Below are 57103 nucleotides of genomic sequence, written 5' to 3'. Positions count from 1 at the left end.
AATAATAGGATTGATATTTGCAGGGGAAAATTGTATAATAAGTTCATACACAAGTTCATTTGAACTTGAAAAAGTGAGGGAGATTGAATGGGAAAAAGGATTCTGTACTTTCTTTTAACGAATATTCTCGTTTTATTAACGATTAGCATTATCTTCTCCGTAACAGGAGCAGGTAATTATATTAATGCACAAGGCGGCATCGATTTAGGAGCCCTGCTTGTGTTCAGTGCGATTATTGGTTTCTCAGGTTCCTTCATATCGCTTGCGATGTCACGCTGGATTGCCAAAAAAATGATGAACGTCCGTGTGCTGGACCCGAACAAGCCTATGTCCGCCATGGAGCAAGAGGTAGTTGAAAAAGTCCACCGTCTGTCAAAAGCTGCTGGATTGATGCATATGCCTGAAGTAGGTATCTATGATTCACCAGAAGTCAACGCGTTTGCAACAGGTCCTTCTAAGAAACGTTCTCTTGTTGCTGTTTCAACAGGACTGCTTCGTGAAATGGATGACGACGCAGTAGAAGGAGTTATCGCCCATGAGGTAGCTCACGTTGCGAACGGTGATATGGTCACAATGACATTGCTGCAAGGTGTCGTCAATACGTTTGTCGTCTTCCTTGCAAGGATTGCGGCTTGGATTGCTTCTCGTTTCGTTAAAGAAGATATGGCGCCAATCGTCCATTTTATTGCTGTGATTGTGTTCCAAATTGTGTTCTCGATCCTTGGAAGCTTAGTCGTTTTCGCATTCTCACGCTATAGAGAGTACCATGCTGACCGGGGCGGAGCAGACCTTGCCGGTAAAGATAAAATGGTTCATGCCCTGCGCATGCTGAAAGCTTATTCAAACCGAGTTGTTGAGGAAAGAGACACTGCGGTGGCAACATTGAAGATCAGCGGCAAAAGAAAATCTGCCCTTTTCTCCACGCACCCTGATTTGGATGACCGCATCAGCAGGCTGGAAGGCAGATAATAGAATAGGATATATATAAGATAAGGACACACCAGGGTTTAAGGTGTGTCCTTCTTTTTTTGAAAAGTTTAGGATGGACTATTGCACCAGACTATGACTTTGTATGGAGTGGTTTGGGCAGGGATGCTTTTAGTGGCAGGGCCGTATACGACAATGAGATTGCGGTTGGCAATATTGCCAGTGAAGGGCTGGCCATTGGTTAAAAGCACCTGGGTGTAGGGAGCAATATTCAGCTTTAACATTCCATCGCTGCTCAGTAACTGGCTGTTAAAGAAACCTGCTTTAACAGAGTAGTTTGGATTATCTGCCGCTACGATTAGCCCTCGGAATTGAGGAGGGTATATGAGCGGTACGGGTGCGTTGGCATCATAATAGCCGGTTATCCTGTCGCCTGTAGATATTACTGCCTGTTCAATACAATAAGTAGTGGGTGAGATGACAAAGTTCACAGTCGACCCCGTGCCATCCACTACAGAGAATAATTGATAGCAGCCTTCTTCACCCGTTTGGCCTGTGGGAAAGTTGCTGATCATGGTTACCGTACCGCTGAAAAAAGCGAAATTGACCATCTTGATGCCTCCTCCTGCTTTGAATCCATTTCTCTTCCGGATTAATATATTAACGTTTATAACTTCATTTCATCATTATGCAGCCCGCTTTCTTAAAAGTACTTTTATGTTATCTTTTAGGCGTTTGACTAAAAAATGGATTTGTAAGATAGTTACATATATATCGTTTTTTAGGCGGTGGAATGTTGAAGGAATTTCATTCAGCTTTTAATAGAAAGTTATATTATGGAATCTCTCTGGGATTGATCATCTTAATGTCTTCCGGGCTGTTGATTGCGAATCCGAGAAAGGGACTAATGGATACAGGTTATATCCTGCATATGGTTTTACTTGTCCTTCTTTCACTATGCCTGCTTATTTATCCAAGATTCGAAAGCAGGGTGTTGAGGGTACTCTTAATCATTGTCACGACAGCCTATTTTTATCTGCTTTTCTTCATCTATCCGGAGACATGGTCGACTTTTATATTCCTCTGCTTCATACCGGCCATATCCATCTTGTTCTATGATAAAAAATTGTTCTATTTTTCGTTTATTTTAAATGGAATCCTGGTTACGCTGACGTTCAGCTACATATCTTTAGTGGATGAAGGAAAGTATTTCTCTCATATTGAAATGGACCTTATAGGTAATATCGTAAATTTCATCGGCAGCCAGATGATCATCTTTTTCATCTTTCATTTAACCAATATGCGGATCAACAAGCAGCGGGTTTACTATGAACAGGTTCAGAATGCGGAAAGATTAAAGACGACAGGACAATTGGCTGCTGCAGTCGCGCACGAAATACGAAACCCTCTCACTGTTGTAAAAGGTTTTTTGCAATATTATGAAGGACATGATGATTTTAATAAAGAATATAAAAGAAACTTTTCCCTCATGATTAATGAACTGGATACGGCAGAACATGTGATTTCCCAGTTCCTGTCCATTGCCAAGCCCGATAAAGAAAGCAGGTTGAGCAGAGTTGAAGTGGAGACTGTGCTGGATGATGTTACGGAAATTTTAAAAACCTATGGTCTCCTGCATGATAATCATATCGACCTGCAAGTGCAGGAAAAGTGCTATATTTCTGCCAATCCAATCGAGTTCAAGCAGCTGCTGGTCAATCTGATTAAAAATGCCATTGAGGCTTCCCCTCATGGCGTGCCTGTCATGGTCAAGGCTGAAAGAAAGGGAAGTATGGTGGAAATCCAAGTGAAGGATAATGGCCGAGGTATGTCAAAGGAAGAAATAAGCTTTCTCGGAACCCCCTTCTATTCTTTGAAAAGTAAAGGTACCGGCCTTGGATTGATGATTTGCTATAATATCGTTGAAAAATATGATGGGGCAATTCAGTTTGATAGTAAACGGGGAAATGGAACAACAGTCACTCTGCGCTTCCCGCAAATACAAGAAAAGGGGTGAACCAATGAATACAAAACCGCAGAAAAGTATCATTGAAAAACTTAATCTTCAAAAGTTTTCTTCCAGGGCCATTCTGAATATTCCAGAGAATATCGATGACTTTAAAGAGCTTGAGTTTGACACATCTATCAAGGAAGAGCAGTATGATCTTTTATTTGTCTTTATTTTTCATTTGGAAGATTTCAATACGTACTTACAAGAAGCATTGGATCAAAAGCTGATCAAGGATAACGGGTACTTATATTTTGCCTACCCAAAGAAAAATAACCCTGCTTATGATCAGTATATAGAGCGTGACAGCATCTACACTCAGGAGCACTACAATGCAGACGGGTTTGTTCACGGAAGCAATCTCAAGTTCTCAAGGATGGTCAGCTTGAATGAAGTGTTCACCGTGGTCGGCATGAAAGCTCAGCCGGAGAAGAAGAAAGCATCGGCGAAAAAGAGCCAATGCGTTGATGATTACATTGAAAATATTGAGGATCTCAAACAATACTTGGACAACAACCGGGAAGTACTGAACATCTACAATGAGCTTACGTTCGGTTACCAAAAGGATTGGGCCCGTTATGTATTCAGTGCCAAAAGGAAAGAGACACAGGAAAAGCGGCTGAAGCAGATGGAGGCTGTATTGGCTGAAGGCTATAAGTCAATGGATTTGTACAGGCAGCAGAAGAAATAGTGAAAAAGAGGACGGTTCTGCATAAGAACCGTCCTCCCTTTGTAATCAGGCAAATACTTCACTCATTAAGGCATGTGTGTTTTCTTCCGTATCTTTGAAAAATGTCATCCAAGTCTCAGTCTGGCCCATTTTAGCAACCACATGCGGCTCGTCAACAAAGGTAATCCCTTTTTCTTTTAAAGCTTCATAGGATGACTTAATATCATTTACCTCAAAGTAAATCACCGAGCTCGCCTTCGCAAATTCTTCTTTTTCAGGCAGCGTCAGCATAAGGCGGAGCCCATTGCTTTCAAAAAAGGCCATGCTGTCCGTGTTGAAAAGCAAGGTTAGACCCAGTTTTTCTTTGTAAAAGTGAACTGCCCGCTCGATATCCTGAACGGGTATACCGATTTGTCCGATCTTTTGAATAGCGTTTGTTTCCATTACCAATTCTCCCTTCAACAGCTTTCTAGTCCATCCTAAACATCATTTTACTATTCTGATAATTTCATTATACACTAGTTTCCTATTTTCATAGAAAAGCACTGCTCCTGAAATGGGAACAGTGCTTTTATTGGATACTCTAAAGTTTGTTTATTTCTTGCGTTGAGCGCGGGCCTCTTGTTGTATGTCCTTGAAGAAAGAGAAGCCCATTAAAATCATGACAATGGCAAATGGAAGGGCTGCGATGATCAACATATTCTGCAGCCCTTGTGTACCGCCAAAATAGACAACGACGGCTGCAATGGAAGATTGAATCAAGCCCCATCCAATTTTGACTGAATTTCCAGGATTCAGCTGGCCATTTGTACTTAGCATTCCAAGGACAAATGTCGCAGAGTCTGCCGAGGTAATGAAGAAAATGGCAATGACAACGATGGTCAGAATAGACATCACCATGCCTAACGGGTACTCTGCCAGGACTCCGAATGTGGATGTTTCAAGCGAAAGTTCAGATATCGCCGCTGTTCCAAGCTGCTCCAGGTTGAGGGCAGAAACACCAAATACCGCGAAGAAGATGAAACATACCAAGGAAGGAAGCAGCAGGACACCAAATAGGAACTCCCTGACTGTCCGTCCTTTTGAAATACGGGCAATGAAAATCCCGACGAATGGCGCCCAGGAAATCCACCAAGCCCAATAGAAGATGGTCCAGCCATTGATCCAGCTGCGGTTTTCTTCATTTAGAGGTGCGAGTCTGAAACTCATATCGAAGAAATCGGAGATGTATCTTCCCAAAGTATCTGTGAACATATTGAGTATGTACATCGTCGGTCCAACAATAAATAGAAGAAGCAGTAAAAGAATCGCTAATCCCATGTTGATATTACTTAAGTACTTAATTCCTTTTCCGATACCGGACCATGCCGACCAGATGAAAAGGACAGTTGATACCGCCAAAATAATAATTTGTACAGTAAAATTATTAGGTACTCCAAATAGATAAGACAGGCCGCCTGTAATCTGGGCTGAGCCAAATCCAAGAGTTGCCGCCACACCGATGACCGTGGCGAATACAGCCAGAACATCGACGATTTTCCCAAACGGGCCTCTCATCATTTCTTCCCCAAATAAAGGAGTAAGTGTGGCGCTGATCAACCCTGGAGCGCCTTTATTGAACTTGAAATAAGCTAAAATCAGGCCAACGATTGCATAAACGGCCCAGGCGTGGATGCCCCAATGGAAGAACGAATATTTCAATGCTTCTTTAATTGCTTCATTCGTTCCTTCTTCGCTAGTGGGGCTGCTGATAAATGCGTGCGAAATAGGCTCGGCAGTTGTCCAAAAGACAAGGCCTATCCCCATACCGGCACTGAAGAGCATAGCAAACCAAGAAGATCTGCTGAACTCGGGCTCGTCATCCTTCTTTCCCAGTTTTAACTTACCGAATTTAGAAAACATGAGGAAAACACAGAAAAGAAGAATGGCGATAACAATCAGCAAGTAGAACCAGCCGAAATCACTTAAAATCCTGCCGGTTAAATTAGAAGAAAAAGTATTTAGATTTTCAGGGGCTACAGCTCCCCAGATAACGACTATCAAGGAGATAGCCAAAGCATACCAAAAAACTTGTGTCGCTTTATTCATAACTTCACCTCTCAAAATAGTTAACAGTTTGAGAGTATCCAACTCTATTATTATAACATAATTTTCAAAAAAGTGCTTTCAGCCCAAAAACAGGGCGGCCGTCTGCTTAATGAAAGCAGACGGCCGTCCTTCTTTATAGCAGGCTTTTTAAAATTTCCCTGGTTCCTCCTGCGAAACTTTCACTGGAGGATTTAATGGTAATTTGATCATCTTCCGTTTCCGGAGGATCACCATCACCGACCCAGAAGAACGTTACATCTTCAGCATGGTATTGGCGGGCTGTTTCGGCCATGATGAAGTCACCCTGGCTGTCGCCAAATACATTTACAGGATTATCATTGAGGGAAACCTGATCAACTACCCACTGCACTCCTACCTTTTTGGAGAGGTCTGGCGGGACCACATCCACACCATAGGTAGAGGTGACAACCTTCTTATTGTTCTTATCAGCGACCTCCTTGGCTTCCTCTGAATAGGCCTTTAACGCTTTTCTTGTCTTTTCCAGATGCTCTTCATCTCCCGGATCGCCGTGAACGGATTCAACCGTGCCCATGGATTCTTTGGTATCATCCCACTCTATTAGACCCTTATACTCTCTTTTTTTGCTGATTTTATAGAGTTCGTCTTTCACTTTATCTGGAATAACAAAATCCGGATCCAGCTGCCATGTATGGATATCCGGCCCTTTTCCTTTAATCGCTCCGTGTTCGGCCACACAGTAGAGGCTTGACCAGTCTAGGTCTTCACTTAGGGAGGTAAAGATATTTTCCGCCAGCCACTGTCTTGAACGCCCGGTGATGAAGGCAAGCTGTTCATTTTGTTTGTACAGCTTCTCAATAATATGCAACACTTCTTCACTCGGGCGAGCGTGCTCATCTGTCAGGACACCGTCTACATCAAAGATATAAAATGCCATGGTAACCTCCTTTTTTGTTTTTCTATCTCTATTTCACGAGAAATAAAAATCTAAACCGAATAAAAGACCAAATTCTACGTGAGGTCATAAAAAAATGGTCCATTCTCTCAAAGAAAGGACCAGTATTTTCAAATGTACAGAAAAACTTGGACCATTTCACGGAAGAAAAGACCAAGTTTTAGTATTGGCTCTAAAGATATGGTTCACTCCATAAAAGAAAAGACCAAATCTTCCGGCACGCACCAAAAATTAGTCCATTCAGCCAACAGCAGGCCTTAATTAACGGACCGCTTATAGGAAGCGGTCCAATTCATTGAAGAAAAGCCCATTCACCATTCTTTCGGTTCATAATCCAGTTCACGGAACAATTGCTGCTTTTCTTTTTTGGTCAGGTCACGCCACTGCCCTACAGGAAGGTTTCCCAGATGGATGTTCATGATGCGGACACGCTGGAGTCTGAAGACCTCATATCCCAGTGCCTCACACATACGGCGGATCTGCCTGTTCAACCCTTGAGTCAGGATGATCTTGAAATCGAATTTTGAAAGCTGCTCTACTTTACACGGAAGTGTTTTGGTTCCTAGTATCTTGACCCCTTCAGACATTTGCTTAAGGAATTCCGGTGTAATCGGCTTGTCCACGGAAACAATGTACTCTTTCTCATGCTGGTTTTCCGCTCTCAGGATTTCATTGACTATGTCACCATCATTTGTAAGCAGGATCAACCCATCAGAATCTTTATCGAGGCGCCCGATGTTGAAGATCCTTAGAGGATGGTTCACCAGGTCAACGATATTTCCCTTTACATTCTTTTCGGTGGTACTGGTGATACCAACAGGTTTATTCAAGGCAATATAGACGTTGTTGCGGGCTACACGGATCTGCTGTCCGCTTACCCTTACATCATCTCCGGGATTGACCTGATCACCGATTTTGGCAGCTTTGCCGTTAATCGTCACCCGGCCTTCTTCGATCAGCCTGTCTGCTCCGCGTCTTGAAGCTTTCCCGGCTTCACTGATAAATTTATTTATACGCAATTTCAACACACCTTTATCATTATCATTGTCGTTTTAAGAATATCCAATTACAGCAACGTTTTCAAGGAAGTCATGGCACAAGAAAAAGCTCCCTTCTCGAATAAGATGGGCCATCCAGTTTTACATAAGAATGATAAAACCAATCACACCTGCCAGAAGCGCGTAAAGAATCATGGGAATCAAGGTCATCCGGATGATAGTCCCCTCTTTACCGCCAAGATTTACAACGGAAGCGGCCGCAACCACGTTAAGGACACATATCATGTTGCCGGAATTGGCTCCAAGAACCTGAAGGGCAAGCACGACGTCAGTATCAGCACCAATGTTGTCCGCCACACTGAACTGGAACAGGGAGAACATCATATTGCTGAATGTGGCACTTCCTGAAATAAATGAACCAAGTGCCCCGATAATTGGTGCAGCCAGGGGCCAATTACCGCCAATTAAGCCGGAAACCATCTCTGCTAGTTCCATCGGCATGCTGTCCAGCTCCGCTGCGTTCACACCTGAGTTGATGAAAATCCTTACCATCGGGACAGCTGTTCCAAGGGCAATGATACTTCCTGCCATGGTTTTAGCTGAATGACTGAATGTCTCTTTGATAAGAGACCCTTTCATCTTATGGATGACGACCGTCAGGGCAACCACGACAAGGAAAATGGAGCCGGGCAGGTAAAAAGGTTCAAAGAAGGTGCTGATCTCTGTCCCGAGGATGGATCCCCAGCCGACTTTTACTTCCCTCAGCAACCCTTTCAAAGGCAGTACATCAATTCTGGTAAGCACCAGGAATACTGCAACCATAAGGTACGGAAGCCAGGCAAGCCACAGGGGGATGGTTTTGCCGGATACCACAGTAGTCTTTAGAGCCTCTTGTTTATTTTTCGGGAAATTCCATGGTCTATCAGGCAGGAGAAACCCGCGTTTGGCCGCAGGAACCACAATGGCGAGCCCGACAAGGCCCCCAATAATTGAAGGGAATTCCGGACCAAGCAGGGTTGCCACCAGGAAGGCAGGGATGGTAAAGCTCAACCCTGCGAAGACGGCAAACGGAAATATCTCCAGACCTTCCCTCCAAGAACGGTTCTCTCCGAAAAATCTGGTCAGCATCATCACCAAGATGACAGGGATGAACGTACCGATGAATAAATCAATGAAAACAGCAGTACTTGCTACTTCCTGCAAGTATTGATTAATAGAAATGCCGCCTAATCCTTTTTCAACGATATCTGCAAGAGACGCCCCTTCATTCAATCCTTGTTTAATCCCAACGATCACTGGCGTTCCTACAGCTCCAAAGGAAACGGCTGAACTATCTGCAATCAAAGCAAGAGAGACGGCTGCAAGCGCAGGAAATCCTAACGCAACCAGTAACGGGGCTCCGATGGCAGCCGGTGTCCCGAATCCAGCTGCTCCCTCGATAAAAGAACCAAACAGCCAGGCGATGATAATTAATTGAACACGCCTGTCAGAAGATATCTGTGTAAACCCGTTTCTGATGGAATCCAGTGCGCCGCTGTTGGAAAGAGTGTTAAGAAGCAAGATGGCCCCAAAAACGATCCATAAGATAGAGATCGCGATAATCAGCCCTTCTATTGTTGCGGCGGTAATCTGGACAACAGGCACCTTCCAGACAAAGAAGGCCAGCAATGCCGTTGCCGCCAGGCTGATCGGCATTGCCTTTGCAGCAGGCATACGCAAAATGACGAGGAATAAGAAAACGGCTAAAACCGGTGTTAATGAAGTAATGAGTTCAAAGAAATCCATAGGTGTTCATCCCTTTTTTATTAGATCTATTGATTACATCTTCAGTATACGATGTTTTGTTAAAAAAGGATGTGGATTATTTGTGAAATAATTCACAAAGATGTTTAATAGTAATTTTTAAAAAAGTATCGGATAAGTAGAACATTTTTTACAAAAAGAGAAGCAGGATAGAATAACCTGCTTCTGGTGAATTAATGTGTCTCCGTATTGGCACTGCTCTCTCTTAAAATAGGAAGTGAACAGCAGCGGAAGGAACCGCCTGATTTGATGATTTCAGTGATGTCGACTTCTAAGACATCGTAGCCCCTGTCCCGCAGTTTCTTATTCACATCTTTATTGACGGGAAGACTGAGGATTTTCTTATTGCCAATGGAAAGAAGATTGGTCCCCAGCGTGAATTGTTCTTCTTTAGATACGTCGATCAACTCATAACGTGAACCAAAAAACTCAATGTCTTCATCTGTCAGTGCTTCCCGGAAGATGAGAGCCTCTTTTGCTGAAATGACATTGAACACACAGTCTAAATGAAGATATTCCGCTTTGAATTTGATTCCTTTCACTTCGAAGTTAGGAAGGAGACTTTGCAGGTGGTCAACGGAACTTTGAGTCGTTCTTTCACTGAGCCCGACATAAACGGTATTTTGGTCAATGACTACATCACCGCCTTCAATCCGGTCCTCTGCCAGGTTGTAATAGGAAAGGTCCTCATCCTCAAGCCATTGTTTAAGGACGGCTTCTTCGCCTCGTCGGACTTCGCTTGCCATCCTTGCCACAAAGACCGTTTGGCCGATGGTGAACCCGATATCCCGTGTGAACACCTGTTCATGGTATTTTTTATGGTAAGGAAGCAGGGCAACCTCCACGCCGTTATCCCTTAAAGTTTTGACAAATTCTCCATGCTGTTCAACAGCTTTTTCTATATGTATCCCTTCATCTTTAAACTTTTTCTGGGTTTCATTAATGACATCCCTGATGGTCATATAGTGGGGTTCACATAGAATAACCCTCTTCAATGTATCGTACTCACTGTTGCAAAAGGTCCTGTGCTTTTCCTGAGATTCTGTGCTCATAAGAACGCTCCTCATAAATGAATTTAACTATAGGATAGACCTCAGGAGCTGATAATATTTATCCTTTTTTGGAAGCCGTGCTTTAACACTCTAAAGCACTAAGAGGGACTGTCCCTCTTAGTGCGGTGGTGCGGTAATGTGATAAAGTAATGTCCACCAAAGAGAAGAAGCCCAGATTTGCATATCCTGCTCTTTCCACCTTCATCCATGATAACTGGTAAAGATTTTCAAGCGCACTTAGATATCAAAGGAGGATTTAAAATGTGATATAGTATGTATAACATGAAACCGTAAGCTTGGTCCTTATGGTTTTATTTCATAATAGAGAGTGGAGAGATTTATTATGTTAATGACCGAAGATCAATTCATGATTCAAAAGCTCCAAGATTTATTTAAAGGAACTTCTGGAGATATAGATAAAGATATAGTGAAAGCCCAGCAGTATATGGATGGCATCAAAAACCTGATCGAAATCTGCGGAGATGATCCGGATAGGGACGGCCTTCAGGAAACACCATTCCGGGTGCTGAAAGCATTCCTGGAGTACACTGAGGGATACCGGGAAGATCCAAAAGCACACCTTGAAAAGGTATTTGATGTCCAACATAAAGAGCTGGTGATGGTAAAAGATATCGAGTTCCATTCAATGTGTGAGCATCATTTTGCGCCGTTCTTTGGAGTTGCCCATGTCGGCTATATTCCAGACAAGAAAATCACAGGCTTGTCGAAAATCGGCCGTATGGTTGAAGGGTATGCCAAGCGTTTTCAGGTCCAGGAAAGACTGACAAATGAAATTGCCCAGGCGGTGGAAGACATTCTGGAACCCCAAGGCGCTATGGTCGTAATTGAAGCGAAACATATGTGCATGTGCGGACGCGGCATCAAGAAGTCAAATGCATCCACAACCACTACAGCGGTTCGGGGTCTGTATGCTGATAAGGCTGATGCAAGGATGGAGTTCATTTCTCTTCTAAATAGATAACGTTGAGTTGCAGGTGAAAAAAATGAGACATGCAGTGATCACTGCCGGTTCCAAGGGGCTTGGCAAAAAAGTGACAGAGCATTTTCTTGAAAAAGGCTGTTCGGTGACTGTCAATTTCAGAAGTGACTTTGCGAGGGTGGAACAATTAAAGCGAGAATGGTCGCCGTATCTCGAACAGGTTCAGTTTGTTCATGGGGATGTTACAAAGAAGGAAGATATTATCAATATTATCGAGCAGGCGATGAATCGTTTCGGCCGCATCGACTATTTGATCAATAACGCAGGTCCCTATATATTTGAGCGAAAAAAGCTGGCCGATTATGAGGATACCGAGTGGGAGGAGATGATCAGCGGTAATTTGACGGCTGTTTTTCATTTCCTGAAATTAACCATTCCCATCATGAGGAAACAAAAATTCGGACGTATTGTCAATTATGGCTTCCAGGATGCAGAACATTCCCCTGGCTGGATCTACCGTTCAGCTTTCAGTGCTGCAAAAGTAGGGTTGGTTTCATTAACGAGATCGATCGCCTTGGAGGAAGCTGAATTTGGGATTACCGCCAATATGATCTGTCCCGGGGATATCAGGGGTGAGATGAAAGAGTCATCTATTGAAGCATCTAAAGGCATCAAGGATGGGAGAACCCCGATCGGGCGATCCGGTACAGGAGAAGATATTTCCCGTATTATCGGTTTCATATGCGATGATAACTCCGACCTCATCACTGGCAGCATTATATCAGCCACCGGTGGAATCAATGTTGTGAATCGCAATGCACTTTAATCTTCAATAAAAAATCCTGCACCCTAATGGATGCAGGATTTTTAATATTATTATCGCACTCGAACCTCAGAACCGATCGCAATGCTGCGCGGGTCGATATCAGGGTTCAATTCGTAAAGGTCATCAAGGGTTGTATTGGCATGCAGGTTGGCAATGCTCCAGAGGGTCTCACCCGGCTTAACAGTATGGTATACCTCTTTTGAGCTTGGACTTACTTTTACCTCAGAACCGATAACGAGATTATAAGGATCAATTCCCGGATTCAATTCGTAAATTTCATCTACAGTCAGGCCGGCATGAAGGTTGGCAATACTCCAAAGGGTAGAACCAGGAGTTACCGTGTGGAATGTTTCGTTTGGATATTGAGGTGCATCCTGAACCATAATTTCTGAACCGATTTCGAGGCTATTGGCATCAATTCCAGGGTTCCATTCATACAAGTCATTTACCGACACATTGTCATAGTCTTGCGCAATTCCCCAGAGCGTATCTCCTTTTTCAATGGTTACAGAAGTACCGGCAGCTGATGCTGCTCCTCCCCCGGCCATCATTCCCAAGGCTAAAGCAGGGGCTAAAATTTTTGAAGTTTTCTTCATCGATTTTCTCCTCCTTTTTTAGTCTTACATTATTTATCTTCCTGTTAAAATTGTTTTTAAACATTAACACGGTGAATTATTTAAAGGCCGAATAAAAGAAACCTCCATTATGGACAATAAAAGGGTAAAAATACTGTGAAAAGAGGTTATCTCTATGCAAAACCAAAACCATGATAATCAAGGATTTTCCCATGATGAATTCAAACTGTCCAAAACAGGCTTTGACCCAAAGATGCCGGGCCATCAGAACCAGCACTCCAATGAAATGATCCTCAGGCAAGAGCCGAGGACGGCAAGAAAAGAAGGAAGCGGTATAAGCCTTCCTTATGATACCCGCCTGGAAATGGGACTGATGCTTGATGAGCATTTGTGTGCCCTCAGTGTGGCATTGAATCAGTATACAAAACATCACTGGCTGACAGAAGGAGCGGAATCATTCGGAAGTCTTCATCACATCCTGGATGAACATATTGATGTCACCGAAAAGCACATTGATATGGTCGGGGAGCGTGTCGCCAGGCTTGGGGTTGTACCTACAGCACATCCGGTCACCCAGCACGAAATTTCTTATATCAAACATGAAGTAGAAGGCCGCTACACTATGAGGGATTTTCTCCGTAATGACCTTGAACATGAAATTAAAATCCAAGGCATGATGAGAAAGACAATCAAGCGTGCACATGAGCTGAATGACTTTGGGACTGTTCAAGTGCTTGAGGAAGTCCTTCTGAAAAGGGAAGACTTCGGATACCATATCTGGAGCCTGCTGGAGGACGATACGCTTGTTCGCGGCATGACACATCTTTTGGATGGCAACCAGGATATTGCAAATAACCGCCATTTGAATGACAATCTGCCGAATTAATACAAAAGATAAGGGGATTTTTCCTCTTATCTTTTTGTTTTTTGATAACAAAATTGGTAAACCAGCAAAAGAAGACAAAAAATTACAAACATTTCGCTAGACTTAGGTCCTTAGTCCTTTTATACTAGAGAAGAAAATAGAATAATTTGTAAAGGCAACCTTTTCCGAAAGGAACTGGACGCAAAGCTAAAGGGGCTAAAGTACATAATTACTACTATGCCAGCCAGTTGCAGAACCACAGGCCCTTTAGATATGGATAGGTCTTTTTTTATGCCCGTCCACTAGTAAACTACTAAAACTAAAGGAGAGATTAGCAGAATGAAAAAACTATTTTCTACACTCGTCGTTGCAGCTATGTTTTTGGGATTAGGGTCTAACGCATTTGCAGCAGAAGAAGACAATGATGTTGAGAGAGCAATGGAAATGATAGAAAAAACTAATGTTGAAATCGAAGAGAAGGTTCTAAAAGCAGTCGAAAAAGCTGATAATCTGCAACAGGACTATCTCACGGAGATTCGGCAGGTTGAGGAAGGAAAAGAAGTAGTCAAGCTGAAAGAGGAGAAAGAAAAGGCTTTAATTGAACTAGAAATAAATCGACATGACCAGAAAAAGTTTGAAAAAATATTAGAAAAAATAGAAAAGGTAGATGCAAAGATAGATGAAGAAAAGGATAAGATTGATTCGAAGATAACTGAAATTGAGCAGGAAATTGATGAATTAGAAACCGAATTGTTTAGCCCAGATGTCAGTGATAAAGAAAAGGAAAAACTAAATAAAAAGATAGTAAAGTTGGGTGAGAAACTGACTAAAAAAGCAGAGAAAGCTGAAGAGAAAACTAATAAATATACTGAAGGCCTTGAGAAAGTAATTGAAAAGGTTTATGATGAAACGCTAAAGATGTCGAATGAAACTATTGAAAAAGCTGCAGAATTAGGTGTACAGGCAGAGTGCAGCTGGAAGCTTGTTCGGTTTGCTGATAAATGGGTCTGGATTGATCCGATCAGAGTAGTGGGTTGTAACTAATTTAAATAGGATTATAACTGAAAATAATATATAATTAAAAGAGTTCATAATTTTTGAACTCTTTTTTTAAAGGGAAGAGGGTGAAAAATTGGAAGGTTTTAAGATAGGTAGAAAGGGACAGTTCTTAGAGTCGGTAAAGTATATAACCAATGATATAAGTTTATTATCTCGTGGAGATGGTATTGAAATATTAACTCAATCAATAGAAAAGGAAAGACTTTTTTATGTGTATCCCTCTGAAAATCCTAATGCACTTGAATTTTACTTTATACTGACGGGGGAAGTTGAATGTGAGCTTGATGAAAGCAAGGTTATTCTTGGACCACAGGATTATTTTTCAGCTAAAGGTATCAAAGACCCCGTTCACTTTAAAACTCTTTCTGAAGTAACCTTGCTGTGGATTATAACAGAACCGACATTTCGTTACATAAGTAATGAAATTACTTCGTTAATGGATGTTGTTAAGCAGGTAGAACAGAAAGATAGATATACATTTAACCATAGTGACAGAGTTGCAAATTATGCCGTGAAAATAGCAAAAAAATTGAGGGTAAATGTTGAACAATTAGAAAACTTGAATGTAGCGTCGTATTTACACGACATTGGAAAAATCAACGTCCCGGAAGAAATCCTCAACAAACCGGGCAGGCTGACCGACGAAGAATTTGATATCATCAAAAAGCATCCTGGCGACGGCGCTGAAATGATTAAAGGAACTTATTATGAAGAAATATATCCAATCATCGAGCAGCACCATGAACGCTTAAATGGTACTGGATATCCCAACCGTTTGAAGGGTGATGAAATTTCTTTGGAAGCCCGCATCATAGCTGTCAGCGACACTTTCGATGCTATGACCGAAGACCGGGCCTATCGAAAGGCCTTTGATGCTCAGTTTGCATTGGACGAGTTGAAAAAGCTCTCAGGAACTCATTATGATCCTGAAGTTGTAAGGGCTTTCGAAGAAGTCCTGGTAGAAGAAGGACTTGTGAAAAATCAGGAATCAGAACAGACCGGATAAAACCCTGCTCCTCAATAGGATAGCAGGGTTTTTATCTGAACATCATTGGTTGCTTACTTTAATGATCTCTACATAGAATTTAATCGCATTGATATAATTTTCAGCGCTGATATGTTCATTGGTTCCATGCATTCTGTTTAAGTCCTCAGAGGTGATCTGCACAGGCAGAAAGCGGTACGTATTGTCAGAAACACTGTCATAGTGCTTGGCATCCGATCCGGCAAACATCAGGTATGGGGCGATGACTGCCTCGTCATAAACATTTCTGGCAGCCTGCTGAACGGTTTGGAAGGGCTCTCCTTCCACCGAAGAGACTTTCGTTGCTTCACTGCCCTTAACTTCAACCTTAATCTCCTCATCATCAATCGTCTTCTCAATGAAATTCTTTACGTCTTCCAAAGAATCCCCGGGCATCAATCGGAGGTTAATAACAGCAGAGGCTTGCTCAGGAAGTGCGTTATATTGTTCACCTGCTTGAAAAATAGTTGGAGCAATTGTGGTTCTGATCAATGCTGCTGAAGCTGGCTGCTGCAATAAGACCTTTTCTATAATAGGTTCAAAGATCCATTTGTTTGAAAAAATATACTTCATTCCAAAGTCCATCTCAGGAGCGACATATTCAAATAAATCTTCACCCGGCCCTTTAAGGTCTTCCTGAAATTGAGTCTCCTCCAGTTTGGCGATTGCACCCGCAATTCTTCCGATATTAGTCCGGCTTTTTGGCTGGGAAGAATGACCGCCGCTTCCCTCAATGGACAATGCTGCAGTTGCGGACCCTTTTTCTGAAATACCGACTACGCCTACCGGAGATTTCACACCAGGTACCATATTTTCTACTATAGCACCGCCCTCATCCAGGACAAATTCAAATTGAATGCCCCTTTCTTTCAAGGTCTCTGCCATAGCACTTGCACCTAGATCTCCGCCAACTTCTTCATCAAAACCAAACATGAAGTACATATCTCTCTCTGGCTTAAATCCTTCTTCCAACAGATAATCCAAAGCCTGAAGGATGCCGATGACCCCTACTTTATCATCGAGAGTTCCCCTGCCCCATATTTTTTCGTCAATAACAGTGCCGCTGAAGGGGGCTTGTTCCCAGTTTTCCTCAGTTCCCTGCAAAACAGGCACAACATCATAGTGACTTGTTAAGCCTACAGGTTTCTTGGACTGGTCTTTTCCTTCCCATCTGAACATAAGGGCATAATCGTTGATTCTTTCCACGTCCAGTTCCTTATGAACAGAGGGGTAGCTGTGCTGGAGGAAATCTATGAAACGATCAAACTCTTTATAATCGAATTTTTCCCGATCTTGATAGGAGATTGTTTTATATGTAATAGCTTCTGAAAGATGCTTTACCGCTTCTTCTTGATTAATATTGATCTCAGCCTTTTGAGAAGCAGGTTGTTTAGAGTCAATGGTCATTGTGGGGAAAGCGGTTACAAAAATAAATATCAAAAGAAAAGCTACTAATATTAAGATGAACAGTTTCCACTTCTTCACTTCGTCCACTCCCTTTTAGACCATTATAATCGACAGATATATTTTTAGAATAGTCAATTAAATAGCAACTTTTAAATTGTTTATGATCTAAGGTATGAAAGAGGAAATATTAACAGGAAAGCAAGCTGCTTTGAAGTCATTAAAAGGTTTGGTATAGAAAAGAGCCTGGAATAATCCAAGCTCTTTTCGTTACAAAATCAGGCCCACCACATTTTGCCGACAGATTCCCTGACCATAACAGGCTTCAGCGTTTCCACTGCCTTCGTGAATCCTTCATCGATTGACATCAGGCCATCTTCATGTTCGATGCTGACAACATAATCATAATCATAAAGACGAAGTGTACTGATCATGTCTGCCCAGGTTTTTTGATCATGACCGAACCCGACAGTCCGGAAATACCAAGATCGGTCACGAAGCTCTGAATAATCAGTCATATCTGTGAGACCATGCCGGTTCATGTTCTGCTGATCAATAATTGTATCTTTTGCATGGAAGTGATGAATTGCATTCTCACGGCCAAGTATCTTGATTGCTTCAATAGGGTCTATACCCTGCCACCACATATGGCTTGGATCCAGATTTGCACCTATGGCCGGCCCGCAGGCTTCTCTCAGGCGGAGCATCGTGGATGGCGTATGGACAGAGAATCCACCATGAAGCTCTAACCCGATTTTTACATTATGAGCCTCAGCAAGATCGTTCTTTTCTTTCCAGTAAGGAATCAGTTTCTCTTCCCATTGCCATTTCAGCACTTCCTGGAAGTCATGCGGCCAAGGTGTTACTGGCCAGTTTGGATACAGTGCATGCTCGTGGTCGCCCGGGCATCCGGAGAACGTATTGACAACCGGAATGCCAAGTTTGGAAGCGAGCTTAATTGTTTTTACGAGAATTGCATCTGCTGGTTCAGCAATTTTCTTTTGCGGATGCAGTGGGTTCCCATGGCAGCTTAAAGCACTTATGGTCAACCCATGTGCAGCGATCTTTTCTTCAAAACTGTTGAGTTTGCTTTCATCTTCCAGCAGTTCATCAACTTTACAATGTGCATCACCAGGGTAACCCCCTGTCCCCAGCTCAATTGCTTCTATTCCTTTTGAAGAAACATATTTTAACATGTCATCAAAGCTTTTATCTGAGAATAAAACTGTAAAAACGCCTAATTTCAAAAGAATACCCCCTTCAATTAGTTTTCAGAATTTATTGTTTTGTAATCCGTTACATTTTTAACATATAGAAAAAAAACTAATAAATCAATAGAAAACTAGGATAATAATTTTACTGTTGACAGAGAAATGGTTATATATTACCATTTGAATTGTAAACGATTACAATACCTTCAAGACAGAGAAAGAAGGCTATTATTAAGATGGCAAACATCCAACAGGTCGCAAAAGAGGCTGGTGTCTCAGTTGCAACAGTATCAAGAGTTTTAAACGGACAAAACTCCGTTTCAACCAAGACAAGAATTAAAGTGGAAGATGCAATCAGGAAGTTAAAATATGAACCGAGCATGTTGGGCAGAAATTTAAGAAATTCCGAAAGCCGCATTTTGCTGGTCATGATTCCGACCATCTCCAATCCTTTTTATCTGGAAATCATTAAAGGAATTGAGCAGATTGCCATAAGCCAAAACTACAACATCCTATTGTGCGAGACAGATTCTGATCCGGAAAGGGAAAATATTTATTTTGACATGGTCAGAAAGAAGATGGCAGACGGCATTATCTCCATGGATCCTGCTGTCAATGTTGAAACACTGAAACAGCTTGCTGAAAACCACGCGATTATTCAATGCAGCGAGTATTCGGAAGACAGTGGTATACCATTCATTACGATTGACAACGAGGAAGCATCCTACCGGGCAGTCAAACATTTAATCAAGATTGGTAATGAAAAGATTGCATTGATTAATTCAGATGAAAAGAATTTGTACGCCCGACTACGTAAAAAAGGTTACCAGCGTGCACTGGAAGAGCACGGAATACCTTTTAATCCCGATTATGTCATTACTGTTCAGCAGCTCGGCTTTGAATATGGCCAGAATGCGATGAGAAAAATATTAAACCTGCAAGAAAGGCCTACTGCGGTATTCGCCATATCGGATCTGCTGGCAATCGGGGCGATTAAGGAGATTAACAATAATGGACTTAAAGCACCTGACGATATTGCGGTTGTAGGATTTGATAAAATTGATTTTTCCAATATGACACATCCTACACTGACGACCATTGCCCAGCCGATGTATAAAATGGGCAAGATGGCTGCAAAAATGCTGATTGATCAAATTAAAGGGGAAAAGGTAGAAAGCATAATACTTGAACATGAGCTGGTTATACGCGAATCCACTTCTGGGTGATCGTTCTAAGCTCAGCGCTCTGTTATTAATCATTAAGTTAATAATAGAGCGCTGACCTTAGATGTAAATGTAATCGATTACATAGAAGGGGAGCTAAGAAAACAAACATACAAAGGGGTGCTTAGATTGAAGAAGTTTTTTGTACTATGTTTATCTTTACTATTAGTTTTTGGTTTGGCCGCTTGTAATACGGAAGAGGGAAGCGGCGGTGCAGACGACGATACAATCAAAATCGGTATCTCGCTGCCATCAGCTACCCACGGTTGGATGGGTGCACTGATCGACAGTGCTGAAAAACAGGCACAGTCCCTTGAAGAAAGTGAAGGCATTGAGTATGTGATGACAAATGCAGCTGACCCTAACAAACAGGCAAACGATGTAGATGACCTTATTGCACAGGATGTCGATGCAATCGTCATGCTGCCGATTGAATCAGCAGCGCTGTCTCCGGTCGGACAAAAAGTTAAAGACGCTGGTATTCCGCTTGTCATTGTCGACCGTGAACTTGAAAATGACGCAGCTACAGTTGTCGTTAAAGGGGATAATGAGGGAATCGGTGTCAATGCAGGAAAATATTTTGTTGAAAAGTTAAATGGAGAAGGTAAAGTCGTAGAAATCACAGGACCTCCAAGTTCTGTTACTGAACAACGCGGAGCAGGATTCCAAGAAGCAATGGAAGAAGCAGAAGGAATTGAAATCATTGCTTCTCAAAGCGGTGATTTCTCAACTGAAAAGTCACTTGAAGTAATGCAGAATATCTTGCAGGCACATGACCATATCGATGCAGTTTTCACACAGGACGATGGAATGGCGCTGGGAGTACTGCAAGCAATCAAAGAGGCAGGCCGTGACGATATTCAATTCATCACAGGTGCCGGCGGCGGTAAAGCAGTATTTGAAAACATCCAGGAAGGCGGACTGATCACTGCTACTTTCCTATACTCTCCAACAATGGTTGAAGACGCAGTGAAAATTGCTGTAGATCTTGCCCAGGGTGAAGATCCGGAAGAAACAATGGTAGTGAAAGAAGCAACGCAGGTTACAGACGAGAATGTTGATGAGTACTACGATCCTGAGTCAAAATTCTAAAAAAGATAAGGAGGCTGTCTCATAAGGGCTTGTCCCTTGGCTTTTGAGCCAGCCTCCCTTCTCTATAAAGGAGGGGCAATAGATGTCTTCGGATCCTTTCATGATGATGAAAAACATCCATAAGTCATTTAATGGCGTACGTGTTTTGAAAGATGTGACACTGGAAGTGGAAAAAGGCGAAATACACGCCTTATTAGGTGAAAATGGAGCAGGGAAATCTACGCTCATGAACATATTAGGCGGTGTCCATCAGCCTGAAAAGGGTGAGATCTATATTAACGGAAACCAGGTGAAAATGCTTAATCCGAGAATTTCACAAGAGCAGGGAATAAGCTTTATTCACCAGGAACTGAATGTGGTTGCCGATCTGAAAGTCTATGAGAATATGTTTTTGGGCTCGGAACTCCGCAATAAATTCGGCTTCCTCAAGGTGGAAGAGATGTGCAGGCAGACAAGTGATATTCTTGCACAGTTGGGAATCAATATTAACCCGAAAGAGTACGTACGGAATCTGGATACTTCTTACAAGCAATTGATTGAAATTTCAAAATCCCTTCTGCATAAATCGAAGCTGATTATTATGGATGAACCAACATCCTCACTTACTGAACATGAAGTTGAACGCTTATTCGAATTGATGACAAATCTGAAAAAGTCAGGTGTCTCCATCATCTATATATCTCACAAGTTAAATGAAATTAAAGTGGTTTGTGACCGTTATACCGTATTGAGAGATGGTGAATTAGTAGGCACGGGAAGCATTGCCAATGAAAATGTAGACAGCATAACCAAATTGATGGTCGGAAAGTCCATTTCAGAAGAACGGTTGGAATCTTCCCATGAACTTGGACCCGTATTGCTGGAAGTGAAAAACTTAACAAATCAAGGTAACTATAAAAATATTAATTTTACAGTTCGAAAAGGGGAAATTGCCGGTTTCACCGGATTGGCGGGGGACGGCAGAACCGAACTGTTCGAAAGTTTATTTGGCTATCGAAAAAAATACACTGGTGAAATTAGAATCAATGACCAGCTGGTAAAAATAGATCACCCAAGCAAAGCTGTAAAAGCAGGGTTGGGCCTTGTTCCGAAAGACCGTAAAGAAAATGCCATCATTAAAGATTTAAGTGTCATCCATAACATGACGATGTCCTCAATAGGCCACTTTGAAAAAACAGGTTTCATTAAGGAAAAGATTGAGAGAGAAAAATTCCAGTTCTATAAAGAGAAACTCAATATTAAGGTTCACAATCCACGAATAACGATTGATAAGCTCAGCGGCGGGAATCAGCAGAAAGTGATTATCGCCAAATGGCTTGAAGTGAACACGGACATTATCATATTTGATAATCCGACGCAGGGAATCGATGTCGGTGCAAAACAGGAAATCTATCATCATATCATTTCGCTGGCAGAACAGGGCAAAGCCGTGATCATCCTTTCTTCTGAAGCACCTGAAGTCTTGAAGGTCTGCCACAACATCAATGTCATGTATCAAGGTGAAATTACAGCCAGGTTCAAGGGTGATGAGGCAACGGAGGATGAGATCATGAGTTATGCTACAGGTTCAAAAAGGGAGGCTGAAAGAATTGGCTAATGCTCAATTGAAAGCAAATACAGGAAACACAAAATCAAATACACAAGGTCGCCTCTCTTGGCTGTGGTCAGAGTATAGCGTCATTATTGCATTTTTAATTATTTTTGTTGCGGCGTCGATTATGAGTCCCAGATTCCTTGACCTCAATAACCAGTTGAACATTTTAATGCAGGTCTCCATTATCGGCATTGTTTCGCTCGGAATGACAATCGTTATGCTTTCCGGAGGAATTGACCTGTCAGTAGGATCCGTTTTGGTTTTGGTAGGGGTCATTACAGTCCTCGCATTGAATGCTACAGGAAGCATATTCGTGGCTATCCTGACGGCATTTGCCATTGGTTCTTTTGCCGGATTCCTTAACGGCTTAATGGTGGCCAAAGGGAAAATTGCCTCCTTCATTGCCACTCTTGGAATGATGGCGGGTGCACGTTCAATTGCATTGTATATCGCTGAAGGCGGAAGTGTTTCAGGGGAGGTTTCAGGATTCACAGCTATCGCCAACAGTGATTTATGGATCATTGATTATCCGATTATTATCTTTTTAATTATGACAGTCCTGGTTTATATTCTCATGCACAAAACCCGGTTTGGAAGGTATGTGTACGCTCTTGGAAGTAATGAAAAAGCAGCCCTGCTTTCGGCTATCCGGGTTGACCGTGTGAAAATCGGTGTCTATACATTGACAGGGCTTCTGGTAAGTATTGCGGCCATTATAGAAACATCCAGGTTGAATTCCATTTCATCTTCTAGTTCAGGGGTCCAATACGAGCTGGATGCCATCGCAGCAGTTATCATCGGCGGAACCAGAATGACCGGAGGACGCGGAAAGATCATCGGGACCTTCTTCGGGGTGCTAATCCTCGGAATTCTTAATAACATGATGAACTTGATGAACGTATCCCCGCATCTGCAAGGATTTGTAAAGGGCTTGATTATCATCATAGCAGTAGTATTCCAGAAGAAAGAATAGAGGTGTAATACAATGGGATTAAAAGCAGGAATTATCGGCTGTGGGTCGATCGCGAAATTACGTCACGCACCAGAATATTTCGCTAATCCCCACGTTGATGAAATAGTATTTTATGACAGAAATCCAGAACGGGCACAAAAGCTTGCCGATATGTTTGATGGCAGCACAGTGGATACAGTTGAGCAGCTTTTTGAAGATACTTCAATAGATGTTATCAGTGACTGTTCTTCAAATGAATACCATCATATTTATTCAACAAAAGCACTGCTAAGCGGGAAACATGTATTATGTGAAAAGCCAATTTCACTCACGATTGAACAAGCGCAGCAGGTGGTGGATGCACAGAACCAGTCAGGAAAAAAGCTGATGGTCGACCATAATCAGCGGTTTACTCGTGCACACCAAAAAGCAAGGGAAATCATCCAAAGTGAAGAGCTCGGTAAAGTCCTTTCATTTAGGACAATATTCGGTCATGCCGGACCGGAACACTGGGGGGTAAACAAATCCAACTCGACGTGGTTTTTCAAGAAAGACCGGTCCGGCCTCGGGGTTGCAGGGGATTTAGGGATCCATAAGATTGATTTACTGCATTATCTACTGGATGATGAGATCACACAAGTCAGCGCATTTCAGGGAGCGCTGGACAAAGTCGATGAACAAGGCAATCCGATAGAAGTTTGTGATAATGTTGTCTGCAGCCTTAAAACCGAAAAAGGACGATTAGGAAATGCCTCTTTCTCCTGGACCTATTATGGAGAAGAAGACAACAGCACAGTGGTTTATTTCGAAAAAGGAATCATGAAAATCTACCACAATGATGAGTATCAATTAGAAGTCATTAAAAAAGGTGGAGAGAGGATCAATTATCAATTGGAGAGAATACAAACCAATGATAACCAGACAAACAGCGGAGTGATTGATGAGTTTGTGGATTGTGTCTTGAATGACAAACCATCCCTGGTGTCGGGAGAAGATGCCCTCTTATCTCTCAAGGTGATTCTTGGCATACTGGAAGGTGCTAAAACGAATAAAGTCGTTACGATATAAAACATTTAGTCTAATCCTTATGGGTTAGGCTTTTTTTGATTGGGACACTGCCTAGGAGCAATAAAAAAATCCCCCCCCGGCACATGGCCGAGGGGGAGCTTCTATATGTTAACGTATACCTTTCATGAACTTCTGGATAACCGGCGAGATAACGAAAAGGATGATACTTAATAGTATCGCTGCTCCTCCGATTGCCCCGAAGTACATTGTTTCGTTTGCTGGTGTATAGAATTTAACGAGTTGCGCGTTCAGGGCCTGTGCCGCTGCACTTGCAAGGAACCAAACACTCATTGTCTGAGCTGAGAAAGCTACAGGTGCCAGTTTGGTAGTGGCAGATAATCCGACAGGCGAGATCAATAACTCACCAAGTACAACGATAAAGTAGCTTAGTACAAGCCATAGTGGGCTTACCAAGGCATCTCCGCTGATATAACCAGGGATCAGGATAACAAGGAACGATAACCCTGCAAATAATAATCCCAGTGAGAATTTTTGCGGGATATTCGGCTGGCGGTTACCCAATTTCACCCACATCCAAGCGAAGACAGGTGCAAAGAGGATGATGAATAACGGGTTTAGAGATTGGAACCATGCTGGAGAAATCGTAATTCCGGCAAAGTCCAGGTCCGTTCTTTTATCAGCATAGCTTGCCAGGATTGTAGAACCCTGCTCCTGGATTGCCCAGAACATAACAGCTGCAATGAACAGCGGGATGTAAGCGACAACTCGAGAGCGTTCTGTTTCCGTTGTTTTTGGGCTGAAGTACATAGCTATGAAGTAAGCAGTCGGAATTAAGATACCCAGAATTCCAATCATATTGATGAATGTATCAACAGTGAAAAGGCCGTTTGGAATCAAGTATGCCAGCAGTCCACCAACTACAATCACTGTAACGGCAATAATTGTGGAATATTTTTTCTTTTCAGCAGGTGTCAGCGGGTTGCCGACATAAGTACCTGCCAATCCCAAGTTTTTCTTCTTCGTAACAGAAAATACGATCAATCCCAGCAGCATACCGACCGCAGCCGCACCGAATCCCCAATGGAAACCAAGATTATCAGAAAGGGATCCTGTGATAAGCGGAGCAAGGAATGCCCCAAGGTTGATACCCATATAGAAAATACTGAAGCCGGCATCACGGCGGCTGTCATTTTCCGGATACATCTCGCCGACGACACTGGAGACATTTGGTTTTAATAAACCAGTCCCTAGGACGATTAAGACCATTGAGACAAAAAACATGGAAAGGCTTCCAGGAATGGCCAAAGCGATATGACCGAACATGATTAATATTCCGCCGTAGAATATGGCTTTAGATGTCCCGAATACCCGGTCAGCCAGCCAGCCTCCGATGACACCGGACATATAAACCAGTGCACCATATATAGACATAATGGAAAGGGCAAGGTTCTCATCCAGTCCTAATCCGCCTTCAGATACCTCATAGTACATGTAGAAGACGAGGATGGCTCTCATGCCATAGTAAGAGAATCTCTCCCAAAACTCAGTGAAAAATAACGTGAAAAGTCCTTTAGGATGTCCAAGGAATCCCTTTTGAGGGACACTTTCGACAATTCTTTGTTTGTCTAGTTTTGACATTTGTCTACCTCCTATAGAAATACTTTTCTATAATAATTATTATTTTCCGCTTTGTCAAAATACTTTCTAATAGTTCTACTAGTAAAATAATTGGGAATAGAGGGTAAATACAGGTAGAAGGTAGTGGTTGAAGGGTTTCGAGTAGGAGGATAATATTATTCAAATAATAGTAATCGGTTAAAATATACCTGTAACGGATAAGTGCTTGCCTATATAAAGCACTATAAAAAAGGTAATATGATGAATAAAAAAAACCTATGGCCATATCGGCCACAGGGTTCTAACGGGTAGGGCGTGCATCTTCTATTTTGGGATACATATCGAACTTGCCTCTATACCAGCCTCCGTCTGATAAAGAGAAGACTGGGGCATATTTGGCTATTCCAGTGACAAGCGAACCATTGGATTCATATTCATATATGCCTTCACTGTCCCCAATCATTTCTCCGCTTTCCCCAAACTTCTCCTGAATAGCCTCGGTTTGGATCTCGGGTGCAAACCTTAAAGCAGCCTGATAGCGCTTTTCTGCATCAGGACGGTCAAGGACAATGAGAAAAGTACCATCTTCATTGATCTCTACTTGTTTTTCATGAGCGATTTCTTCGGCAGGCTCTATCATGCCATTTAAGATATCCTCCTGCTCCACTCCGGCGGGATACTCCTTTAAATCTGCTGAAATAACAGACCCTGGAGGAAGGTTTGCAGTGCCCCTTACAATCAGCCTATTCGGATCAAATTGAATCTTGGCATTCAGCTCAATGACCTCATTTCCCTTTACTTCCACTTGTTCATCCGGTGGTGTTTCGGCCAATGATTCGTCGACCCAGACAACTCTGCAGCCTGCCAGCAAGCTTAGAACAGCTAACAGGGCAAGCGCCTGGATTCCCTTTTTTAACATGCTCTGCCTCCTTTTTTTAAAAATTGCAGATCCTCTACTCACTACAGAATTAGGATGTATTAATTGCTGCTCACTTTGCTGGTTTAGGATAAAGATCCATTCTTCCTCTGGTATTAGGGATGTGTGCGTATCTAATGATTCCTGTATATTTGTTCCCATCATTTTCGTATCGAAATGCTCCTTCGCTGTCTCCAATATTTTCTCCCGCGGGACCATATTTCTCTTGGATGGAAGAAGGCTGCAGGTCGGGAAGAAACTCGACAGTGAGCAGATATTTTTCTTCTATACTCTTTCTTTTGAGAACGATCAGAAAAGTTCCATCGTCACTGATTTCCCCGATTCCGGTAAGTGAAAATCCTTCTAATGGTTTTGCCGACTCATTCTTTACTTGTTTAAAAGGTTCATGGGAATCTTCTTTAATGCCTGCATGGATGATACTTCCTTTAGGAAGATTGGTTTGTCCGCGTATGACCAGCTTTTTATCAAACCTTACGCTGGAATCAAGTTGGATGACTTCATTGACAGTTGATATCTTTAAATTATTTTCTACCTCAGCCAATGTGTCATCCACCCAGACAACCCTGCAGCCAGCTAATAAGATCAAGGCAGCCACCAGAATAGCCGCCTTTATTCCCTTTTTTAACATGCTTTTTCACCTTTATGTGAGGTGAATGTAAAATCTTCTTTTCGAGGCTGATGTTCTGCTGTCGGAGCCGATTGTTTCCCTTTCTTGCTTAAGCGCTTCAGCCCGACTGGATTCCCTTCAATTAAAACAGATCTTAGAACGGCGCTTATCTCGTTTACACAGTAGATGGAAACCGCAAAGAATAAGAGCGGGCCCAAAACAATATAAGGGCGGATGAACACTTGCTGAATATTGATGGCGATTGTCGCCGCCCATTCATTGGTAGCAGAGAAGTACTCTGGAATGACTTCCATAATTCCGAAATTAGCCACCATTAGTCCGCCAAGGCAAATATGAAGAATTCCCAATTGAATCAATAAAAGAAGCGTTTGTGACAGCTGCTCAGAAAACAACACTATTGAATGGCGTCCGAAGTGAGGCATTAAATGTTTTCTGATCAGGTGAAAACGGCTGGCCCCCATTTGTCTTGAAACGTCAATGAACTCCTGTTTCATGAAATCATTCATCCCTTGGCCTACATACATACCAAGAGAAGGAATGACAATCAGTGCGATGACAATCACTTCAATGATCGTAAATTGGAAACTTGTCAGCGCTTGAGATTCATAAGCCTCCTGAAGGGGATAAAGCAAGATATACCCGACAATAGCCAGGGGAATGAAATTGAATGTATCCCAGAACCCTTTAAGTCCCGACCGGAGCCATTTCGGCATGAACGCGTAAATAAGACCAGAAAAGAATCCCCCGATCATCCGCAGCAGTGCGATGGCTAGAGCAGCCAGCAGCGTATATTTAGCACCATCTATAAGCTGGATGAATATATTCCGTCCAAGCTTGTCACTTCCCATGGGAGGCATCTCGGATGGTGAGTAAGGAGCAGCTGCAATTACTTTATGGGTATCAGGATCAGTCAGCCAGGGAGGCCCTGGTTCCTGATGGTCAGGATAAAGGACAGGGATAAGGAAGCTCCCGATAATCATGACAGCAATCAATCCGAATGGAATCCAAAAGCGTATAGACTTAAAAACACTCATACCTCAAGCTCCCCTCCAATCGTTTTGGTCAAAAAGATCCGGCCAATAGTGAAAATGATGAAGAATGGAATATAGATCATCAGCATCCCAATGAAGAAAGCACTTGGCTTCGCAGTGGCTGTTGCCAGCATGACGTACATGAAACCGTTGATATTAAACAAGATTTCAATAATAAGCAGATTGGAAAGCATCATTAAGAAAATCGGTTTAATATGATAATAGAATTGAATCCACACATTGCGGAACAAGTGAACCCAAAGGGTATATGCTTTAGAAAAGCCTTTTGAAAAAGAATATTCAACATACGGCCTGTCTTCTTCTTCGCGGATCTGGAAGAGGAAGTGCTTAATGAGAAAAGCAATTGGCAGGACTGACAAACAGAGAATTGGCAGTACATAGATTTTATCTTCCCCGAGCTTGTAGATGTCGAATAAAAGAAGCTCGGTCCTTTTATAAAGCCATATGATGAACAATTGCAGCAATACGACAATCAGGACATCCGGCAGGGAATCAAATAGATCAAGGACCCTCATGCAGATCCGATAAGCCCACTTCGGAAGGAACATAATCAGATAACTTACAACAGCTGAAACAACGACAGCGATCAAGAATGCGGATGCCAGCAGAAGGAACGAATATCCGAACAGCTGAAGCAGCATCGGAAAAATCGGATAGGTCTTTTCCCCTTCATTGCCCATAGTAATGAAAATAGACCCGGGGTTTAATATGTCATGGAAGATTTGTTTCAGTGTATGAAGATATTTTGCAATATGTATCACGAGCTCATGATCGTAAAAAAGCAAAGAACCTGCAGCGCTGAATAAGAATAATCCGGCACACGTCAGGAGAAACTGGACGGGCAGCCACAAGACCTGTCTCATAAAATGCCTCCTCTTCAATTCGATTTTTTTAATAGGTAAATAGGTAAGTCTTTTATTACATTTACATTTCAAATTTTTCAGACTATTTCATTGTATAATATAACACTTACATTTTATTCCTTCAAGAATGATTTTTTTATCTGGGAGTTAATGGGGCAGGAAGAATGCCAAATGGAAAATACTATATAATAAAGGGAAGCAGGAACAGATGAAAGATTAATAGAAAAGAATGAAGGGGATAAAAATGACAGAACGAAAAACGATCCAACAATTACAGACACCGCACACAACAGCCAGTTTGGCAGAAGACTTTCAGCGAGTGGGTATACAGAAAGGAATGACCCTGATTGTCCATTCTTCGTTAAGTTCTTTAGGCTGGGTTTGCGGAGGGGCCGTTGCAGTGGTAACAGCTTTAATGGAGGCAGTGGGGGAAGAGGGGACCCTGGTTATGCCTTCGCAATCGGCAGATAACTCCGATCCCGCAGAATGGCAGAGGCCTCCTGTTCCGGAAGACTGGTGGCAGATCATCCGTGATGAAATGCCTGCTTATGATCCGGATGTGACCCCTTCGAGAGGAATGGGAGTAATCGCAGATACATTCAGGACTTTTCCGGGTGTCAAAAGAAGTGCCCATCCGGTTTATTCATTTGCGGCATGGGGAAAGCATTCTGATTATATATTGAGTGAACAGCCGCTCGAGGAAGGATTTGGCCCGCGGTCTCCTTTGGCAAAGATCTATGAACTGGATGGACATATCCTTTTGCTTGGCGTGACACATGAGAGCAACACATCCCTCCATTTTGCAGAACACAGCGTCCCTGATCGTGAAAAAGTTAAAAAGGGCACAGCGATGAAGGAGAACGGCAATCGTGTATGGAAGACATATGAAGAAATTTTGTATGATTCTGACCCGTTTGAAGAACTAGGAAAAGACTTTGAGGGAAAACTTCAGGTAAAATCCAATAAAATCGGAACTGCTGACGTCAGACTGATGAAACAGCGTTCAGCAGTTGACTTTGCCCGAAATTGGCTTCAGGAGAAACACCGATAGATATCTGATTAAAGAAAGGGATGGAAAAGGAAAATGAGTGAAAAACTGTTAAGGGTAGGAACGAGCTATGTTCCTGTCCGGAATGTCGCTTCCGCAGCCGAATGGTATACTGTGAATCTTGGGGCAGAAGTAAACTATCAAGATGAGGATAAGGCAATCTTGAATCTAGCAAACCAGAGTTTTTTCCTTGTTCAAGCGGGAAGCAACCAATCCTCCAACTTCTTTGATAAAAATGGAGAAGAGCATTTTTCACTTACATTTGAAGTCAATGGCTTGTCTGCATTGGAGGAACTTCATAAGGATTTCAAACAAAAGAAAATGAAAGCCGGTGAAATAGAAGACAGGGGACATGCCGGCCGGAATTTTGTCTTTTGGGATATGGATGGCAATAAATTTGACGTCTGGAGCGAGCTGAGTCCGGACTTTAAAGAAAAATATAATATAGATTAATGTTTCACGTGAAACAACCAGTCAGGCAATTTAAAAACACCTTACAGGAGGAGATGGCAATGAACCAAGCACAATATCAAAAGGCAACCTTTGCCGGCGGCTGTTTTTGGTGCATGGTTTCTCCTTTTGATGAGCAGGAAGGCATTGAAGAAATTGTTTCAGGATATACCGGTGGAGAAAAAGAAAATCCGTCATACAAAGAAGTAGTATCAGGAAGGACAGGCCATAGGGAAGCTGTCCAGATACTGTTCAATCCAGACGTGTTTCCTTATGAAAAGCTCCTGAACCTGTTTTGGCGGCAAATCGATCCTACTGATCCAGAAGGACAGTTCAGTGACAGGGGAGAAGCATATACAACAGCCATCTATTACCACAACGAAGAACAAAGGATACTTGCGGAAAAGTCGAAAAAGGAGCTTGAAGAAAGCGGGCGGTTTAAGAAATCCATCGTAACGGAGGTCCTTCCAGCTCAAGCTTTTTATCCTGCTGAAAAGTATCATCAGGATTTTTATAAGAAGAACAATTTCAGGTATGAATTGTATAGAAGGGGTTCCGGCAGGCAGGAATTCCTGAAAGAATACTGGCCGAGGGACACCTCACACTTAAAAGAAAAACTGACACCGATGCAATACCATGTCACGCAAGAGAATGGCACGGAGCCTCCTTATGAAAATGAATATTGGAATAATGAGCGTGAAGGGATTTATGTCGATATCGTTTCCGGTGAACCGCTGTTTACCTCGAAAGACCAATATGACAGCGGATGTGGATGGCCAAGCTTTACAAAGCCTGTCATGTCTGCAAGTGTAAAAGAAAAATATGATCTAAGTCACCGGAGTACCAGGATTGAAGTGCGAAGCCGGGAAGCAGATTCCCACCTCGGGCATGTGTTTGAGGATGGGCCGGGAAAAGACGGCCTGAGATACTGCATCAACTCAGCCGCATTACGGTTCATCCCTGTTGAAGACCTTGAAAAAGAAGGTTATGAGGATTTCAAAATCCTCTTTCCTGGGAGGTAAAAAGCTTGATGGAGATACCCATCAAGCTTTTTCTGTGTAATCTTCTACTGCGGCCATATGCTGCTTTGGCTCAGGAACCCGGGAAAGAATGATGATGCCCAGGATAAACAATATAACAAGACTGAAAACACCAGTGCTTGAGTTGCCTGTCGCCTGGGCAGTCACTCCGACAAGCAGCGGTCCCATGATCGAGGCAAATTTCCCGAAAATATTATAAAAGCCAAAGAATTCATTGGAATTTTGTTTTGGAACGAGTTTGGCGAAATAAGAGCGGCTCAAAGCCTGGATGCCTCCCTGTGAAGTGGCGACAAGCATGGCCAAAATCCAGAAATCCATGGTTGTTTCAAGGAAGTAGGCATAGATGCAGACAAAAATATAAATGATGATTCCGACGTAGAGCATCTTCTTCCCGGTAAATTTCTCGGCAAGCCTTCCGTATAGAAGCGCAAATGGAGCAGCGACGACTTGCGTGACAAATAAAATGATCAGCAGGCTGGTGGACGAAATGCCAAGATCGGTTCCGTAAGCAGTGGACATGGTGATGATGGTCCCTACTCCATCAATATAAAAGAAATACGCAAGAAGGAACAAAAATAACGGCCGGTACTTTTTGATTTCTTTAAACGTTTTGCCGAGACGTTTGAAGCTGTTGATGACGGGCTTTGGCTCCGGTTCAATATAGTGGCGCTGATGGACGTTCTTAAACATCGGAATGGCAAACAGTCCCCACCATAAAGCGGTGATCAGAAAGGCAATTTTGCTTGCCAGTGTAGTCGAAAGAGGAATGGTCCCGCTTTGTGAAAGCACAATGATGGCAATGCTGATAATGAAGGGAATGGTACTTCCGATATACCCTAACCCAAAGCCTCTTGCCGAAATCTTGTTCATCCTCTCATCTGTGGTGATATCCGTCAGGAAGGCATCATAGAATACGTTTGCTCCTGTAGAACCGATTGCGGCAAAGGTGTAGCAGATTAAGAGGAGAAGCCATTGATCGCTTGGAATAAAGGCTAAAATGGCGGTAGCCGTAACCCCCAGGAAAAAGAAGAACGTAAAGAACTTCTTTTTATACCCTTTATAGTCGGCAATGGTTCCAAGAATCGGTCCCAGCATGGCTAATATAAAGGTAGCAATGGCAATCGTATAACCCAGATAGGCAGTGGAATTGGCTGCGCTTACCCCCGCGTTGGTGGCGGCCGCCTTGTAAAACAACGGGAAAACAGCAGTGGAGATGATGATGGAATAGGCCGAATTTGCCCAATCATAGAACATCCAGCTGTTTTCTTCTTTTGAAAAAGCCTTCATCGTCTTGACCTCCCGGAAACGGTTTCATTTTAATTGTACAGAAAAAGCAGAAAAGAAGAGTGAAAGCCTGTTAGTTTTTACATTAATTTTACAGATCTAATAGTTCCTTTACAGATTTTCCATCTGTTTCGCCTAAATCAAGTCCAAGCAGGCGGGCAAATGTCGGCCCTTCATCTATCAGGTTCATGGAAGGAATTTCAGACCCTTCTTTGATTCCCTTGCCGTAAGCCATCAGGATGGTTTCGTAATCAGGTTTCGCCGGTGAGTAGCCATGAGAGGCAAAAGTATATTTTCCAGTTTCAACATCTTCAGGAGTGATTTCATCCAGATAACTTCCCTGAAGCCCTTCTGTGATGTAAAAATCCAGCGATGCTTCAAGCATAAAAGCACAGGTCTCGTCAGCGCCCCTTTCTCCGGCCTCTTTCCCGGTTAAAATATTCTCAAGGCCATTCTTTTTATCCTTTATTAGCTTGAATAAAAGATCCTTAACGTTCTTCATGGTTTCCTGATCATTCGGATCTTTTACATATATATATGCCGAGCCGTCGCAGCTCTTGCAATAGGCTTTCCAATCGGTGACTTTTCCTTGGGCATTTACATGGAGGAGTCCTTCCTGTTTTAACAGGACATTCGGTTTGATGGCCTTGGATTCATCCAGGGCGCTGTGGTCCCCCAAGGCAACAATGGTTGAGTTGTCATGGATGCCGGCTTCTCTCAAGGCAGCAACGATTCTTCCAAGCCGCTCATCATGTCTTTTCAGGGCATTATGGGCTTCTTCAGAGGAAAAACCATGATAATGGCGGTGAGAATCAAGGTCTGTAAAGTGGACAAGCATAAGGTTTGGCTTCTTTTTCCGTATTGTTTCTACAGCAGATTCCAATACAAAGTCATCAAGCTGCGGCTGAAAAAGCCCATTTCGAATGTGGCCAAACCGGCGGTTCATCTCTAACTGAAAAGAGGTGCTTCCATTCCAAAGGGAGACGGCGATCTGATGGTGCCAAGGACGGTTGGCGAAAATTTCGGGCATATTATAATCAATATTTGCCTTTGCCGTAACTGGCCATAACAGTGCTGCAGTCGTAAGCCCCTTCTGCTTGGCCTCATCATAAAGGGTGGTGCCTTTGATATGGTGCCTGTGCCAATACCAATCCGGAGATGTGCTTCCAGGCTGGAGGTGAGTATTGTTGATTACCCCATGCTTTTTGGGATAGTTCCCAGTCACAATGGTAGCGTGGCAGGGGTATGTGACGGAAGGATAAATGGTCTTTACATTTGTACAATAAGAACCTTTATTCATCAGCTCTTTAAAGTGGGGCATTTCCTTAATCGTTGTAAAATCCAAGGACGAAAGACAGTCGAAAGAAATCACAATTAGGTGGTCGGTAAGTCGTTCCATCAAAGCCTCCAAATATCTTAATATTTAAAAAATTAACTATATGTATTAAATATAACAGAAAATAGGAATCTTGCTATAGATGTTTTAGAACGCAAAAAAGAGAACCCCATTTAACAGGGGTCCTCTTGCATTCTCTATGCTTGAATGTAGTCATAATCGTAATCCACGCTGTCATCATTGAAAAAGCTTTTAATGATATCTTTATCGGAATGGGGGACTTCTTTTCCTTCAACAATTTGTGCTCCATTGATGCAGCCGCTGGTGAGGAGGATCAGGTCATTCTCCTCACTCAATTCAAGGGCTGATAAGACGCCGTCTGCCCGGGTCCGCCCGGTATAGATGTTTTCTGAAGCAGGATCTGAAAAGCCTGCAAGGACATTACTGATTATTTCATCAGGATCGGTAAAATTAGGGTGATCGACAGAAACAACGATATCATCGGCCTTGCCTTCAACTGCCTCTGCCATGAGCGGCATCTTTGAGGCATCTCGAATTCCAATTCCAGTAATGAGGACGATCAGCCGGTTATATTCCAGTTTCTTGACTTCCCTCAGCAGGTTGTCCAGTGCAGCGGGGGTGTGAGCATAATCCAGCATGATCTTCCTGTTGCCGTATTCGGTCAACAGTTCGAATCGTCCTTCTGGCCCATCAACTGATGTCAGCGCCAGGAGAATTTGATGGATGGAATAACCGGAATGCATAGCCGTGCAAATGGCCGCAAGAATGTTGGCAACATTATAGTCTCCAATAACCGGAGCCCTCCCAATATAGGAATCACCCTGTACGTTTAACTCGAAAAATGTTTCATGCCCGATGGTCCTTAAATTGGATGCTTTTACATCTGCACGAGAACGCTTATCCAGGCTGTAAGTCAGGACGTCGCCTGTATACATATCAAGGATGTCTTTTCCCATGCCGTCATCATCCATATTCACAACTGCTTTTTTTGCCTGTCTGAAAAGTTTCAACTTGGCTTCTTTATAGTTTTCAAACGTCCCATGAAACTCAAGGTGCTCAGGAGAAAGGTTGGTATGTATCGCGATGTCAAAATCTATTCCCTCAACCCGTTTCTGTTCAGTAGCCACAGAGGAAACTTCCATGGCAGCCGCCTTATCGCCGCGTGCATGGAACTGCTCAAAGATATAGTGTAAATCCGAAGATTCAGGTGTCGTGGGTGTGCTTTTCTTCAAATTGATTTTTCCTCGGGAAGATATAATGCCGGTTGTTCCGATGGAGCCGGTTGGAGTCCCCAGCAGCGTCATTAATGACTTAACATAGGCAGTGACGGTCGTTTTACCGTTGGTACCTGTCACCCCGATGGTTATTAACTTTTCATGTGCTTTCTTATAGAAAACGATGGATAGCTGCGCAAGAAAGGCCCTGGCGTCATTTACAAGAACAAACGTCCTGTCGGCATGCTTTTTGCTCGCTTTTTCAAGCATACTGGCATTTTCCCCGGCCAATACAGCCGCTCCATTCCGGATGGCATCTTCAAGGAATGAGTGGCCATCATGATTTTCCCCGCTTATGCAAACAAACGCAGCATCTTTCTGTACTCTTCTAGAGTCATAATTGACACTGGAAATCTCTCTATTCTTTTTTCCCCAAAGGCGTTTGATCCCTAACTGTTCCTGTTGTGTAAAGTCAATATTCATTGGCTCTCTCCCTTTGATATGAAAGTCAGTCTCCTGATTCATATATAGTTTGACCGTAACAGCAGCGAGCATATACAAGTGGAATGAATGCTTGCCATGCATCTGAATACTTTCTGTTCATTTCTTTCCGTCTATACCCGATTTTCAATAGAATATACTGGAAAGTATTTCTTGTTTGAAACGTAAGAAGGGCAAAAAGAAAAGAAGGACTAGTTGACAGAATGAGCAAGAATAGCACATGGTAATAGTAAGTGATTTTTCAAATATTGGGAGGAATAAATAATGAGTACTGTTAAATGGGGAATTCTTAGTACGGCAAATATCGCCAAAAAAGCACTGATTCCTGCTCTCCAAAATTCAGACAATGCTGAAGTGGCAGCCATTGCAAGTATCAGCGGCAAGGCAGAAGACACGGCAAAGGAATTTTCAATCCCGAAGGCTTATCAAAGTTACGAAGATCTTCTGGACGACCCGGAAATCCAGGCAGTCTATATTCCGCTTCCGAATACAATGCACAAGGAATGGGTGACGAAGGCAGCAAGAAAAGGAAAGCATGTCCTTTGTGAAAAGCCTGCTGCATTGACAGCTGAGGATGTAAAGGAAATGGCAGAGGTGTGCCGTATCAATAATGTCTTGTTCATGGAGGCTTTCATGTATCAGTTCCATCCCCAGCATCGAAGAGTGAAAGAACTGATTGAAGAAGGAGCCATTGGGGAAGTGCGCCATATGCGTTCGGCCTTTACATTTAAACTGGACTTTGAGAAGAACTCCCAGAATATCCGGCTGAATAAAGACCTCGGCGGAGGAAGCATCTGGGATGTGGGCTGCTACTGCATTCATTCCACCCGCTATATTTTAGGTGATGAACCTGCGGAAGTATACGTAAAAGGAACTCTTCATGATCAATTCGGGGTGGATACGAAGGCTGCCGGCATACTGAGCTTTGAAAATGGGATTACGGCCAGCTTTGAGTGCGGTTTTGAACAACCGATGAATGATCTTTATGAAGTTTCAGGAACAAAGGGGACAATCAAAGTGCCATTTGCGTACAGGCCTGACCGTTTTCCAGGTGCAGAAGTCAGTATTGAAATCATTGATGACAAAGGAGAAGAGCGAAGTGAAACGTTTAAAGGCAATCCATACGAAATACAGGTTTCGCATTTCAGTGATTGTATCATGAGCGGAAAACAGCCGGTCTATTCTCCGGAACAAACGATAAGGAATATAGAAACAATACAGGCATGCTACCAGTCGCTCGGAGCCAATTCTCCTGTTCTGCTGTAGGTATTCTGACTGTCTCCCCTGGGAGGCAGTTTTTTGAATTCTAATCTTTATCTTTTTGTAACAAAGCGTGCAGATTCCTATCCTGGCAATGGTATTAACAATTATTACACAAAAATTTTACATTCGTAGCACATTGCAACGTTTTGTATTTCTTTAAGGGGGCATACATTAGAACAAGAAGGATGAAAAAACTCTTTTAAGGAGGAGAAATCATGAAAGCATTAGATTCAATCGCACTGATTCTATTAATTGTCGGAGGCTTGAACTGGCTGCTTGTCGGACTTTTCGAATTCGATTTAGTGGCAGCTATCTTTGGCGGACAGGAAGCCATCCTTTCTAAGATTGTCTACATCCTTGTTGGTCTATCGGCAATCTACTGCATCAAACTCTTTGGCAGAATTAAAGATTAATAATAATGAAGCCATTCCGAAATTCGGAATGGCTTTTTCCTTATTTATTGACTGGTTCCCACAGATTTTCAATACCCTGCGCACGTTTGATGGTTGTGATGGCACCCTGATGGAGGCCTTCATGCCAGTTAGTGAAGGAAACCACTTCGGCTATTGTTTCAAAAGCAATGTCTTTAGTCATTGTAAAAGGTTTTTCCCCTTTTTCAGACAGCCTTCCCGTGAATTTTTCCCTCAACTTCTTAGGCTGTTCAGAAAGGAGTTCCCTCAATTCCTTTAAGGAAGGAGCAGTTTTCTCCCACTGATCAGGGCTTGTGTTAAAGCCAAACAATTCAACGAACCCCTCCGGAATATTCCCTTCCTCACCTGCGAAAGAGTGGATAAGTTTTTCCTGGGTCAAATAGATGTGCCCAAGATTCCAGCGGATCGAATTCTTAAATCCATCCGGCACAACATCTGCCATTTCTTCAGTCGTATTGTCAATTGCGGCAATGGTTCTCATACGGATAAAATCCATTTGTTTAAATAGTTGTGAATCGTCCATTTCAATCCCCCTATATCCTTTTTAGTTCTACTTCTTGATACAATGAAAAAAATCCTTTAAATCTGGAAAAAATGAAGGAATCCGCTCAGCGGACTTGAATTTATTAAGTGATATATAATAAAAATTATTAGAATTTAACTTAATCTGAAACTTTTCAATCCTTGCGACGTATATGTTAGTAAGAACAAGTTACATTAAGGCGGAGGTGAAAACATGAGTATTTTGAAAAGGCTCTTCGGTAAAAAGGAAAAAGATGTACCGGTCGTGAAAGAGAGAAATGTTTTCACAATCGAAGTCGGAGATATAGTGGCTTATGATCTGGAGGATTACCAGGTTGTCAGCAAGCTTACATACAATGACCACGGGTTTGAATGGACTGCCTATCAGCTGGAAAGCCCCGGCAGGACAGTATGGCTCAGTGCAGAGATGGATGACCAGGTTTACCTGGGGATCTACGAGAAGGCAAAACTGAAACTGAGTGAACCGCTCCCGGAGGAAATAGAGTATGAAGGCACCCGTTATTTTCTGGATGAATCCGGTACGGCTCGAGTAAAAGGGGAAGGCCGCGGGAAAAATGTGAATGATATAAATTGCCGTTACTTTGATTACGAAGATGAAGAGGAAGAAAAGTTTTTGTCTGTTGAGATCTGGGGAAGTGAGATAGAGGTCAGCAGCGGTTACGAAATCAATGAATATGAAATCAAAATTATTGCAAGCAACTAATATTATGGAGGTCGAATTATGTTTCAATTATTTAAGAGAGTCAAGACAGTAGTGGGTTCTGAATTGAATGCCATGCTTGATAAAGCCGAAGATCCAGTGAAAATGCTCGATCAGTTCATGCGCGAGATGGAAGCGGACATCCGTGATGCGGAAGCGGCGGTTGCAAAGCAGATCGCCAATGAAAAGATGCTTCAGAGAAAACTTGAAGACGCCGAAAAGATGGCAGAGAAAAGACAGCAGCAGGCGGTCAAGGCTCTTGAAGCAGGAAATGATGATCTTGCAAGAAGAGCCCTTGAAGACAAAAAGACCCACAGCTCCCAGGCAGACACAATGCGTGAGTCCTATGAAAGAGCAAAAGCAGATGCAGACAACCTGCGTTCAAAACTGGATGAGATGAAAAATGAATACAATCAGATGAAGCTTAAAAAAGATTCCTTGAAAGCCCGCGCGGAATCAGCAAAGACAAGGACGAAAATGAACCGCGCCATGTCATCCATCGGTGGAGACGAATCAAGGAAAGGATTCGAACGAATGGAAGAGAAAGTGCTTCAATATGAAGCAGAAGCGGAAACAAGCGATGATATGAGATCCTCAAGCCGCAGCCTGGACGACGAACTGGATGCGCTGGATAAAAATAATGATATTGATGATGAACTAGCAGCATTGAAAAAACAACTGGGCAAGGAATAATCAAGTCAGGAACCGCCCCTTTCAGCGGTTCCTGCTTATGTTTGTTTTTCGATAATTAGATCGGTTGTTTCAAAGAAGCTAGCTGGTTGGTCATAAAATTAAGGTCTTTTGAAAAAGTGTTTAAAGGACACTAGTTGGTAGGTTATGAAATTAAAGTCCTTGAAAGAGTGTTTAAAGGATGCTAGTTGGTTGGCAATGAAAATTAAAGTCCTTGAAAGAGTGTTTAAAGGACGCTAGTTGGTAGGTTATGAAATTAAAGTCCTTGAAAGAGTGTTTAAAGGATGCTAGTTGGTTGGCAATGTAATTAAAGTCCTTGAAGGACCATTTAAAGGACACTAGTTAGTTGGATATTGAAAATTAAAGTCCCTAAGGGCGACCCAAATTGAAAAGTGCAAGTTGAAAGAGGTGAGAGAATGAAGAGGTTTTCAGCGGTCTTGATCCTTGTAGTAGTTATGCTGGCTGCCTGCGGCCCCGGTATCGGCTCTGGCGGCGGATCGATTTTCAAAGAGAGTGTAGTCGACTTCATCAATAATAATTATACGTTTTCGGATACAGTAGCAAGTGCAACGGATAACAGCAATTATTCAGAAGTGTACATAGCGGAAAATCAATCGATAGACGAAGTTGCCCAAGCTATACAGAATCACCAGGAGCCCGTGAAGGTCAGTGAGAAGAAAGACAATAAGCAAGTGCTCGTTTATGATCAGTTATTTGTCATTCTGACGACAGATGAAGATAACAGCGGCAACACCATGATTGAAGTGGCCAATGACCAGTTTGTGCGAAACAATTACAGCCCGGATTTCTTTGACGGTCTGCTGCTCCTTTGGGTATTGGATGAAGTCCTTGATGTCGATGATTGGGGCAAGAAACAGCGGTCGAAGTGCAGAATCAATCCTGATCTGTGTTATGGAGGGTACAGCTCGTCAGGCGGAACGTTTAAGGGATACAATAAATCACCGATTCGCGGCGGATCCTCCTCTGTAAGGGGCGGCGGTCCAGGGGCCGGAAAATAGGGAACTGAGAAGGGAGAAGAAAATATGGAACCATTTATTTTGACAATTATGTACTTTGCAGTAGCCATCATCATCGTGTTGTTCGGCCTTTATATCTTTGAACTGCTGACACGAAAATATAAGGACTGGGATGAGGTATTAAAGGGAAATCATGCAGTTGCCCTGTCCATCAGCGGCAAGATCATCGGGATCTGCATCATTCTTGCTTTCTCGATTTACCATAGTTCAGCTCTCACTGACACATTGATCTGGGGACTTTTCGGTGTCATCCTGCAAATGGCGGCGTACCTGCTGTTTGAACTGCTGACAAGAAAATTTTCAGTGGAAGAGCAGCTGCATAAAGGAAACCTTGCAGTAGGAATCATCACCTTTGCCGTATCAGTCGGACTCGCGTTCGTGATAGGGGCTTCGATTACCTAAAAAGCGGAAGCGGCCGTTCAGCGACGTACGGATTGGAGGGCTCTCGCATGAGATAAAGGAATCACGAAGAGCGAAGCGATTCGATGATGACTTATCGCAAGGAGAGAGACCGAAATCCGCTAGTCGCTGGCCGCTGGAGCTGGATTGAACAGCTAACTTTTCAAAACAAAATTTTTTTACCCGATTGGCTTTAAAAAGGGGACTTATCAGTGGAAAACGACGGAATTCGTAAAACAAAAGCAATTTATTGGGCTTCAGGGATTGTCTCGATTTGCGGGATTATCTTTGAAGTCCTGTTTGGTGCAGCGGGCTCCTATATTCTTGGAGATGGTGTGAAGCAATATACCCTGACAATTTCACTCTTTTTGACGGGAATGGGAATCGGGGCCTCGCTCAGTGAAAAAGTGACCAAAAACCTCATCGTCTCTTTTATCTGGATCGAACTGCTAATCGGTTTGATCGGGGGTCTCTCCATATTCACTTTATTCGGGGTGACAGCTTTCTTCAGTGAAGGAACAGACGCCTTTTTCCTCTACGCAGTGACAGCGGTCGTGGGAGCGTTAACGGGGGTTGAGCTTCCGATCCTGATCCGAAAGGCAAATGAGATTGGAGAAACGTTGAATCGCAGTACAGCCAGGGTTCTTTTTTCTGACTATGCAGGCGGTTTGATCGGAGGCCTGCTGTTTGTATTTTTATTAAGACCTCAGCTGGGTCTCGTGAAAACAGCATTTGTTGTAGCCTTGGTGAATGTCATCGTCGCCATTTGGCTCATGACTTACTTCAAAGATGAAATCACATCTGTAAAAAAACATGGAACAGCCGGGATTCTCGTACTGATATTCTTGTTCACGGGCGTTTTTTGGGGTGAAGAAATGGCTTTTTCCTTTGAGCAGAAGTTGTATCGGGACCCGATTGTTCATTCGGAAAATACCAACTATCAGCAGATCATCTTAACCAAAGAGCAGGGAGACCTGCGGATGTTCCTTGATGGGCAGCTGCAGTTCAGTTCGTCAGATGAATACCGCTATCATGAAACCCTCGTCCATCCGGCAATGGCTGCTGCAGAAAGAAATGAAAGCGTGCTGATTCTGGGCGGTGGAGATGGACTGGCCATCAGGGAACTAAGGAAATATGATGAAATAAAGAATATCACACTCGTGGACCTGGATCCCAAGGTCATTGAACTTGCCCGCACAAATCCATCCATAGCGGAGTTGAATGGCCATGCATTTGAGGACGAGCGGGTCGAGGTCATCAATCAGGATGCGTTTACTTTTTTGGAAAACGCCGATGAATTTTACGATGTAATCCTGGTGGATCTTCCGGACCCGAATAATGAATCCTTAAATAAGCTGTACACACTGGAGTTTTATCAGCTGATCCGCAATCATCTGCCTCCAGGCGGATCATTGATGGTGCAGAGTACCAGCCCGACGTTTGCAACCGAAGTATATTGGACGATTGACAAAACAATCGCAGCTGCCGGCCTTAAAACAGAAAATCTGCATGTGGATGTCCCGAGTTTCGGGGACTGGGGATTTGTCCTGGCGGGCCGTGATCAAATTTCTCTTTCAGGTCTTGATGTGAAAGCAGAAACAAAATTTTTAACCAATGAAGTCCTGCAAGGGTTGGGGACCTTTGGAAAGGATATCGATTCCTCGATAACCGACAAGAATGGGACTGAAGTGGAGCTCGAAATCAATACATTAATGAACCCCATTCTGATACAAAAATATGAAAAAGCGTGGTCGACGTATTAGGCAGCTGCTTGCCTAATACGTTTTTTTGCATTCAAAACCGGTTAAACTAATAAGAAACTGGCAATTGGCCAGAAAAAAATCATGTTCCGATTTAAAAAGAATACACTAAAGTGTAACCATAACAGCTCGGATTTCTGGCTGAATACTTAAAAAAGGTGTGTTGGATTTGGAAGTAGACAGCAATTTGCAGCAAATCACAAGTACCTTACAAGCAAGAGCTGGCAGCAGCGTCAATGTGATTCTGGAAAGCAACTTTCCGGGGAAACGGATTGCTGGCGGAAAGTATAATATGGGGACGCATACCATCACCATGTATATTGATGAAATCAGAAGGCAGTGTAAGATGCTGTTCAAAACACTGGATAATTTTTATGAATATTTCACGGTCGTTTTTGCCCATGAACTTGGGCATGCAGAGGATATAGAGCTGGAGGAACTGGCAGACCGAATGGATGCTGCGGATGATTATGAACGAAAGAAAATAGCCTTGAGGATTGAGGAGAATGCTTGGTGCATTGCCAAGGAACTAATCCCTGAAATTGAGGTCAACTTTACAAAAAAAATCATCCAGGAATCACTCCTTTTCTACCGCGATCAGGTCAAGACAGAAACGGTCTCTGTGCCGGCTTGCATAATTCCATGATCCTCTCTTCATACTATAACTGTAACAAAACAAAGGAGAGATGAGCATGGGACGCACGAAGTCTGGCAACGGAAACGCACAGCGTAATGACAACCAGAAAAAAGGAAACCGGACGAGTACCGAAATGGTCGAATTCACGACAGGTGACGTGAAGAAGAAAAAGAATCGATTCCAGGACTAAAACAAAAGCGTAAGTGCCCTGTTCAGCGGCGTACAGATTGGAGGGCTCTCGTATGAGATAAAGGAATCACGAAGAGCGTAGCGATTCGATGATGACTTATCGCAAGGAGAGAGACCCAAATCTGCTAGCCGCTAGGGTGCTGGAGCTGGATGCAGAAACAATCTCAATTATTCACAACTCACAAATTTTATAGGTTCCTAAGCATTGAAAAAAGGGCATCTCTTGATGAGGTGCCCTTTTTGTGTTGAGTAATGTTTGGTTTCTTGGGAGCAGCGATTGTCGAAAAATGCAGAATCGCCGATAAGTTGTGATTATCGCCGATAAACTTGAAAAATCGTCGAAAAATTTACATTATCGCTGATAAAATCGAAAAAACCGCCGATAAATCGCTGGAATCGCCGATAACCTGCAACCTAGACCCGCCACATCAATCCAATTTCTTTAAAGGCTTATTGGCTGGCCCTTCCAGCACTTCACCGTCAATGGAGAATCGGGATCCGTGGCAAGGACAGTCCCATGTCCGTTCCCCGTGATTCCAGTGAACTTCACATCCCAGGTGTGTGCAAGTAGTGTCAACAATATGGAGGTTGCCTTCCTCGTCCCTGAAACCTCCGCCTTTTTGGCCGTTGATGGTTACATGGGCACCTTCGCCATTCTTCAGTTCTTCCGGTGATTTAGCGGCAGGTGTCACTTTGCCTTTAATAAGGTGTTTGGCAACATCTCCGTTGTATTCAAGGTAATGCTTGATGCTTGGGTCGGCAACAAATCGGGATGGATTGAAGATTTCTTCATAAGGGCTGGCCTTTTTGATAATCAAATCAGACAGAATCATACCGGCCGCTGTTCCTGAAGTCATTCCCCATTTCTTAAAGCCTGTTGCTACAAAAATATTTTTATGGCTGGATGTAAGCTGGCCGATGTAAGGTACTTTATCAACCGAAATCAAATCCTGGGCAGACCACCTGTAGGGAATCTCCTCAATGCCAAGTACGGATTCTGCATATTCCTCTAATGCTTTGTAATGCTTGACAGTATCTTTGCCCTGTCCGGTCTTATGGTCTTCCCCTCCGACCAAGATCAATTTCTCTCCATTTACCTCTGTAAATCGAAGTGAACGTGTTGGACTTTCAGCGTTCAGGTACATACCGCCCGGGTAATCTTTTTTTGCCTTGACCCCAAGGATATAGGAACGGCTCGCATACATCCTTGTGAAATAGAAGCCCATTCCATCAAAGAAAGGAAAGTGTGAACAGATCAAAACAGTATTGCAGCTCACTTTGTTTCCGTCTCTTGTGACAATGACAGGATTGCTGCCTTCCTGGATATCAACAGCGGTTGTGTTTTCATAGATTGTTCCGCCGTTCTTTGTGAATTCGTCTACGAGTACTTTCAGGTATTTCAGCGGGTGATATTGAGCCTGTTTTTTCATGACCACGGCGGATTTGATATCCATATCGATTGGGAGGTTCTCCACTAGTTCGCCGTCGATACCAAGTTTATTGTAAGCTGTGAACTCCTTGCGTACTTTCTGGTCGTATTTTTCTGTAGTGGCATAGACATAAGCATCTTCTTCGGTCAAATCACAGTCGATTTGCAGGTCGCTGACATTTTTCTTTATGTACTGAAGTGCGTCATCATTTGCCTGATAGTAGGTCTTTGTAAGATCGACGCCAAAATGCTGAATGAGTTCATCATAAATAAGCCCGTGCTGAGCGGTGATCTTGGCTGTGGTATGCCCGGTTGTTCCGTTTAGGATGCTGTTTGCCTCTATGATGGTTACATTCTTCCCTTGCTTGGCCAGTTCATATCCCGCCGTAATACCGGCAATCCCTCCGCCGACAATGGCAATATCCACTTCAGTATCCTGGCTGAGGGCCGGGTAGCTGTCAAAACTGACGGACTCCCTCCAATAAGGCTCCGGCGGCTCATTAAAAACCTTCTTCTTATCATTTGCTGACATAACAATCCTCCTAAAATATCTGATAAAAATAGACTTTCCAAAAAGAGGATAATTATGCTTTGGTAACATCGCCTCACCGCTTTAAAGCACTGGGGGACTGTCCCCTGTTACTTTAAAGTGGTAAAGGGAAGCTGGATTAAAGCAAAAAAAAAGACTCTGCCCACTCGCAGAGTCTTGATCAATCAGATTAATTTTTCGGCTGATTCAACAGTCTGTTTCAAAAGCATGGAGATGGTGACAGGGCCCACTCCGCCAGGAACCGGGGTAATGGCATCTGCGCGTTCAAGGCATTCCTCGTAATCAACGTCCCCGATATTGCCTTTGTTGTAACCGGCATCCAGCACCATTGCCCCCTCTTTGATCCAGGAGCCTTTGACGAAGTTCGGTTTGCCGACCGCCGCAACGACAATATCAGCATGTTTTACAATATCTTCAAGGTTTTCAGTATAGGAATGGCATGTTGTCACAGTTGCATTACGGTTTAAAAGCATCATCGATACAGGTTTGCCGAGAATAGGGCTTCGTCCGATGACAACAGCATGTTTTCCTTCAATCGGCAGCTCATAATGATCCATGATCGACAGGATGGCTGCAGGCGTACAGGAAGGATAAGTCCCGAAGCCAAGGGAAGTCTGGCCGAATCCGAGGGATGTGACTCCATCAACATCTTTTTCGATGGCAATGGCTTCAAAGGCAGCACGTTCATCTATTTGAGCGGGAACAGGATGCTGAAGAAGGATTCCATGTACCCCTTCATCTTCGTTTAAAGATTGAATCGTTTCCAATAATTCTTCTGTTGTAGTACCGCTTGCAAGGTGAATCCTCATGGAAAGGATACCAAGGCGTTCGCAGGCATTTCCTTTCATTTTCACATAAGTGGCTGAAGAAGGGTCGTCCCCGACAAGGATGGTGGCAAGGCAAGGTGTGATTCCGTTCTCTTTCAGGTTCTCGACTCTTGGCTTAAGGTCCTCTTTTACAGCAGCTGCGACACGGTTTCCATCCAGAATTAACTTTTCTTTCACGATCATTCTATTCCCTCCTGGTTAATGTCATTGAATTTTTGATTTCAGAACAAGAAAAGAGACTGACCTACAGAACATACTTCTCCCTAAAGAGGGTTTCTGCAAATCAGCCTCAGCCCAGGCGAACGGCTATTAAGCTAAAAAAAGCAGCTCCCTTGTGGTTGGTTCCACAGTCTTCGCCAGTCACTGCTTTCATCGTTTTAATTGTTGGTCTCAGTATAACACGAATATAAATCTAATTTCTACCCCTTAATGTTCGCTTTTAAAGATTTAAATATTTTATTTCTAGCTCTTTTCTTACACAATGGCTAGAACTCTCCTGCTGAACCCATTTAAGCGAGTAGAATTTTGAGAGCAAATAAATAAGCTGGATATGAGTGTTTATTTATAAGGATTCTTGTCCTTTCGCAATGTTGATTGGAGTGGAGGGGGTGTGACCTCCTGCGGGAGCAGCGGGACAGGTGAGACCCCGCAGGCGCAGCCGAGGAGGCTCAACGCCCGCCCCGCGGAGTCATCCCCCCGAAACGGAAATCAACATACCCTTTGAAAACCACAAAATAATTTTCAATAATTCCTCCAAAAGTCGTAGACCGGAATCCGGCTAATTAGTGAAAGCGTTCTCTCTCTAATACCCGATTAGTTTGAAAGGCGTCCCCAATATAATGAAAGTAACAACTGAAGCGAAAGGGGATTTTAAAATGAATAAAGATAAAGTGGTCATGATCACAGGGGCATCCAAAGGATTAGGGAGAGAGCTTGCGTTTGCTTTTGCCAAACAGGGAGCCAAACTTGCGATATGTGCACGCAGCGAAGAAAAGCTGAAGGAAGTCCAGAGGGAACTGGAAAGAGCGGGCGCAGAGGTGCTGGCAGTCGCTGCCGATGTATCCAATCCCAGAGATGTGGACCGTTTTGTTTCCATCACAGAAGGGGTTTATGGGAGAGTCGATGTATTAATCAATAACGCCTCGATATTCGGGAAGGGGCCGTCACTGCTGCTGGATTATACAAATGAAGAGTTTGAAGAAGTGTTGAGGGTGAACACGATGAATCCGCTGATGATGACAAAGCGGGTCCTGCCCGGCATGCTTTCGCGAGGCAGAGGTTCCGTGATCAACCTGACTTCAGAGGCAGGGAAGACCGGCTTTGCAGAATGGGGAGCATATGGAATCAGCAAGTTTGCGGTGGAAGGATTGACACAGACATGGGCCGATGAACTTAGTGAAACCGGAGTGCGAATGAATATGGTCGATCCGGGAGAAATGGACACGGAAATGCATGATACAGCCGTTCCTGACTGTGACTATGAACTTGCCCATCCTGCCGATGTGGTGGATGTCTTCCTGTATCTTGCTTCAGATGAAGCTTTAGGTGTCAACGGACAAAGATTTGAAGCACAAAATTTCAATTTAAGTGAGGAGGCAATCTGATGGCTGCGATCAATCATGCGTTTGAAGTTCCGCAATCGCTTAATGCAAAGATTCCTGCCGAGCGGAGAGGAAGAGGCAGGGATGATGTACGCTTAATGATCATGAACGGGGAAAAGGTTCATCATGAACGTTTTTCCTCTCTTCCGGACTTCCTTGAAGAGGGCGATCTTCTCATTTTTAACAACAGCCGGACGATCCCGGCAGTCCTGAAAGCAGCAGCGTGCAACCGTGAAGTGGAGATCAGATTATCCAGGCAGCTGGATGATAACCGATGGGAAGCCTTAATTTGGGGAGGGTTATTCCCGGCGTGTGATGAGCTTCATTTACCAAATGGGGTGAAAGCAGTCATCCATGGCAATGGAAACGAAAAACCGCTGGTCACCCTTCAGTTTTCCTTAGGCGGAGTAGAACTGATGGACTATATTTACAAGCATGGTGAGCCGATCCGTTATGAATATATTGATTCAGCTTGGACGCTGGATGCCTATCAGACTGCCTATGCATCCGTACCGGGATCGGTGGAAATGGCTTCAGCAGGCAGGGCTTTTTCCTGGAAGATGTTCGAAACACTAAAGGCAAAAGGGATCAAGACCGCCTTTTTAACATTGCATACTGGATTGAGCTATTACGGAAATGATCGCTGGCCGAACCCGAACAAGCATCCGGAAGCCTTCCATATTCCGCAAGAAACCGCAGAGCTCATCAATTCTGCAAGAAAGGCAAATGGCCGTGTGATCGCTGTCGGTACTACTGTCGTCAGGGCACTGGAAACAGCGGCTGATGAAAACGGATATATAAATGAGACAGAAGGAATTACAAATCTCTATATTAAAAACGATCATCAGCTCAAAGCAGTCGACGGACTTGTAACAGGACTTCATGAACCGGAAGCAACCCATTTAGAAATGCTGTCAGCATTCACTTATGAGCATCAACTTTTTGAGGCTTACAGGGAGGCATTGAAAAGGGGCTATCTCTGGCACGAGTTCGGGGATATGAATCTGATTTTCAGAACGGAAAAACAGTCATGAAGTGGCACCATGGGGGTATTGAGGTAAGCAGTCTTGAAAGATCAGCTGCCTTCTATGAAGAAGTCTTTCAATTTGAAGTGCAGCAATCCCTCATGTTGGGTGAAGAGAAGATCGTTTTTATGAGGCGGGGTCCGGTTACTATTGAGTTGATTGAGACCACAGAGGACTATTCGGCCCCATCCTCCCTTCACCTTGCCTGGGAGGTGGAGGACCTTTCCTGGTGGATGCAGCGGATGGAAAGTTACGGTCTGGACATTCTCGAAGGCCCTTATCGCTTGGATGACGGAATGACTGTCATTTTTTACAAAGGCCCTGATGGCGAGATGATTGAGCTCGTTTCCCATTAATGATGTGTTTATTAAAATAGCAATCTATGTTAAAGTATTTCGGGTGACAAATTAACAATAGGATGGGATATCATGAACAGAGAACACAGACTGCGCTGGTCATTCTTTACCATCGGATTATTAGTCCTCGCATTCGGAATAACTTTAACGATCAAAGGGAAAGACCTGGGCATCGGTCCCTGGGATGTTTTCCATTATGGGCTGTTCCTGAAGTTTGGTCTGACGATTGGGACCTGGTCCATCATTGCTGGCGTTATCATTTTGTTGATAACGGGACTTGCGACAAAATCGTTCCCTAAAATTGGCGCTTTTCTAAACATGCTGTTAATTGGTTTATTTATAGATTTTTTCAATTTCATCATTCCTGATACAAATTCCCTTCTGCTGCAGGCCATCTTATTCGCTGCCGGCACCATCATTATCGGATATGGAATCGGGCTGTATGTATCAGCAGACTTTGGGGCCGGTCCGCGTGACGGCCTGATGCTGCTCATCGTGGAAAAAACAGGCTGGAAGATCCAATGGGTGCGAAATGGAATTGAAGTTGCAGTATTTCTGCTGGGCTGGATGCTGGGCGGACCAGTGGGAATCGGAACTGTGATCATCGCTTTCTTCCTTGGATCGGTTGTCGGGATTTCGCTGCCTCAATGCAAGCGTCTCCTGCGCACAATGATTGAAAGAGGGACAAGAGCAGAAACCGTTTCTACAAAAATATAACTCTTAGAAAAAGGCATATCACTCGGGTGGTATGTCTTTTTTAATTGTAAAGAAGGTGAAGGGCCTCCTGTTGAAGAAGAGAAAGAGTAAAACCTGAAATGGGAGGAAGAAGATGGCGAAAATTTCTCAGCTTTTCGATTATCACGCCTGGGCGACGGATAAATTGCTTGTTTATATTGAAAAAGAGGTGCCGCAATCCTTTTCAACACAGATTGAAAGTGTGTTTCCGTCGGTAAAGGAGACATTTCAGCATCTATATGAAGTCGATTGCTTATGGTATGACAGGATGAATGAAGCTTTTCATAACGACGATTCTAAGGTTCTTTCTTCACCAGAGGAATACCGGGCCGCCTTTCAGGAGCTGCACCAGGAAATCTTGGGGTTCATCAAGGATACTGAGGATCTGGAAAACTTGATTAACTACCGTACTTCCAATGGAGAAAAGTTCACCAATAGTTTGGAAGATCTGCTTCAGCACCTCGTCAATCACGGTACTTATCACCGGGGAAATATCAGCGCCATGCTCCGCCAGCAGGGATATCCCGGCCATTCCACGGACTATATTTACTTTTTGAGGGAGAAGGAATAATGAAAGAATATATTGGAGACTGCCAGGTTTGCAGCAAACAAGTTTATTGTTTGGATGGTTTTTTCAATGGAGTTCATGAACCTGAAACGAACACCATCATTTGTTTTGAATGTACGGAAGAGACGGAGGAAAAGAAATGAACTATGCACAACAGTTGATCGATTACTTCAGGCAGCATAAGAGTGAAGAAAATGCCGGTCCCATGGAAGCCTATATGAGGAATCAATTTGAATTCCTCGGCATCAGAACGCCGGAAAGAAAAGTGCTTATCAGTGCTTTTTTAAAAGAAAATGGCAAGCAGTCCCTGGATGAGCTTCCCGCAGTTGCCCGGGAGCTCTGGGCCCAGCCGGAGCGTGAATTTCAGTATCTTGCCCTTACTCTTTTGGATAAGGAACGCAAAAACCTGACACCCGAACACCTTCCGCTCCTTGAGGAACTCGTTGTAACGAAGTCGTGGTGGGACACCATCGACACCATCGCTTCACGAATCGCCGGCTTTGTGATCAAGAAATACCCTGATGAAGGGGATTCCTTTTTGGAGAGGTGGATTGCCTCCGATAATTTTTGGCTGAACCGGACAGCGATTCTTTACCAGCTGAGTTATAAAGGGGATACCAATGAAGACAAGCTGTTTTCCTATATTAAGCAGCATTCCTCATCCAAAGAATTTTTTATCGAAAAGGCAATTGGATGGGCGTTGAGGGAGTATTCAAAGACTGCTCCGGAAACAGTGGTCAATTTTATTGAAAAAGAAGACCTGCGTCCCCTGAGCAAACGGGAAGGCCTTAAGTACCTTAAGAAAAAAGCCTGATTTTTATTCCTGGGCATTCACCCAACCGGATATGCTGCATAAGATAGAATGTGTTCTCCTACTTATCAGTATCCGAAAAGGAGTGTTTGCAGTGAGCGGAAAAGTACGTAATTATTATGCCGGCGGAAATACAGCCCGCGGGTTCCACAGCTTGTATGCTTCCAATTTGCAGGGGCTGGACCGCCTGTTCATCTTGAAGGGCGGACCGGGTACGGGCAAATCTTCGTTGATGAAAGCGATCGGAAGCTATTGGTTTAACGAGGGCTGGGATGTCGAATATCTGCACTGTTCGTCCGATAACGAAAGCATCGATGGAGTGATCATCCCGGCGTTAAAAGCGGGAATTGTGGATGGAACGGCCCCTCACGTAATTGAGCCGAATGTACCTGGTGTGGTTGAGGAATATATTAATCTCGGTTCTGCGTGGGATTCAAGTATCCTCAGAAATCATAAAGAAGAGATTACTGCCCTGACATCTGAAATCTCCATTGCTTTCCAAACGGCCTACAGTACATTTGCGGAAGCTTTGAAAATCCACGATGACTGGGAAAAAATTTATATCGACAACATGAGCTTTGAGAAATGTGATGCCCTGACGGCAGAGCTGATGGAAAAATTCTTTTCGCATATATACTTAAACAAAAAGGCTGAGGTAAGGCATCGTTTCCTTGGAGCAGCTACACCAAAGGGTCCTCGTGATTTCATCGGCAACCTGACAGAAGAGCTGCCGAAACGTTATTTCATTAAGGGCAGACCGGGAACCGGGAAATCGACGATGCTGAAAAAACTGGCACAGGCCGCAGAAGACAGGGGTCTTGATGTGGAGATCTACCACTGTGGTTTCGATCCGAACAGCCTGGACATGGTCATTGTCCGCGAGCTCGGTTTTGCGATTTTTGACAGCACGGCTCCGCACGAATATTTCCCTGAACGGGATGGGGATGAAATCGTTGATGTATATGAAAGGGCCGTCACACCGGGGACCGATGAAAAGTATTCCGAAGCGATCAAAGAGATCGGCAAAAACTATGCAGATAAAATGAAAGAAGCCACCTCATATCTGGCAAAAGCAAAAGCACTGCATGATGACCTCGAAGCCTACTACATCAGCGCCATGAACTTTGAAGTCGTCGAAGAGCTGAAGAATAATATCCAGGCAGAGCTGGCTGAACTGTCACGAAAAGAATAAAAGATTGCAAGGATAATCCGGAAGCTGGGTTATCCTTTTTGCGTTAGCACTTTAAACCACTAAAAGGGACTGTCCCTCTTAGTGGTTTAAAGCGCTAAAGGGTGCGGTAGTGGAAATCAAATTCCAGTGAAAAGAGTGCTGATTTTCATGGTATAGTGAGACACAGGGGATAACTATCAATAAGGGAGAATAAGGGGGCAATAATGATGAACTGGAATGACTGCATTGAAAGGCACAACACCCACTCAGTCAAATGGTCCTTTTCAGATGAGGAGATCATCCCGATGTGCATTGCCGACATGGATTTTCAAGTATCAGAGGCTATCACGGAGGCAATGAAAGAAAAGGCGAAACACGGTATCTATGGATATACGACTTTTAGCGAGCGGTACTTCCGTGCCATACAGATGTGGTGGAAAAGGCGCCATGACCTCGAAGTAGACAGGGAATGGATCTCTTTCAGTCCAGGAATCATCCCGGGAATGAATATTCTGCTCGGGATTTTAACAGAACCAGGAGACGCTGTCATAGTGCAGGATCCTGTTTACTATCCGTTCTACAGTACGATTGAAAACCATGGCTGCACGGTTTTAAAAAATACACTTACATATAAAAATGATCATTATCAAATGGATTTTGCAGACTTGGAACGGAAAGCGAAGGACCCGAACACGAAGGTGCTGATTCTCTGCAGTCCGCATAATCCGGTGGGCCGGGTATGGACAAGCGAAGAGCTTGGAAGGATCGCTGAAATCTGCTTGAAGCATGATGTCTGGATCATTTCCGATGAGATGCATGGAGACCTGGTCTATGAAGGAAACACTCACCACCCTTTATTCAGCGTTGGAGAGGAGCTTAAGCAGCGAAGCATTCTATGTGCCGCACCGAGCAAAACCTTCAATATAGCCGGCCTCCAGACGTCGATATTGCTGATCCCTAATCAAGAGCTGAGAGAGAAGTATGAGCACAAGCTTCTGAGTTTCGGGATGTCCCGTCCCAATGCCTTTGGTGTGGAAGGGACGATTGCTGCCTACGAGCAGGGAGAACAGTGGCTGGATGAACTGTTGATGTATCTGGAAGGAAACCGCCAGTATGCCATCAATTATTTACAAAAAAATATTCCTTCTGTAAAACCGGTGGCGCCGGAAGCAACCCATCTTATCTGGCTGGATTGCTCGGAATTAGGCATGGAACACGAAGAATTGTTTGAGTTCTTCTTGGTGGAGGCCAAGATCAAGTTTGATGAAGGGTACAAGTTCGGTCCGAGCGGCAGCAAATTTGTCAGGATGAATATCGCGTGTCCGCGTGAACGGCTGACCATGGCTTTAAGAAGAATGGATGAGGCAGTTTTGAGGAAGCGGGTCCATGACCGGTCCGGTTTGATATAGGTGAATAAGAGAGAAACACGGTATTATAAACCGGAGCAGCTATTGTAATAGGGTAGATAAGAGAGAAACACGGTATTATAAACCGGAGCTGCAGCTGTAATAAGGTGAATAAGAGAGAAACACGGTATTATAAACCAGAGCAGCTGCTGTAATAGGGTGAATAAGAGAGAAACACGGTATTATAAATCGGAGTTGCAGCTGTAATAGGGTGATTAGAAGAGAAACATACCGTTATAAGCCTGCAGTTCAGTTATAAAGGTAAGATTAGAAGAAAAACGTACCATTACAAACGTGAACCCCAGCTATAAGGGTATGATTAAAGGAGAAACATACCATTATAAACGGGATTCGGTTCTGTAAGGGAATGATTAACAAAGAAACGTACCGTTATAAATAGGAATCCCATCACTAATGGTACGTTTATCAAGAAAACATACCATTATAACCGAAAATAGCATCTGGAATGGTGCGGTTAATTAATCAGGATAGAATCATACCATTCTATAGTTCAAACCTGCCTTGGATATTCATTCATAAAGAAAGGCTGCTGTAAAAAGCAGCCTTTTTGTTATGCCCTTTTCTGCATCTCCATCAACACCTGCTGGTAGGCTTTTGCTTCACTTACCATCCCTTTTTCCTGATATAAACGGGAAAGCCATTTGACGGGTGCCGGATCATTAGGGCGCAGTTCCATATCCCAGCTGAAGCAGTCGATTGCCCGGTCAATAATATGGTATTGATAGTAGAATTCGCCCAATTGGGATTGATGGTCGGGATCGTCCAGCAGGGCTTTCATTTTTTTAATTTTTTCAGCTATGGGAAGTGATAGGTTTTGTGATTGAAGCGGCTTCATCCACTCATCCACGAAAGAGAGATCATGTCCTTTAAGGAGCGATTGGACACAGGATTTCAGGATGTTCTCGAGCTTTGCGGGGTCCTTTTGCAGGACTGGGATAATGATGTGGTTCAGTTTTTCAATAGGAATCGAAGTCTGCTGCCACTGTATCCCTTCAAAAAGGTCAACCAGTATATCAGCATCCATCTTACCTGCGATTGCAGGCGCGGCAGCCAGGAGTTCGATTGCTTTCTCATGTTCCCCGGCTCCCATGAGGTCTTGAAGGAGCTGCTGGAGGAATTCAGGATTAGCCGGAATTTCTTTTGCCAGTGAATAGAGCAGATCCCGGTAATCCCCTTCACTAAAGTGAGCGCGCAGCCAGAAGGTCAAGGGTTGAAGCGTTTCATGACAAGGGTTATGCTGGACCCTTTCGATCAGCAGAGCGGTAACAGTCAGATGTTGATTTTTACTCAGAAGCAGTTGTTGAAGGGATTGGTTGTTACTTTGTTCATGTCTGTTTTTCCAGAGTTCTGAAGCAGCGTAAAGCGGGTCTTGTTCAAGAAGTTCGAGCGGATGCTGTTTATACATCTTTTCATAAGAGCGGAAGTTCAAGTCGGCCATTGTTTGCCGCACCCATGGGTTTTCGGAGTTGATGCCGGCCAGTATTCTGAGGATTTTATAGGCATGGAAGAACTGCCCGTTTCGGCGGTACTGGTAGTAATGATTCCGTATCAGGCGGTAAAGTTTTTCGGGAGAAAGAAAGGCATCCAGGGATCGGAAGATATAAGAAGTCTCCTGGAGTGTCATGGTGGTTTGCAATTTTTTATGAAGATCATTAAAGCTGATCACTCTTGAACGCGCGTTCCTTTCGATCAGTTGATCTGCCAGGGGGTGAGGACATAAAAAAACAATTCCCTCTTTGAAAGCCTGTTCGATAAATGAGCTCCGTTTGAGCTTCATGGCTTTTTTGCAAGTCAGGAATTGTTCTTTATAGAAAAATAAGTAATGAAGTTCATGCTGGGGATTCAATGCTTCAATAAAAACAAGATCCCTGTAAAAAGCAATTCGTTCCGGGGTAAACTGTCCATGCTCCAGCAATGCTTTAGTTGTGGTCATGCATACCGCCTCCTTTTGATTTCAGTATAACACACTTCCCTGGTGACAGGCACGACCCGGAAAATGTCGAATCCCACCCGCCCGTCAACAGAGTAATCTCCTCTTGTTTAAGAAATACTAGTGGCAAAAGAAAGTTTTACCGATAGAGGGGTGAGCACATGTCATTACAGCTGATTGAAGCATATATCCCGAAGAAACATTTTGAGAAAGTGGATGAGAAGCTTAGGAAATTTGATTCCACTTCCTATGTGGTCCGCAATCATTCCAAAGAAAAGTGCCTGGTCAGGATGATTGTCAAAACGACTGATTCAGAAGAAATTCTGAATTATCTGGAAAGCATCATCAACGTGGTGGATGGTTTCGAAGCGACTTTATTTCCGGTACAGAGCCATATCAGGCGGAAAACAGAAGAGGAAGTAGAGGATGAAAAAAAGGAGAAGGAGCAGGAACGCAACTCTATCCAGCGGGCAAGCAGACATGAATTATATGTAAAAATAGAATCGATGAGCAATGTACATTTGAATTATCTTTTATTTGTCATCCTGTCATCCATTGTGGTAACCATCGGAATCATAAAGAACAGTTCCGCCATTGTCATAGGCGGGATGGTGATCGCGCCGCTGCTGGGACCGGTTATCGCGCTGGCTTTTGGCTCGATTCTCGGAGATTATAAACTGGTAAAACAAGCATTGCTGACCGTATTGGCGGGTGTCGGAATTTCCCTGCTCATTGCGATATTGTCAGGCATGGTGCTTC

57 protein-coding genes and 2 riboswitches (1 of these 59 cut by a window edge) are annotated in these 57103 nt (G+C 43.4%); of the genes, 35 read left to right on the top strand and 22 right to left on the bottom strand.

Going from position 1 to position 57103, the window contains the following annotated elements:
- Positions 1-87: 87 nt before the first annotated feature.
- Positions 88-969, top strand: coding sequence for a protease HtpX (gene htpX, locus ACOJQI_RS22530; RefSeq protein ID WP_421382361.1), 882 nt, complete (start codon positions 88-90; stop codon positions 967-969).
- Between the two features lie 68 nt (positions 970-1037).
- Here the strand turns inward: htpX and ACOJQI_RS22525 are convergent, their stop codons facing one another.
- Complete coding sequence (locus ACOJQI_RS22525) at positions 1038-1538, bottom strand: hypothetical protein (RefSeq protein ID WP_421382360.1); 501 nt, start codon at positions 1536-1538, stop codon at positions 1038-1040.
- A 182-nt stretch (positions 1539-1720) separates the two neighbouring features.
- Here ACOJQI_RS22525 and ACOJQI_RS22520 point away from each other — a divergent pair, with 182 nt between their 5' ends.
- Together ACOJQI_RS22520 and ACOJQI_RS22515 are read left to right on the top strand one after the other, a co-directional pair.
- A complete protein-coding gene (locus ACOJQI_RS22520) occupies positions 1721-2944 on the top strand; it encodes an ATP-binding protein (RefSeq protein WP_421382358.1) in 1224 nt (407 codons plus the stop codon).
- Between the two features lie 4 nt (positions 2945-2948).
- Positions 2949-3626, top strand: a complete 678-nt coding sequence (locus ACOJQI_RS22515) for a YdeI/OmpD-associated family protein (protein ID WP_421382356.1) — start codon at positions 2949-2951, stop codon at positions 3624-3626.
- 45 nt (positions 3627-3671) lie between these two features.
- On the opposite strand, the gene ACOJQI_RS22510 is transcribed toward ACOJQI_RS22515, so the two are convergent.
- The 6 genes from ACOJQI_RS22510 to ACOJQI_RS22485 all read right to left on the bottom strand — a co-directional run bounded on the left by ACOJQI_RS22510 (position 3672) and on the right by ACOJQI_RS22485 (position 10480).
- Positions 3672-4049: a VOC family protein gene (locus ACOJQI_RS22510; protein ID WP_421382354.1), complete on the bottom strand. Its 378-nt coding sequence runs from the start codon at positions 4047-4049 to the stop codon at positions 3672-3674.
- A 150-nt stretch (positions 4050-4199) separates the two neighbouring features.
- Complete coding sequence (locus tag ACOJQI_RS22505) at positions 4200-5693, bottom strand: glycine betaine uptake BCCT transporter (protein ID WP_421382352.1); 1494 nt, start codon at positions 5691-5693, stop codon at positions 4200-4202.
- 133 nt (positions 5694-5826) lie between these two features.
- Positions 5827-6609 (bottom strand): HAD-IIB family hydrolase, encoded by a 783-nt coding sequence (locus ACOJQI_RS22500; protein ID WP_421382350.1) that lies wholly within the window; start codon positions 6607-6609, stop codon positions 5827-5829.
- Positions 6610-6938: 329 nt separating this feature from the next.
- Complete coding sequence (rluF, locus tag ACOJQI_RS22495) at positions 6939-7655, bottom strand: 23S rRNA pseudouridine(2604) synthase RluF (protein WP_421382348.1); 717 nt, start codon at positions 7653-7655, stop codon at positions 6939-6941.
- 111 nt (positions 7656-7766) lie between these two features.
- Positions 7767-9410 (bottom strand): L-lactate permease, encoded by a 1644-nt coding sequence (locus ACOJQI_RS22490; protein ID WP_421382346.1) that lies wholly within the window; start codon positions 9408-9410, stop codon positions 7767-7769.
- A 191-nt stretch (positions 9411-9601) separates the two neighbouring features.
- Positions 9602-10480, bottom strand: a complete 879-nt coding sequence (locus ACOJQI_RS22485; RefSeq protein ID WP_421382344.1) for a dimethylarginine dimethylaminohydrolase family protein — start codon at positions 10478-10480, stop codon at positions 9602-9604.
- A 343-nt stretch (positions 10481-10823) separates the two neighbouring features.
- Between ACOJQI_RS22485 and folE the strand changes: the two genes are divergently transcribed.
- The gene (folE, locus tag ACOJQI_RS22480) at positions 10824-11462 is read left to right on the top strand and encodes a GTP cyclohydrolase I FolE (protein ID WP_421382342.1); all 639 of its coding nucleotides are present in this window, start codon (positions 10824-10826) and stop codon (positions 11460-11462) included.
- Between the two features lie 22 nt (positions 11463-11484).
- Positions 11485-12246 (top strand): SDR family oxidoreductase, encoded by a 762-nt coding sequence (locus ACOJQI_RS22475; protein ID WP_421382340.1) that lies wholly within the window; start codon positions 11485-11487, stop codon positions 12244-12246.
- Positions 12247-12296: 50 nt separating this feature from the next.
- On the opposite strand, the gene ACOJQI_RS22470 is transcribed toward ACOJQI_RS22475, so the two are convergent.
- On the bottom strand, positions 12297-12842 hold the full coding sequence (locus tag ACOJQI_RS22470; protein WP_421382338.1) for a LysM peptidoglycan-binding domain-containing protein: 546 nt from the start codon (positions 12840-12842) through the stop codon (positions 12297-12299).
- Positions 12843-12996: 154 nt separating this feature from the next.
- Here ACOJQI_RS22470 and ACOJQI_RS22465 point away from each other — a divergent pair, with 154 nt between their 5' ends.
- From ACOJQI_RS22465 to ACOJQI_RS22455, 3 genes are all read left to right on the top strand, one after another.
- Positions 12997-13707: a Dps family protein gene (locus ACOJQI_RS22465; protein WP_421382336.1), complete on the top strand. Its 711-nt coding sequence runs from the start codon at positions 12997-12999 to the stop codon at positions 13705-13707.
- A 143-nt stretch (positions 13708-13850) separates the two neighbouring features.
- Positions 13851-13942, top strand: a riboswitch (cyclic di-GMP riboswitch).
- 83 nt (positions 13943-14025) lie between these two features.
- Positions 14026-14730 carry a hypothetical protein gene (locus ACOJQI_RS22460; protein ID WP_421382334.1) on the top strand — a complete coding sequence of 235 codons (705 nt, stop codon included), beginning with the start codon at positions 14026-14028 and terminating at the stop codon, positions 14728-14730.
- A gap of 88 nt (positions 14731-14818) precedes the next feature.
- Positions 14819-15751, top strand: coding sequence for an HD-GYP domain-containing protein (locus ACOJQI_RS22455; protein ID WP_421382332.1), 933 nt, complete (start codon positions 14819-14821; stop codon positions 15749-15751).
- Between the two features lie 42 nt (positions 15752-15793).
- On the opposite strand, the gene ACOJQI_RS22450 is transcribed toward ACOJQI_RS22455, so the two are convergent.
- Complete coding sequence (locus ACOJQI_RS22450) at positions 15794-17254, bottom strand: M20 family peptidase (RefSeq protein WP_421382330.1); 1461 nt, start codon at positions 17252-17254, stop codon at positions 15794-15796.
- 197 nt (positions 17255-17451) lie between these two features.
- Positions 17452-18420: a sugar phosphate isomerase/epimerase family protein gene (locus ACOJQI_RS22445; RefSeq protein WP_421382328.1), complete on the bottom strand. Its 969-nt coding sequence runs from the start codon at positions 18418-18420 to the stop codon at positions 17452-17454.
- 200 nt (positions 18421-18620) lie between these two features.
- Here ACOJQI_RS22445 and ACOJQI_RS22440 point away from each other — a divergent pair, with 200 nt between their 5' ends.
- The 5 genes from ACOJQI_RS22440 to ACOJQI_RS22420 all read left to right on the top strand — a co-directional run bounded on the left by ACOJQI_RS22440 (position 18621) and on the right by ACOJQI_RS22420 (position 24313).
- On the top strand, positions 18621-19610 hold the full coding sequence (locus ACOJQI_RS22440) for a LacI family DNA-binding transcriptional regulator (protein WP_421382326.1): 990 nt from the start codon (positions 18621-18623) through the stop codon (positions 19608-19610).
- A 126-nt stretch (positions 19611-19736) separates the two neighbouring features.
- Complete coding sequence (locus tag ACOJQI_RS22435; protein ID WP_421382324.1) at positions 19737-20699, top strand: substrate-binding domain-containing protein; 963 nt, start codon at positions 19737-19739, stop codon at positions 20697-20699.
- An 82-nt stretch (positions 20700-20781) separates the two neighbouring features.
- Positions 20782-22296 carry a sugar ABC transporter ATP-binding protein gene (locus ACOJQI_RS22430; RefSeq protein ID WP_421382323.1) on the top strand — a complete coding sequence of 505 codons (1515 nt, stop codon included), beginning with the start codon at positions 20782-20784 and terminating at the stop codon, positions 22294-22296.
- The gene (locus ACOJQI_RS22425) at positions 22289-23266 is read left to right on the top strand and encodes an ABC transporter permease (protein WP_421382321.1); all 978 of its coding nucleotides are present in this window, start codon (positions 22289-22291) and stop codon (positions 23264-23266) included. Before ACOJQI_RS22430 ends, ACOJQI_RS22425 begins: the two co-directional genes overlap by 8 nt.
- A 12-nt stretch (positions 23267-23278) precedes the next feature.
- The gene (locus tag ACOJQI_RS22420; RefSeq protein ID WP_421382319.1) at positions 23279-24313 is read left to right on the top strand and encodes a Gfo/Idh/MocA family protein; all 1035 of its coding nucleotides are present in this window, start codon (positions 23279-23281) and stop codon (positions 24311-24313) included.
- A gap of 108 nt (positions 24314-24421) precedes the next feature.
- On the opposite strand, the gene ACOJQI_RS22415 is transcribed toward ACOJQI_RS22420, so the two are convergent.
- The 5 genes from ACOJQI_RS22415 to ACOJQI_RS22395 form a co-directional block, all read right to left on the bottom strand.
- On the bottom strand, positions 24422-25912 hold the full coding sequence (locus ACOJQI_RS22415) for a peptide MFS transporter (RefSeq protein WP_421382317.1): 1491 nt from the start codon (positions 25910-25912) through the stop codon (positions 24422-24424).
- Positions 25913-26192: 280 nt separating this feature from the next.
- Entirely contained in the window at positions 26193-26810 is a 618-nt protein-coding gene (locus tag ACOJQI_RS22410; protein ID WP_421382315.1) for a hypothetical protein, read from the bottom strand.
- Positions 26811-26880: 70 nt separating this feature from the next.
- Positions 26881-27456 (bottom strand): hypothetical protein, encoded by a 576-nt coding sequence (locus tag ACOJQI_RS22405; protein WP_421382313.1) that lies wholly within the window; start codon positions 27454-27456, stop codon positions 26881-26883.
- Positions 27450-28490: an ABC transporter permease subunit gene (locus ACOJQI_RS22400; protein ID WP_421382311.1), complete on the bottom strand. Its 1041-nt coding sequence runs from the start codon at positions 28488-28490 to the stop codon at positions 27450-27452. Before ACOJQI_RS22400 ends, ACOJQI_RS22405 begins: the two co-directional genes overlap by 7 nt.
- Positions 28487-29371 carry an ABC transporter permease subunit gene (locus ACOJQI_RS22395; RefSeq protein ID WP_421382309.1) on the bottom strand — a complete coding sequence of 295 codons (885 nt, stop codon included), beginning with the start codon at positions 29369-29371 and terminating at the stop codon, positions 28487-28489. Before ACOJQI_RS22395 ends, ACOJQI_RS22400 begins: the two co-directional genes overlap by 4 nt.
- Positions 29372-29615: 244 nt before the next feature.
- Between ACOJQI_RS22395 and ACOJQI_RS22390 the strand changes: the two genes are divergently transcribed.
- The 3 genes from ACOJQI_RS22390 to msrB are packed head-to-tail and all read left to right on the top strand — an operon-like array spanning position 29616 to position 31891.
- Positions 29616-30422 (top strand): aminoglycoside N(3)-acetyltransferase, encoded by an 807-nt coding sequence (locus tag ACOJQI_RS22390; RefSeq protein ID WP_421382307.1) that lies wholly within the window; start codon positions 29616-29618, stop codon positions 30420-30422.
- Between the two features lie 33 nt (positions 30423-30455).
- On the top strand, positions 30456-30872 hold the full coding sequence (locus ACOJQI_RS22385) for a VOC family protein (RefSeq protein WP_421382305.1): 417 nt from the start codon (positions 30456-30458) through the stop codon (positions 30870-30872).
- 53 nt (positions 30873-30925) lie between these two features.
- Positions 30926-31891: a peptide-methionine (R)-S-oxide reductase MsrB gene (gene msrB / locus ACOJQI_RS22380; protein ID WP_421382303.1), complete on the top strand. Its 966-nt coding sequence runs from the start codon at positions 30926-30928 to the stop codon at positions 31889-31891.
- 21 nt (positions 31892-31912) lie between these two features.
- Here the strand turns inward: msrB and ACOJQI_RS22375 are convergent, their stop codons facing one another.
- From ACOJQI_RS22375 to ACOJQI_RS22365, 3 genes are all read right to left on the bottom strand, one after another.
- Positions 31913-33196 (bottom strand): MFS transporter, encoded by a 1284-nt coding sequence (locus ACOJQI_RS22375; RefSeq protein ID WP_421382301.1) that lies wholly within the window; start codon positions 33194-33196, stop codon positions 31913-31915.
- An 88-nt stretch (positions 33197-33284) separates the two neighbouring features.
- A complete protein-coding gene (locus ACOJQI_RS22370; RefSeq protein WP_421382299.1) occupies positions 33285-34592 on the bottom strand; it encodes an alkaline phosphatase family protein in 1308 nt (435 codons plus the stop codon).
- A 134-nt stretch (positions 34593-34726) separates the two neighbouring features.
- A complete protein-coding gene (locus ACOJQI_RS22365; RefSeq protein WP_421382297.1) occupies positions 34727-36247 on the bottom strand; it encodes a UDP-N-acetylmuramoyl-L-alanyl-D-glutamate--2,6-diaminopimelate ligase in 1521 nt (506 codons plus the stop codon).
- 282 nt (positions 36248-36529) lie between these two features.
- Here ACOJQI_RS22365 and ACOJQI_RS22360 point away from each other — a divergent pair, with 282 nt between their 5' ends.
- Complete coding sequence (locus ACOJQI_RS22360) at positions 36530-37531, top strand: Gfo/Idh/MocA family protein (RefSeq protein ID WP_421382295.1); 1002 nt, start codon at positions 36530-36532, stop codon at positions 37529-37531.
- Between the two features lie 212 nt (positions 37532-37743).
- Positions 37744-37941 carry a DUF378 domain-containing protein gene (locus ACOJQI_RS22355; RefSeq protein ID WP_148939383.1) on the top strand — a complete coding sequence of 66 codons (198 nt, stop codon included), beginning with the start codon at positions 37744-37746 and terminating at the stop codon, positions 37939-37941.
- A gap of 40 nt (positions 37942-37981) precedes the next feature.
- Here ACOJQI_RS22355 and ACOJQI_RS22350 read toward each other — a convergent pair whose 3' ends face one another.
- The gene (locus ACOJQI_RS22350; RefSeq protein WP_421382293.1) at positions 37982-38482 is read right to left on the bottom strand and encodes a DinB family protein; all 501 of its coding nucleotides are present in this window, start codon (positions 38480-38482) and stop codon (positions 37982-37984) included.
- Between the two features lie 213 nt (positions 38483-38695).
- Here ACOJQI_RS22350 and ACOJQI_RS22345 point away from each other — a divergent pair, with 213 nt between their 5' ends.
- The 7 genes from ACOJQI_RS22345 to ACOJQI_RS22315 all read left to right on the top strand — a co-directional run bounded on the left by ACOJQI_RS22345 (position 38696) and on the right by ACOJQI_RS22315 (position 43915).
- Entirely contained in the window at positions 38696-39205 is a 510-nt protein-coding gene (locus ACOJQI_RS22345; RefSeq protein ID WP_421382291.1) for a DUF4178 domain-containing protein, read from the top strand.
- An 18-nt stretch (positions 39206-39223) separates the two neighbouring features.
- Positions 39224-39895 (top strand): PspA/IM30 family protein, encoded by a 672-nt coding sequence (locus ACOJQI_RS22340; protein WP_421382289.1) that lies wholly within the window; start codon positions 39224-39226, stop codon positions 39893-39895.
- Between the two features lie 413 nt (positions 39896-40308).
- Positions 40309-40911, top strand: a complete 603-nt coding sequence (locus ACOJQI_RS22335) for a DUF4247 domain-containing protein (protein ID WP_421382287.1) — start codon at positions 40309-40311, stop codon at positions 40909-40911.
- Between the two features lie 24 nt (positions 40912-40935).
- A complete protein-coding gene (locus tag ACOJQI_RS22330; protein ID WP_421382285.1) occupies positions 40936-41331 on the top strand; it encodes a DUF350 domain-containing protein in 396 nt (131 codons plus the stop codon).
- A 209-nt stretch (positions 41332-41540) separates the two neighbouring features.
- Positions 41541-43091, top strand: a complete 1551-nt coding sequence (locus tag ACOJQI_RS22325) for a polyamine aminopropyltransferase (protein WP_421382283.1) — start codon at positions 41541-41543, stop codon at positions 43089-43091.
- A gap of 157 nt (positions 43092-43248) precedes the next feature.
- Positions 43249-43734: a hypothetical protein gene (locus tag ACOJQI_RS22320; protein WP_421382281.1), complete on the top strand. Its 486-nt coding sequence runs from the start codon at positions 43249-43251 to the stop codon at positions 43732-43734.
- A gap of 46 nt (positions 43735-43780) precedes the next feature.
- Positions 43781-43915: a hypothetical protein gene (locus ACOJQI_RS22315; protein ID WP_276310266.1), complete on the top strand. Its 135-nt coding sequence runs from the start codon at positions 43781-43783 to the stop codon at positions 43913-43915.
- A 427-nt stretch (positions 43916-44342) separates the two neighbouring features.
- Here the strand turns inward: ACOJQI_RS22315 and ACOJQI_RS22310 are convergent, their stop codons facing one another.
- Complete coding sequence (locus ACOJQI_RS22310) at positions 44343-45875, bottom strand: FAD-dependent oxidoreductase (RefSeq protein WP_421382278.1); 1533 nt, start codon at positions 45873-45875, stop codon at positions 44343-44345.
- Between the two features lie 182 nt (positions 45876-46057).
- On the bottom strand, positions 46058-46903 hold the full coding sequence (locus ACOJQI_RS22305) for a bifunctional 5,10-methylenetetrahydrofolate dehydrogenase/5,10-methenyltetrahydrofolate cyclohydrolase (protein WP_421382276.1): 846 nt from the start codon (positions 46901-46903) through the stop codon (positions 46058-46060).
- 102 nt (positions 46904-47005) lie between these two features.
- Positions 47006-47094, bottom strand: a riboswitch (ZMP/ZTP riboswitch).
- A 501-nt stretch (positions 47095-47595) separates the two neighbouring features.
- Here ACOJQI_RS22305 and ACOJQI_RS22300 point away from each other — a divergent pair.
- From ACOJQI_RS22300 to ACOJQI_RS22260, 9 genes are all read left to right on the top strand, one after another.
- Complete coding sequence (locus tag ACOJQI_RS22300) at positions 47596-48324, top strand: SDR family NAD(P)-dependent oxidoreductase (RefSeq protein WP_421382274.1); 729 nt, start codon at positions 47596-47598, stop codon at positions 48322-48324.
- Complete coding sequence (locus ACOJQI_RS22295; RefSeq protein WP_421382272.1) at positions 48324-49355, top strand: S-adenosylmethionine:tRNA ribosyltransferase-isomerase; 1032 nt, start codon at positions 48324-48326, stop codon at positions 49353-49355. Before ACOJQI_RS22300 ends, ACOJQI_RS22295 begins: the two co-directional genes overlap by 1 nt.
- Complete coding sequence (locus tag ACOJQI_RS22290; protein WP_421382270.1) at positions 49352-49702, top strand: VOC family protein; 351 nt, start codon at positions 49352-49354, stop codon at positions 49700-49702. The genes ACOJQI_RS22295 and ACOJQI_RS22290 overlap by 4 nt, the downstream gene beginning before the upstream one ends.
- A gap of 72 nt (positions 49703-49774) precedes the next feature.
- Entirely contained in the window at positions 49775-50419 is a 645-nt protein-coding gene (locus ACOJQI_RS22285) for a YczE/YyaS/YitT family protein (RefSeq protein ID WP_421382268.1), read from the top strand.
- A 112-nt stretch (positions 50420-50531) separates the two neighbouring features.
- A complete protein-coding gene (locus ACOJQI_RS22280; protein WP_421382266.1) occupies positions 50532-51008 on the top strand; it encodes a DinB family protein in 477 nt (158 codons plus the stop codon).
- On the top strand, positions 51008-51148 hold the full coding sequence (locus ACOJQI_RS22275) for a hypothetical protein (RefSeq protein ID WP_421382264.1): 141 nt from the start codon (positions 51008-51010) through the stop codon (positions 51146-51148). The genes ACOJQI_RS22280 and ACOJQI_RS22275 overlap by 1 nt, the downstream gene beginning before the upstream one ends.
- Complete coding sequence (locus ACOJQI_RS22270; protein WP_421382262.1) at positions 51145-51819, top strand: DNA alkylation repair protein; 675 nt, start codon at positions 51145-51147, stop codon at positions 51817-51819. The genes ACOJQI_RS22275 and ACOJQI_RS22270 overlap by 4 nt, the downstream gene beginning before the upstream one ends.
- A 91-nt stretch (positions 51820-51910) precedes the next feature.
- The gene (locus ACOJQI_RS22265) at positions 51911-53008 is read left to right on the top strand and encodes a PRK06851 family protein (RefSeq protein WP_421382260.1); all 1098 of its coding nucleotides are present in this window, start codon (positions 51911-51913) and stop codon (positions 53006-53008) included.
- Positions 53009-53211: 203 nt separating this feature from the next.
- Entirely contained in the window at positions 53212-54396 is a 1185-nt protein-coding gene (locus ACOJQI_RS22260) for a MalY/PatB family protein (protein ID WP_421382258.1), read from the top strand.
- A 568-nt stretch (positions 54397-54964) separates the two neighbouring features.
- Here ACOJQI_RS22260 and ACOJQI_RS22255 read toward each other — a convergent pair.
- A complete protein-coding gene (locus ACOJQI_RS22255; RefSeq protein WP_421382256.1) occupies positions 54965-56347 on the bottom strand; it encodes a hypothetical protein in 1383 nt (460 codons plus the stop codon).
- Between the two features lie 158 nt (positions 56348-56505).
- On the opposite strand from ACOJQI_RS22255, the gene ACOJQI_RS22250 reads away from it, so the two are divergent.
- Positions 56506-57103: the 5' portion of a TIGR00341 family protein gene (locus tag ACOJQI_RS22250; RefSeq protein ID WP_421382254.1), read on the top strand. Its footprint extends 434 nt past the window's final position; 598 of the gene's 1032 nt are visible here — the first part of the coding sequence; the start codon lies at positions 56506-56508; its stop codon lies beyond the right edge, outside the window.

Source organism: Bacillus salacetis (assembly GCF_049177075.1).
Classification (GTDB): Bacteria; Bacillota; Bacilli; order Bacillales; family Bacillaceae_B; genus Rossellomorea; species Rossellomorea salacetis_A.
This window is presented reverse-complemented; position numbering and strand designations above follow the sequence as displayed.

What these genes read in the sequence shown, in the direction of transcription:
- htpX (WP_421382361.1), top strand. Translation starts at nt 88, where the DNA reads ATGGGAAAAAGGATTCTGTACTTTCTTTTAACGAATATTCTCGTTTTA.
- ACOJQI_RS22525 (WP_421382360.1), bottom strand. Translation starts at nt 1,538, where the DNA reads ATGGTCAATTTCGCTTTTTTCAGCGGTACGGTAACCATGATCAGCAAC.
- ACOJQI_RS22520 (WP_421382358.1), top strand. Translation starts at nt 1,721, where the DNA reads ATGTTGAAGGAATTTCATTCAGCTTTTAATAGAAAGTTATATTATGGA.
- ACOJQI_RS22515 (WP_421382356.1), top strand. Translation starts at nt 2,949, where the DNA reads ATGAATACAAAACCGCAGAAAAGTATCATTGAAAAACTTAATCTTCAA.
- ACOJQI_RS22510 (WP_421382354.1), bottom strand. Translation starts at nt 4,049, where the DNA reads ATGGAAACAAACGCTATTCAAAAGATCGGACAAATCGGTATACCCGTT.
- ACOJQI_RS22505 (WP_421382352.1), bottom strand. Translation starts at nt 5,693, where the DNA reads ATGAATAAAGCGACACAAGTTTTTTGGTATGCTTTGGCTATCTCCTTG.
- ACOJQI_RS22500 (WP_421382350.1), bottom strand. Translation starts at nt 6,609, where the DNA reads ATGGCATTTTATATCTTTGATGTAGACGGTGTCCTGACAGATGAGCAC.
- ACOJQI_RS22490 (WP_421382346.1), bottom strand. Translation starts at nt 9,410, where the DNA reads ATGGATTTCTTTGAACTCATTACTTCATTAACACCGGTTTTAGCCGTT.
- ACOJQI_RS22485 (WP_421382344.1), bottom strand. Translation starts at nt 10,480, where the DNA reads ATGAGCACAGAATCTCAGGAAAAGCACAGGACCTTTTGCAACAGTGAG.
- folE (WP_421382342.1), top strand. Translation starts at nt 10,824, where the DNA reads ATGTTAATGACCGAAGATCAATTCATGATTCAAAAGCTCCAAGATTTA.
- ACOJQI_RS22475 (WP_421382340.1), top strand. Translation starts at nt 11,485, where the DNA reads ATGAGACATGCAGTGATCACTGCCGGTTCCAAGGGGCTTGGCAAAAAA.
- ACOJQI_RS22470 (WP_421382338.1), bottom strand. Translation starts at nt 12,842, where the DNA reads ATGAAGAAAACTTCAAAAATTTTAGCCCCTGCTTTAGCCTTGGGAATG.
- ACOJQI_RS22465 (WP_421382336.1), top strand. Translation starts at nt 12,997, where the DNA reads ATGCAAAACCAAAACCATGATAATCAAGGATTTTCCCATGATGAATTC.
- ACOJQI_RS22460 (WP_421382334.1), top strand. Translation starts at nt 14,026, where the DNA reads ATGAAAAAACTATTTTCTACACTCGTCGTTGCAGCTATGTTTTTGGGA.
- ACOJQI_RS22440 (WP_421382326.1), top strand. Translation starts at nt 18,621, where the DNA reads ATGGCAAACATCCAACAGGTCGCAAAAGAGGCTGGTGTCTCAGTTGCA.
- ACOJQI_RS22430 (WP_421382323.1), top strand. Translation starts at nt 20,782, where the DNA reads ATGTCTTCGGATCCTTTCATGATGATGAAAAACATCCATAAGTCATTT.
- ACOJQI_RS22420 (WP_421382319.1), top strand. Translation starts at nt 23,279, where the DNA reads ATGGGATTAAAAGCAGGAATTATCGGCTGTGGGTCGATCGCGAAATTA.
- ACOJQI_RS22415 (WP_421382317.1), bottom strand. Translation starts at nt 25,912, where the DNA reads ATGTCAAAACTAGACAAACAAAGAATTGTCGAAAGTGTCCCTCAAAAG.
- ACOJQI_RS22410 (WP_421382315.1), bottom strand. Translation starts at nt 26,810, where the DNA reads ATGTTAAAAAAGGGAATCCAGGCGCTTGCCCTGTTAGCTGTTCTAAGC.
- ACOJQI_RS22405 (WP_421382313.1), bottom strand. Translation starts at nt 27,456, where the DNA reads ATGTTAAAAAAGGGAATAAAGGCGGCTATTCTGGTGGCTGCCTTGATC.
- ACOJQI_RS22400 (WP_421382311.1), bottom strand. Translation starts at nt 28,490, where the DNA reads ATGAGTGTTTTTAAGTCTATACGCTTTTGGATTCCATTCGGATTGATT.
- ACOJQI_RS22395 (WP_421382309.1), bottom strand. Translation starts at nt 29,371, where the DNA reads ATGAGACAGGTCTTGTGGCTGCCCGTCCAGTTTCTCCTGACGTGTGCC.
- ACOJQI_RS22390 (WP_421382307.1), top strand. Translation starts at nt 29,616, where the DNA reads ATGACAGAACGAAAAACGATCCAACAATTACAGACACCGCACACAACA.
- ACOJQI_RS22385 (WP_421382305.1), top strand. Translation starts at nt 30,456, where the DNA reads ATGAGTGAAAAACTGTTAAGGGTAGGAACGAGCTATGTTCCTGTCCGG.
- msrB (WP_421382303.1), top strand. Translation starts at nt 30,926, where the DNA reads ATGGCAATGAACCAAGCACAATATCAAAAGGCAACCTTTGCCGGCGGC.
- ACOJQI_RS22375 (WP_421382301.1), bottom strand. Translation starts at nt 33,196, where the DNA reads ATGAAGGCTTTTTCAAAAGAAGAAAACAGCTGGATGTTCTATGATTGG.
- ACOJQI_RS22370 (WP_421382299.1), bottom strand. Translation starts at nt 34,592, where the DNA reads ATGGAACGACTTACCGACCACCTAATTGTGATTTCTTTCGACTGTCTT.
- ACOJQI_RS22365 (WP_421382297.1), bottom strand. Translation starts at nt 36,247, where the DNA reads ATGAATATTGACTTTACACAACAGGAACAGTTAGGGATCAAACGCCTT.
- ACOJQI_RS22360 (WP_421382295.1), top strand. Translation starts at nt 36,530, where the DNA reads ATGAGTACTGTTAAATGGGGAATTCTTAGTACGGCAAATATCGCCAAA.
- ACOJQI_RS22355 (WP_148939383.1), top strand. Translation starts at nt 37,744, where the DNA reads ATGAAAGCATTAGATTCAATCGCACTGATTCTATTAATTGTCGGAGGC.
- ACOJQI_RS22350 (WP_421382293.1), bottom strand. Translation starts at nt 38,482, where the DNA reads ATGGACGATTCACAACTATTTAAACAAATGGATTTTATCCGTATGAGA.
- ACOJQI_RS22345 (WP_421382291.1), top strand. Translation starts at nt 38,696, where the DNA reads ATGAGTATTTTGAAAAGGCTCTTCGGTAAAAAGGAAAAAGATGTACCG.
- ACOJQI_RS22340 (WP_421382289.1), top strand. Translation starts at nt 39,224, where the DNA reads ATGTTTCAATTATTTAAGAGAGTCAAGACAGTAGTGGGTTCTGAATTG.
- ACOJQI_RS22335 (WP_421382287.1), top strand. Translation starts at nt 40,309, where the DNA reads ATGAAGAGGTTTTCAGCGGTCTTGATCCTTGTAGTAGTTATGCTGGCT.
- ACOJQI_RS22330 (WP_421382285.1), top strand. Translation starts at nt 40,936, where the DNA reads ATGGAACCATTTATTTTGACAATTATGTACTTTGCAGTAGCCATCATC.
- ACOJQI_RS22315 (WP_276310266.1), top strand. Translation starts at nt 43,781, where the DNA reads ATGGGACGCACGAAGTCTGGCAACGGAAACGCACAGCGTAATGACAAC.
- ACOJQI_RS22310 (WP_421382278.1), bottom strand. Translation starts at nt 45,875, where the DNA reads ATGTCAGCAAATGATAAGAAGAAGGTTTTTAATGAGCCGCCGGAGCCT.
- ACOJQI_RS22305 (WP_421382276.1), bottom strand. Translation starts at nt 46,903, where the DNA reads ATGATCGTGAAAGAAAAGTTAATTCTGGATGGAAACCGTGTCGCAGCT.
- ACOJQI_RS22300 (WP_421382274.1), top strand. Translation starts at nt 47,596, where the DNA reads ATGAATAAAGATAAAGTGGTCATGATCACAGGGGCATCCAAAGGATTA.
- ACOJQI_RS22295 (WP_421382272.1), top strand. Translation starts at nt 48,324, where the DNA reads ATGGCTGCGATCAATCATGCGTTTGAAGTTCCGCAATCGCTTAATGCA.
- ACOJQI_RS22290 (WP_421382270.1), top strand. Translation starts at nt 49,352, where the DNA reads ATGAAGTGGCACCATGGGGGTATTGAGGTAAGCAGTCTTGAAAGATCA.
- ACOJQI_RS22285 (WP_421382268.1), top strand. Translation starts at nt 49,775, where the DNA reads ATGAACAGAGAACACAGACTGCGCTGGTCATTCTTTACCATCGGATTA.
- ACOJQI_RS22280 (WP_421382266.1), top strand. Translation starts at nt 50,532, where the DNA reads ATGGCGAAAATTTCTCAGCTTTTCGATTATCACGCCTGGGCGACGGAT.
- ACOJQI_RS22275 (WP_421382264.1), top strand. Translation starts at nt 51,008, where the DNA reads ATGAAAGAATATATTGGAGACTGCCAGGTTTGCAGCAAACAAGTTTAT.
- ACOJQI_RS22270 (WP_421382262.1), top strand. Translation starts at nt 51,145, where the DNA reads ATGAACTATGCACAACAGTTGATCGATTACTTCAGGCAGCATAAGAGT.
- ACOJQI_RS22260 (WP_421382258.1), top strand. Translation starts at nt 53,212, where the DNA reads ATGATGAACTGGAATGACTGCATTGAAAGGCACAACACCCACTCAGTC.
- ACOJQI_RS22255 (WP_421382256.1), bottom strand. Translation starts at nt 56,347, where the DNA reads ATGACCACAACTAAAGCATTGCTGGAGCATGGACAGTTTACCCCGGAA.